Annotated in this window: 47 protein-coding genes and 2 pseudogenes (2 of these 49 cut by a window edge); 30 read left to right on the forward strand and 19 right to left on the reverse strand. The window is 66.0% G+C overall.

From position 1 onward, the window contains the following. The 4 genes from ACN22W_RS38270 to argE form a co-directional block, all read left to right on the forward strand. Positions 1-1,244, forward strand: the 3' portion of a protein-coding gene (locus tag ACN22W_RS38270; protein ID WP_419690243.1) for a flavin-containing monooxygenase. It extends 79 nt beyond the left edge of the window; 1,244 of the gene's 1,323 nt are visible here — the last part of the coding sequence; its start codon lies beyond the left edge, outside the window; it ends in the stop codon at positions 1,242-1,244. Positions 1,245-1,312: 68 nt separating this feature from the next. Further along, positions 1,313-1,750, forward strand: a complete 438-nt coding sequence (locus ACN22W_RS38275; protein ID WP_048250028.1) for a RidA family protein — start codon at positions 1,313-1,315, stop codon at positions 1,748-1,750. Between the two features lie 8 nt (positions 1,751-1,758). Continuing rightward, positions 1,759-2,436: a DUF1028 domain-containing protein gene (locus tag ACN22W_RS38280; RefSeq protein WP_419690244.1), complete on the forward strand. Its 678-nt coding sequence runs from the start codon at positions 1,759-1,761 to the stop codon at positions 2,434-2,436. Then, positions 2,429-3,592, forward strand: a complete 1,164-nt coding sequence (gene argE / locus ACN22W_RS38285) for an acetylornithine deacetylase (protein WP_419690245.1) — start codon at positions 2,429-2,431, stop codon at positions 3,590-3,592. The genes ACN22W_RS38280 and argE overlap by 8 nt, the downstream gene beginning before the upstream one ends. 54 nt (positions 3,593-3,646) lie before the next feature. Here the strand turns inward: argE and ACN22W_RS38290 are convergent, their stop codons facing one another. Next, the gene (locus ACN22W_RS38290) at positions 3,647-4,570 is read right to left on the reverse strand and encodes a LysR substrate-binding domain-containing protein (protein ID WP_129517961.1); all 924 of its coding nucleotides are present in this window, start codon (positions 4,568-4,570) and stop codon (positions 3,647-3,649) included. A gap of 390 nt (positions 4,571-4,960) precedes the next feature. Here ACN22W_RS38290 and ACN22W_RS38295 point away from each other — a divergent pair, with 390 nt between their 5' ends. Next, positions 4,961-6,382 (forward strand): purine-cytosine permease family protein, encoded by a 1,422-nt coding sequence (locus ACN22W_RS38295; protein WP_048250032.1) that lies wholly within the window; start codon positions 4,961-4,963, stop codon positions 6,380-6,382. A 75-nt stretch (positions 6,383-6,457) separates the two neighbouring features. Here ACN22W_RS38295 and ACN22W_RS38300 read toward each other — a convergent pair whose 3' ends face one another. The 5 genes from ACN22W_RS38300 to ACN22W_RS38320 all read right to left on the reverse strand — a co-directional run bounded on the left by ACN22W_RS38300 (position 6,458) and on the right by ACN22W_RS38320 (position 14,575). After that, on the reverse strand, positions 6,458-8,737 hold the full coding sequence (locus tag ACN22W_RS38300) for an FdhF/YdeP family oxidoreductase (RefSeq protein ID WP_419690246.1): 2,280 nt from the start codon (positions 8,735-8,737) through the stop codon (positions 6,458-6,460). Positions 8,738-8,861: 124 nt separating this feature from the next. Then, positions 8,862-11,708 carry an AAA family ATPase gene (locus ACN22W_RS38305; RefSeq protein WP_419690247.1) on the reverse strand — a complete coding sequence of 949 codons (2,847 nt, stop codon included), beginning with the start codon at positions 11,706-11,708 and terminating at the stop codon, positions 8,862-8,864. Positions 11,709-12,325: 617 nt separating this feature from the next. Beyond that, on the reverse strand, positions 12,326-12,595 hold the full coding sequence (locus ACN22W_RS38310; protein ID WP_412025726.1) for a hypothetical protein: 270 nt from the start codon (positions 12,593-12,595) through the stop codon (positions 12,326-12,328). Positions 12,596-12,699: 104 nt separating this feature from the next. Then, positions 12,700-13,515, reverse strand: a complete 816-nt coding sequence (locus ACN22W_RS38315) for a family 1 encapsulin nanocompartment shell protein (RefSeq protein ID WP_419690248.1) — start codon at positions 13,513-13,515, stop codon at positions 12,700-12,702. After that, a complete protein-coding gene (locus ACN22W_RS38320) occupies positions 13,508-14,575 on the reverse strand; it encodes a Dyp-type peroxidase (protein ID WP_419690249.1) in 1,068 nt (355 codons plus the stop codon). Before ACN22W_RS38320 ends, ACN22W_RS38315 begins: the two co-directional genes overlap by 8 nt. 377 nt (positions 14,576-14,952) lie before the next feature. Between ACN22W_RS38320 and ACN22W_RS38325 the strand changes: the two genes are divergently transcribed. From ACN22W_RS38325 to ACN22W_RS38340, 4 genes are all read left to right on the forward strand, one after another. After that, on the forward strand, positions 14,953-15,297 hold the full coding sequence (locus tag ACN22W_RS38325; protein WP_419690250.1) for a helix-turn-helix domain-containing protein: 345 nt from the start codon (positions 14,953-14,955) through the stop codon (positions 15,295-15,297). Next, positions 15,294-15,743 (forward strand): phosphate-starvation-inducible protein PsiE, encoded by a 450-nt coding sequence (locus tag ACN22W_RS38330; RefSeq protein ID WP_129517969.1) that lies wholly within the window; start codon positions 15,294-15,296, stop codon positions 15,741-15,743. Before ACN22W_RS38325 ends, ACN22W_RS38330 begins: the two co-directional genes overlap by 4 nt. Positions 15,744-15,979: 236 nt before the next feature. Next, complete coding sequence (locus ACN22W_RS38335; RefSeq protein WP_419690251.1) at positions 15,980-16,435, forward strand: DUF1269 domain-containing protein; 456 nt, start codon at positions 15,980-15,982, stop codon at positions 16,433-16,435. A gap of 32 nt (positions 16,436-16,467) precedes the next feature. Continuing rightward, positions 16,468-16,716 carry a hypothetical protein gene (locus ACN22W_RS38340; protein WP_193102875.1) on the forward strand — a complete coding sequence of 83 codons (249 nt, stop codon included), beginning with the start codon at positions 16,468-16,470 and terminating at the stop codon, positions 16,714-16,716. A gap of 29 nt (positions 16,717-16,745) precedes the next feature. On the opposite strand, the pseudogene ACN22W_RS38345 reads toward ACN22W_RS38340, so the two are convergent. Then, a pseudogene (locus tag ACN22W_RS38345) lies at positions 16,746-16,958 on the reverse strand (NAD-dependent formate dehydrogenase); the annotation flags it as partial. Positions 16,959-17,139: 181 nt separating this feature from the next. Here ACN22W_RS38345 and ACN22W_RS38350 point away from each other — a divergent pair. After that, positions 17,140-18,669: an FAD-dependent oxidoreductase gene (locus ACN22W_RS38350; RefSeq protein WP_419690252.1), complete on the forward strand. Its 1,530-nt coding sequence runs from the start codon at positions 17,140-17,142 to the stop codon at positions 18,667-18,669. A 62-nt stretch (positions 18,670-18,731) separates the two neighbouring features. On the opposite strand, the gene ACN22W_RS38355 is transcribed toward ACN22W_RS38350, so the two are convergent. Further along, the gene (locus tag ACN22W_RS38355; RefSeq protein ID WP_419690253.1) at positions 18,732-19,442 is read right to left on the reverse strand and encodes a response regulator transcription factor; all 711 of its coding nucleotides are present in this window, start codon (positions 19,440-19,442) and stop codon (positions 18,732-18,734) included. A gap of 1,117 nt (positions 19,443-20,559) precedes the next feature. Between ACN22W_RS38355 and ACN22W_RS38360 the strand changes: the two are divergent. Continuing rightward, positions 20,560-26,790: pseudogene (locus ACN22W_RS38360) on the forward strand (YadA family autotransporter adhesin); the annotation flags it as partial. 54 nt (positions 26,791-26,844) lie between these two features. On the opposite strand, the gene ACN22W_RS38365 reads toward ACN22W_RS38360, so the two are convergent. Next, positions 26,845-27,519, reverse strand: a complete 675-nt coding sequence (locus ACN22W_RS38365) for an HAD family hydrolase (protein WP_419690254.1) — start codon at positions 27,517-27,519, stop codon at positions 26,845-26,847. Between the two features lie 203 nt (positions 27,520-27,722). Between ACN22W_RS38365 and ACN22W_RS38370 the strand changes: the two genes are divergently transcribed. Further along, positions 27,723-28,907: a sugar transporter gene (locus ACN22W_RS38370; protein ID WP_129517975.1), complete on the forward strand. Its 1,185-nt coding sequence runs from the start codon at positions 27,723-27,725 to the stop codon at positions 28,905-28,907. A 60-nt stretch (positions 28,908-28,967) separates the two neighbouring features. On the opposite strand, the gene ACN22W_RS38375 is transcribed toward ACN22W_RS38370, so the two are convergent. After that, positions 28,968-29,744 carry an SDR family NAD(P)-dependent oxidoreductase gene (locus ACN22W_RS38375; protein ID WP_419690255.1) on the reverse strand — a complete coding sequence of 259 codons (777 nt, stop codon included), beginning with the start codon at positions 29,742-29,744 and terminating at the stop codon, positions 28,968-28,970. Positions 29,745-29,901: 157 nt separating this feature from the next. Between ACN22W_RS38375 and ACN22W_RS38380 the strand changes: the two genes are divergently transcribed. Continuing rightward, positions 29,902-30,804, forward strand: a complete 903-nt coding sequence (locus ACN22W_RS38380) for a LysR substrate-binding domain-containing protein (protein WP_419690256.1) — start codon at positions 29,902-29,904, stop codon at positions 30,802-30,804. Positions 30,805-31,092: 288 nt separating this feature from the next. Here the strand turns inward: ACN22W_RS38380 and ACN22W_RS38385 are convergent, their stop codons facing one another. Further along, on the reverse strand, positions 31,093-31,272 hold the full coding sequence (locus ACN22W_RS38385; protein ID WP_419690257.1) for a hypothetical protein: 180 nt from the start codon (positions 31,270-31,272) through the stop codon (positions 31,093-31,095). A 13-nt stretch (positions 31,273-31,285) separates the two neighbouring features. On the opposite strand from ACN22W_RS38385, the gene ACN22W_RS38390 reads away from it, so the two are divergent. From ACN22W_RS38390 to ACN22W_RS38440, 11 genes are all read left to right on the forward strand, one after another. Then, positions 31,286-33,277 carry an alpha-galactosidase gene (locus ACN22W_RS38390; RefSeq protein ID WP_419690258.1) on the forward strand — a complete coding sequence of 664 codons (1,992 nt, stop codon included), beginning with the start codon at positions 31,286-31,288 and terminating at the stop codon, positions 33,275-33,277. A gap of 138 nt (positions 33,278-33,415) precedes the next feature. Further along, positions 33,416-33,853, forward strand: coding sequence for a hypothetical protein (locus ACN22W_RS38395; protein ID WP_419690259.1), 438 nt, complete (start codon positions 33,416-33,418; stop codon positions 33,851-33,853). 182 nt (positions 33,854-34,035) lie between these two features. After that, entirely contained in the window at positions 34,036-34,749 is a 714-nt protein-coding gene (locus ACN22W_RS38400; RefSeq protein ID WP_193102868.1) for a helix-turn-helix transcriptional regulator, read from the forward strand. Between the two features lie 103 nt (positions 34,750-34,852). Then, complete coding sequence (gene iaaH / locus ACN22W_RS38405) at positions 34,853-36,325, forward strand: indoleacetamide hydrolase (protein ID WP_419690260.1); 1,473 nt, start codon at positions 34,853-34,855, stop codon at positions 36,323-36,325. A gap of 428 nt (positions 36,326-36,753) precedes the next feature. After that, complete coding sequence (locus ACN22W_RS38410) at positions 36,754-37,890, forward strand: muconate/chloromuconate family cycloisomerase (RefSeq protein WP_343492083.1); 1,137 nt, start codon at positions 36,754-36,756, stop codon at positions 37,888-37,890. Between the two features lie 52 nt (positions 37,891-37,942). Further along, complete coding sequence (catA, locus tag ACN22W_RS38415) at positions 37,943-38,878, forward strand: catechol 1,2-dioxygenase (protein WP_419690261.1); 936 nt, start codon at positions 37,943-37,945, stop codon at positions 38,876-38,878. A 113-nt stretch (positions 38,879-38,991) separates the two neighbouring features. Further along, complete coding sequence (locus ACN22W_RS38420) at positions 38,992-40,350, forward strand: Rieske 2Fe-2S domain-containing protein (RefSeq protein WP_419690262.1); 1,359 nt, start codon at positions 38,992-38,994, stop codon at positions 40,348-40,350. Continuing rightward, positions 40,347-40,835, forward strand: coding sequence for a benzoate 1,2-dioxygenase small subunit (gene benB / locus ACN22W_RS38425; RefSeq protein ID WP_419690263.1), 489 nt, complete (start codon positions 40,347-40,349; stop codon positions 40,833-40,835). Before ACN22W_RS38420 ends, benB begins: the two co-directional genes overlap by 4 nt. 40 nt (positions 40,836-40,875) lie before the next feature. Continuing rightward, positions 40,876-41,898, forward strand: a complete 1,023-nt coding sequence (gene benC / locus ACN22W_RS38430) for a benzoate 1,2-dioxygenase electron transfer component BenC (RefSeq protein WP_193102862.1) — start codon at positions 40,876-40,878, stop codon at positions 41,896-41,898. Then, positions 41,895-42,671 carry a benzoate diol dehydrogenase BenD gene (gene benD / locus ACN22W_RS38435; protein ID WP_419690264.1) on the forward strand — a complete coding sequence of 259 codons (777 nt, stop codon included), beginning with the start codon at positions 41,895-41,897 and terminating at the stop codon, positions 42,669-42,671. The genes benC and benD overlap by 4 nt, the downstream gene beginning before the upstream one ends. A gap of 77 nt (positions 42,672-42,748) precedes the next feature. Then, a complete protein-coding gene (locus tag ACN22W_RS38440; protein WP_343492079.1) occupies positions 42,749-43,147 on the forward strand; it encodes a RidA family protein in 399 nt (132 codons plus the stop codon). A gap of 31 nt (positions 43,148-43,178) precedes the next feature. Here ACN22W_RS38440 and ACN22W_RS38445 read toward each other — a convergent pair whose 3' ends face one another. Next, positions 43,179-44,117, reverse strand: coding sequence for a LysR family transcriptional regulator (locus ACN22W_RS38445; protein WP_343492078.1), 939 nt, complete (start codon positions 44,115-44,117; stop codon positions 43,179-43,181). A 568-nt stretch (positions 44,118-44,685) separates the two neighbouring features. Between ACN22W_RS38445 and ACN22W_RS38450 the strand changes: the two genes are divergently transcribed. Next, positions 44,686-45,822, forward strand: coding sequence for a porin (locus tag ACN22W_RS38450; RefSeq protein WP_419690265.1), 1,137 nt, complete (start codon positions 44,686-44,688; stop codon positions 45,820-45,822). 91 nt (positions 45,823-45,913) lie between these two features. Next, the gene (locus ACN22W_RS38455; protein WP_419690266.1) at positions 45,914-47,767 is read left to right on the forward strand and encodes a tannase/feruloyl esterase family alpha/beta hydrolase; all 1,854 of its coding nucleotides are present in this window, start codon (positions 45,914-45,916) and stop codon (positions 47,765-47,767) included. A 91-nt stretch (positions 47,768-47,858) separates the two neighbouring features. On the opposite strand, the gene ACN22W_RS38460 is transcribed toward ACN22W_RS38455, so the two are convergent. After that, positions 47,859-48,512, reverse strand: a complete 654-nt coding sequence (locus ACN22W_RS38460; protein ID WP_419690267.1) for a hypothetical protein — start codon at positions 48,510-48,512, stop codon at positions 47,859-47,861. Positions 48,513-48,841: 329 nt separating this feature from the next. On the opposite strand from ACN22W_RS38460, the gene ACN22W_RS38465 reads away from it, so the two are divergent. From ACN22W_RS38465 to ACN22W_RS38475, 3 genes are all read left to right on the forward strand, one after another. Then, on the forward strand, positions 48,842-49,078 hold the full coding sequence (locus ACN22W_RS38465; protein WP_419690268.1) for a hypothetical protein: 237 nt from the start codon (positions 48,842-48,844) through the stop codon (positions 49,076-49,078). Positions 49,079-49,227: 149 nt separating this feature from the next. Further along, positions 49,228-49,611, forward strand: coding sequence for a hypothetical protein (locus tag ACN22W_RS38470; RefSeq protein ID WP_419690269.1), 384 nt, complete (start codon positions 49,228-49,230; stop codon positions 49,609-49,611). 22 nt (positions 49,612-49,633) lie between these two features. Then, the gene (locus ACN22W_RS38475) at positions 49,634-49,855 is read left to right on the forward strand and encodes a hypothetical protein (RefSeq protein WP_412025703.1); all 222 of its coding nucleotides are present in this window, start codon (positions 49,634-49,636) and stop codon (positions 49,853-49,855) included. 30 nt (positions 49,856-49,885) lie between these two features. On the opposite strand, the gene ACN22W_RS38480 is transcribed toward ACN22W_RS38475, so the two are convergent. Genes ACN22W_RS38480 through ACN22W_RS38505 form a run of 6 tightly spaced genes read right to left on the reverse strand, consistent with a single transcriptional unit; the run spans position 49,886 to position 55,665 of the window. Beyond that, on the reverse strand, positions 49,886-50,425 hold the full coding sequence (locus ACN22W_RS38480) for a GNAT family N-acetyltransferase (protein ID WP_419690270.1): 540 nt from the start codon (positions 50,423-50,425) through the stop codon (positions 49,886-49,888). 32 nt (positions 50,426-50,457) lie between these two features. After that, complete coding sequence (locus tag ACN22W_RS38485) at positions 50,458-51,270, reverse strand: DeoR/GlpR family DNA-binding transcription regulator (RefSeq protein ID WP_226800701.1); 813 nt, start codon at positions 51,268-51,270, stop codon at positions 50,458-50,460. A 34-nt stretch (positions 51,271-51,304) separates the two neighbouring features. After that, complete coding sequence (locus ACN22W_RS38490; protein WP_419690271.1) at positions 51,305-52,279, reverse strand: N-acetylglucosamine kinase; 975 nt, start codon at positions 52,277-52,279, stop codon at positions 51,305-51,307. After that, entirely contained in the window at positions 52,276-53,448 is a 1,173-nt protein-coding gene (locus ACN22W_RS38495) for an SIS domain-containing protein (protein ID WP_419690272.1), read from the reverse strand. The genes ACN22W_RS38490 and ACN22W_RS38495 overlap by 4 nt, the downstream gene beginning before the upstream one ends. 22 nt (positions 53,449-53,470) lie before the next feature. Beyond that, positions 53,471-54,766: a D-tagatose-bisphosphate aldolase, class II, non-catalytic subunit gene (locus ACN22W_RS38500; protein ID WP_419690273.1), complete on the reverse strand. Its 1,296-nt coding sequence runs from the start codon at positions 54,764-54,766 to the stop codon at positions 53,471-53,473. Next, positions 54,763-55,665: an EamA family transporter gene (locus ACN22W_RS38505; RefSeq protein ID WP_419690274.1), complete on the reverse strand. Its 903-nt coding sequence runs from the start codon at positions 55,663-55,665 to the stop codon at positions 54,763-54,765. Before ACN22W_RS38505 ends, ACN22W_RS38500 begins: the two co-directional genes overlap by 4 nt. 388 nt (positions 55,666-56,053) lie before the next feature. Between ACN22W_RS38505 and ACN22W_RS38510 the strand changes: the two genes are divergently transcribed. Beyond that, positions 56,054-57,671 carry the 5' portion of a glycoside hydrolase family 36 protein gene (locus tag ACN22W_RS38510; protein WP_419690275.1) on the forward strand. It continues 518 nt past the right edge of the window, so 1,618 of the gene's 2,136 nt are visible here — the first part of the coding sequence; the start codon lies at positions 56,054-56,056; its stop codon lies beyond the right edge, outside the window.

Below are 57,671 nucleotides of genomic sequence, written 5' to 3' on the forward strand. Positions count from 1 at the left end.
GCAAGCTGGGCGTGCCCCATCTCGTGCTGGAGCGCAACCGCATCGCCGAACGCTGGCGCACCGGGCGCTGGGATTCGCTGGTCGCGAACGGCCCCGCGTGGCACGACCGCTTCCCGGGGCTCGAATTCGACGGCCTCGATCCCGATGCGTTCGCGTCGAAAGACCAGGTCGCCGACTACTTCGAAGCGTATGCGCGCAAATTCAATGCGCCGATCCGCACCGGCGTCGACGTGAAGAACGTCGTGCGCAACACGGGCAAGCCGGGTTTCGTCGTCGAAACGTCGGACGGCACGATCGAGGCGAACCGCGTGGTCGTCGCGACTGGGCCGTTCCAGCGCCCGGTCATTCCGCCGATCGCGCCGGACGACGCGCGTCTCGTGCAGATCCACTCCGCCGACTATCGCAACCCGGGCCAGCTTCCGGAGGGCGCGGTGCTGGTGGTCGGTGCGGGTTCGTCGGGCGTGCAGATCGCCGACGAATTGCAGCGTGCGGGTCGGTCGGTCTACCTGTCGGTCGGGCCGCACGATCGCCCGCCGCGCGCCTATCGCGGCCGCGACTTCTGCTGGTGGCTCGGCGTGCTCGGCGAATGGGACAAGGAAGTCGCGACGCCCGGCCGCGAACACGTGACGATCGCGGTGAGCGGTGCGCGCGGCGGCCATACGGTCGATTTCCGCAAGCTGGCGGACCAGGGCGTGACGCTCGTCGGGCTGACGAAGTCGTTCGACGGCGGCGTGGCCGTGTTCGAACGCGATCTCGCGATCAATCTGGCGCGCGGCGACGAGAACTACCTGTCGCTGCTCGACGCGGCCGACGCCTATGCGGCACGCAACGGCCTTGACCTGCCGGAAGAACCCGAAGCCCGCCGCATCCTGCCGAACCCCGACTGCGTCGCGCATCCGATCCTCGCGCTCGACCTGGCCGGCGCCGGCATCACGTCGATCGTCTGGGCGACCGGTTATGCGGTCGACTACGGCTGGCTGAACGTCGACGCGTTCGCAGCGAATGGCAAGCCGCAACACCAGCGCGGCGTGTCGAAGGAGCCGGGCATCTATTTCCTCGGGCTGCCGTGGCTGTCGCGGCGCGGCTCCAGCTTCATCTGGGGCGTGTGGCACGACGCGAAACACATCGCCGATCACATCGTGACGCAGCGCAAGTACCTCGCTTATCACGACGCGTCGCAGCACCGCGCGGCCGCGCCGTCGGCACCGGCCGACGCACGCCCGCTCGCCGAAGCGGCGAACTGACCCGAACCCGCCGCGCCGCGTCTGCTTCCGGCCCGGCGGGTGTTTCCACCGACGATCGAAGGACCTCGATGAGCCAGCCTACCCATACCCGTATCCGCATGTTCAACACGAAGGATACCTACCCGAACCAGACGCTCGACAACGACCTGTGCCAGGCCGTGCGGGCCGGCAATACCGTCTACGTGCGCGGCCAGGTCGGCACCGATTTCGACGGCAAGCTGATCGGCCTCGGCGATCCGCGCGCGCAGGCCGAGCAGGCGATGAAGAACGTCAAGCAGTTGCTGGAGGAAGCCGGCAGCGACATCACGCACATCGTGAAGACGACGACCTACCTGATCGACCCGCGTTATCGCGAACCCGTGTACCAGGAAGTCGGCAAGTGGCTGAAGGGCGTCTATCCGATCTCGACGGGGCTCGTCGTGTCCGCGCTCGGCCAGCCGCAGTGGCTGATGGAGATCGACGTGATCGCGGTGATTCCGGACCACTGGCAGCCGAACCGCGCATAGGAGGCGACATGACTTTCTCCATCGTCGGGCGCTGCCCGGAGACGGGCCAGCTCGGGATCGCGATCAGCTCGTCGAGCATCGCGGTGGGCGCGCGCTGCCCGTGGGTGCGCGCGGGCGTGGGCGCCGTCGCGACGCAGAACATCACGCTGCCGGCGCTCGGCCCGCAGACCCTCGACCTGATCGAGCACGAACAGCTCGCGCCCGCCGCGGCGCTCGACCGCGCGCTCAGCGCGAACGGCTGGAGCCAGTACCGGCAGGTCACGGTGATCGACGGGCAAGGGCAGACGGCATGCTTCACCGGCAAGGAAGCGCTCGGCACGCATCACGCGGTGCAGGGTGAGCAATGCGTGGCGGCCGGCAACCTGCTGGCCGCGACGGCCGTGATCGATGCGATGGTGGCGGCGTTCGAACAGGCGCCCGGCCTGCTCGCCGAGCGCCTGCTGGCCGCGATGCATGCGGCCATGGCGGCCGGCGGCGAGGCGGGGCCGGTTCATTCTGCCGCGTTGAAGGTGGCCGGCGACCTGACCTGGCCGGTGGTCGACCTGCGTGTCGACTGGGCCGATGCCGACCCGATCGGGCAGCTCGACGCGCTGTGGCGCGCGTATCGCCCGCAGATGCAGGACTACCAGACGCGCGCGCTGAACCCGACCGCCGCGCCGAGCTACGGAGTGCCGGGCGATGAGTGACGTATCGAGCCGTGCGTTGCTCGAACGGCTGATCGGTTTCGCGACGGTCAGCCGCGATTCGAATCTCGAGATGATCGGCTTCATCCGCGATTATCTCGACGGCTTCGGCGTAGCGAGCGAACTGTTCTACAACGCGGAACGCACGAAGGCCAGCCTGTACGCGACGATCGGGCCGCGCGATCGCGGCGGCATCGCGTTGTCGGGCCATACGGACGTAGTGCCGGTCGACGGGCAGGCGTGGACGGTCGAGCCTTTCCGGCTGACCGAACGCGACGGCCGCCTGTATGGTCGCGGCACCGCCGACATGAAGGGCTTCATCGCTTCGGTGCTCGCGGCCGTGCCGAAGTTCGTCGCACGGCCGCTGAGCGTGCCCGTGCATCTCGCGTTCTCGTACGACGAGGAAGTCGGTTGTCTCGGCGTGCGGCCGATGCTCGATGCACTGGCCGCGCGCGAGCACCGGCCGCGCCTGTGCCTGATCGGCGAGCCGACCGAACTGAAACCGGTGCTCGGTCACAAGGGCAAGCTCGCGATGCGCTGCCACGTGAAGGGCGCCGCGTGCCACTCGGCGTATGCGCCGTCGGGCGTCAACGCGATCGACTATGCGGCGAAGCTGATCGGCCGGCTCGGCGAGATCGGCACGGCGCTCGCACGGCCCGAACGGCACGACACGCGTTTCGATCCGCCGTTCTCGACCGTGCAGACGGGCCTGATCAAGGGCGGCCGCGCGCTGAACATCGTGCCGGCCGAATGCGAGTTCGATTTCGAGGTGCGCGCGCTGCCGGATTTCGATGCGCACGACGTGCCGAGGAAGCTGCAGGACTATGCGGAATCCGAACTGTTGCCGAGGATGCGCGCGGTGCAGCCCGATACCGACATTCGGCTGCAGCCGCTGGGCGCGTATCCCGGGCTCGCCACCGCGCCGGACAGCGAGGCCGCGCGCCTGCTCGCGATGCTGAGCGGTTCCGACGCGTTCGGCACGGTCGCGTTCGGCACCGAGGGCGGGCTGTTCGGGCAGGCCGGCATTCCGACCGTGGTGTGCGGGCCGGGCAGCATGGACCAGGGGCACAAGCCGGACGAGTTCATCACGCTCGAACAGCTGCACGGATGCGACGCGATGCTGGACCGTCTGGCCGCGCATCTTGCGTCGGCCGCCTGAACCCGCAGCCGACACGCACGCGCCCGTCTTGCGGCGCGTGCGCTTTCTCCTTCGTTATCGCGCGGTTTCCGCGATGATCTGCGCGAGCCGCTCGCGGCAGAAATCGACGAACGACTGCGCCTGCTTGGTCAGTTGGCCGCGCTTCAGGCGTGCGCTCACGAGCCCCGACGGGCTCACCGTTTCGCTGAGGCCGATCGTCACGACACGCTGACCGTCGTACGTGTATTCCGAATGCGGGCGCGTGACGAGCAGCGAGAAGCCGAACCCCTGGCCCACCATCCCGCGCACCATCTCGATCGACGGCGAACCGAACACGATGTTCGGCGTCAGCCCGAGTTCGTGAAACAGGCTGACGAAATACGTGCGGCTCGGCTGGACGTCGAGCAGGATCATCGGCTCGACGCAGAGGTCGCGCAGCGACACGTGCGTCTGGCCCGCGAACCGATGGTTCTCCGGCAGCAGCACGTACGGTTGCTGCGGCGGCATCAGCGGCTCGGTTTCGATCGTGCCGTCGAGATCGTGGTCGTACATCAACGCGAGATCGAAGGTGCCGGACGTCAGGCCCTGCACGAGCTCCTGCTGGTCGCCGTCGCGCAGCCGGATGTTCACGCCTGGATAGCGCTCGCGAAAACCCGCGATCAGTTGCGGCAGATAGAGCGGCGCGACCGTCTCGAAGCAGCCGATGTCGATCTGCCCGGTGATCACGTCGTTGTCGGCGAGCGCGTTCTGCTCGAATTCGTGCGCGATGCGCAGCAGCTCCTGCGCTTTCCGGTAGAACCGCGTGCCGCTCGGCGTCAGCGACACGCCCTGCGCGTGATGGCGAATGAACAGCTTCACGCCGAAGCTTTCCTCCAGCCCCTTGATCGCGCTGGAGATCGACGGCTGCGCGATGAAGAGCTGGCGCGACGCCTCGGCGACGCTGCCGGATTCCACCGTCGTCACGAAGTATTTCAGTTGCCGCAAAGTGTAGTGAGCCACAGGCACCTCTGATACACGGCCCCCCGGCGTGTCGCGGCGGGGCGCATTCTGTCCGTTGTTTCGCGTAGCACCTTACCTGAAGAAGCCCGAAGCCGGAATTTCCGCTACAGAGCTTTTTCGTATGTCTCGGAAATATTTTTAGTATTTTCCGGTCCCGGCGCGCGTGGCGCACCATCGTTTCCAACCTGGATCACGACGAGGCTGCGCACGTGCCGGCGGGACATGTCATCCGTCCCCGCATCCCGTGTATTGCCCGTTCGTTCGACACCGCCGCACGTGCACGCGGTGCGTCGTCGCTCGCGTATCCGGACCCGATTGCAGGCGCGTGCATCGTCGCGCGCAGGTTGAAACGGCAAGCGCGCATCGCCGCGCAGGACAGGAGACATCACCATGACGAACGTGGACCGCAACGCGTCCCCGATGATAGAGAAGCACACGATCGGCTACGTGCCGCCCGCGGATCGCCACGGCAAGGTGCGCGACCTGTTCACGCTCTGGTTCGGCGGCAACATCGCGCCGCTGCCGATCGTGACCGGCGCGCTCGGCGTGCAGATGTTCCACCTGAACCTGATGTGGGGCATCGTCGCGATCGTCGTCGGCCAGGCGGTCGGCGGCGTGCTGATGGCGCTGCATTCCGCGCAGGGGCCGCAGATGGGCATTCCGCAGATGATCCAGAGTCGCGCGCAGTTCGGCTCGTGGGGCGCGCTGCTCGTGACGGTGATCGCGGCCGTGATGTATGTTGGCTTCTTCGCGTCGAACATCGTGCTGGCCGGCAAGTCGGTGCACGGCATCGCGCCGTCGGTGCCGGTGTCGGTGGGCATCGTGATCGGCGCGGTGGGATCGGGCTTGATCGGCATCGTCGGCTACCGGTTCATCCACATCCTGAACCGCATCGGCACATGGGTGCTCGGCATCGGCATCGTCGTCGGCTTCTGGATGATCCTGACGCACGTGACGACCGACGATTTCCTGACGCGCGGCGGCTTCGACTTCGCGGGCTGGCTCGCGACGGTGTCGCTGTCGGCGTTGTGGCAGATCGCGTTCGCGCCGTACGTGTCGGACTATTCACGTTATCTGCCGGAGGATGTCGGCGTCGCGTCGACGTTCTGGGCAACCTATCTCGGCTGCACGATCGGCTCGACGCTCGCGTTCATCTTCGGCGCGGTGGCGGTGCTCGCGGTGCCGGCCGGCATGGACACGATGGATGCGGTCAAGCAGGCGACGGGCCCGCTCGGCCCGCTGATGCTCGTGCTGTTCCTGCTGAGCGTGATCAGCCACAACGCGCTGAACCTGTACGGCGCGGTGCTCGCGGTGATCACGTCGGTGCAGACGTTCGCGTACAAGTGGATTCCGACCGCGAAGGCGCGCGCGGTGGTGTCGGTCGTGATCTTCGTTGCGTGCTGCTACGCGGCGATCGGCGCGTCGACGAACTTCGTCGGCAACCTCGTCGATCTCGTGCTCGCGCTGCTGGTCGTGCTGGTGCCGTGGACGGCGATCAACCTGATCGACTTCTACGTGATCCACAAGGGCAAGTACGACATCAAGTCGATCTTCATGGTGGACGGCGGGATCTACGGCCGCTTCAATCCGCAGGCACTGCTCGCGTATGCGATCGGCATCCTCGTGCAGATTCCGTTCATGAACACGCCGATGTATGCGGGCCCGATTCCCGCGCATCTCGGCGGCGCGGACCTGTCGTGGGTGGTGGGGCTGGTGCTGACGTCACCGCTGTACTACTGGCTCGCGACGCGCGACAGCGCGTACCGGCGCCGGCAGACCGGCGCGCAGCTGCCGCCGACGGCGGCCCGCTGAAGCGGGTTTTTCGAGGCGACTGAAGGGGGTGGCCGCCGCATCGGTTGCGATGCGGCGGCCCGTGCATCACACGAATCACGCGAGCGCGGAGCGCGCCACCCGCACCGGCACCGACTTGTACGACGGCGTGCCGCTTTCCTTGTCGATGTAGTCGAGCGGCACCAGCACGTTCGCTTCCGGATAGTACGCACCGACCGACCCCGGCGCGATGTCGTACTCGATCGCGGTGATCTTCTCGAGACGCAGCGTCCGGCCCGACGCGGTGATTGTCTCGATGTCGACGAGGTCGCCGTGTTCGAGGCCGTACTTCGCGAGATCCGCCGGGTTCATGAACAGCACGTCGCGCCGCCCGAACACGCCGCGATAACGATCGTCGAGCCCGTAGATCGTCGTGTTGTACTGGTCGTGGCTGCGCAGCGTGATCAGCCGCAGCACCTGCTCGCCGCCGAGCACGTCCGCATCTTCCGCGACGCCCTTGTAGATCGAGAACATCGCCTTGCCGGTCGGCGTGGGCCATACGCGCTCGGTGGGCGGCAGCGGCAGGCGGAAGCCGCCCGGCGTGCGGATGCGCGCGTTGAACGCCTCGAAGCCGGACACCGTGCGGTCGATCAGGTCGCGGATGCGGTCGTAGTCGGCGATCAGGTCGAGCCACGCGACCTTGCTCGCCGGCAGCGTCGCATGCGCGATCCCCGCGACGATCGCGGGCTCCGAGCGCAACTGGTCGGACGCCGGCTTGAGCTTGCCGGCCGACGCGTGGACCATCGACATCGAATCCTCGACGGTGATCGACTGCCGGCCGCTCTCTTGCATGTCGAGCTCGGTGCGGCCGAGCACCGGCAGGATGAAGGTTTCCTTCCCGACCAGCAGGTGCGAGCGGTTCAGCTTCGTGCCGAGGTGCACGCTCAGGTCGAGCTTCGCCATCGCCGGGAACGACAGCTCGGGATCGGGCAGCGCGACCGCGAAGTTGCCGCCGAGGCACAGCAGCGCCTTCGCGCTGCCGTCGATCATCGCCTGCATTGCCTGCACGGCGTCGTGCCCGTGATGGGCGGGCGGCGTGAACCCGCACACGTCCTCGATCTTTTTCAGGAACTCGGCCGACGGTTTCTCGGTGATGCCGACCGTGCGGTTGCCCTGCACGTTCGAATGGCCGCGCAGCGGGCAGACGCCGGCGCCGGGCTTGCCGATGTTGCCGCGCATCAGCAGCAGGTCGGCGATCAGGCGCACGGTTGCGGTGCCCTTGTTGTGCTGCGTGACGCCCATCCCGTACGTGATGATCGTCGCGTTCGACTTCGCATACGCGAGCGCGACCTGTTCGAGCTGCGCCTGGCTGAGGCCGCTCGCGCGTTCGATGTCGTTCCACGACGTGGCCTGCAGGTCGGCCGAGAACGCGTCGAAGCCGTCGGTGTGCTGCGCGATGAAGTCGCGGTCGAGCACGTCGCCGCGCTCGGCTTCGAGCTGCAGCAGTGCCTTCATGATGCCCTTCAGCGCGGCCGCGTCGCCGCCGGCGTCGACCTGGTAGTACGTCGATGCGATCCGCGTCGAGCCGAACGACGCCATCTCGATCATGTCCTGCGGATCCGCGAAGCGTTCGAGCGCACGCTCGCGCAGCGGATTGAACACGATGATCGGCACGTTGCGCCGCGAGCACTCGTGCAGCGTGCCCATCATCCGCGGATGGTTCGTGCCGGGGTTGTGGCCGATCGAGATGATCAGCTCGCACCGGTCGAAATCCTCCAGCGACACGGTGCCCTTGCCGATGCCGATCGATTGCGGCAGGCCGACGCTGGTCGGCTCGTGGCACATGTTCGAGCAGTCGGGGAAGTTGTTGGTGCCGAGCTCGCGTGCAAACAGCTGGTACAGGTACGCGGCTTCGTTCGACGCGCGGCCCGACGTATAGAACTCGACCTGTTCGGGCGGCAACGCGCGCAGCACTTCACCGATGCGCGCGAACGCGTCGCCCCATTCGATCGTGCGGAACGTGTCGGTCGCGCGATCGTAGACGAGCGGATGCGTGAGCCGGCCCATGTTCTCCAGTTCGTAGTCCGACATGCGCAGCAGCGACGACACGGTGTTCGCCGCGAAGAATTCGGGCGTCACGCGCTTGGTCGTCGCTTCCCACGTGACGGCCTTCGCACCGTTTTCGCAGAACTGGAACGTCGACTTGTGTTCCTTGTCGGGCCATGCGCAGCCGGGGCAGTCGAAGCCGTCGGGCTGGTTGGTCCGCATCAGCACGATCGGCGCCTCGATGGTTTCCATCTGCGTGCGCACGGCATCGGCTGTCGCGCGAAGCGCGCCCCAACCGCCGGCGGGCCCATCGTACTTCCTGATGCCTGGCACTTCGCGTCGATTTGTCATATGAGTCTCCGTGAGCCGGGCCCGGTGCGGGCGGCTCGGGTTGCGCCGTGTCGCGGCGTGGGGCGGCTCCGTCGGGTGGACGGAGCCGGTCATGCGTGCCCCGGGCTGCAGGGCAGGCGGGGTTTCAGTGCGCGTCCTTCTTCGCGCTGGACGACTTCCTGGCCGACGATTTCGCCGCGGGCGGCGGCGCGTCGGCCGGCGCTTCGCCGGCCTTCGCTTCGCCTGATGCCTTGGCGGCCGCCTTGCCGTTCGGCTTCGCCTTGCCGTCGGCGTCTTTCTTCGCGTCCTTCGTATCCTTCGCTTCAGGCGCGGCGAGCTTGTCGAACGTCACTTCGTCGCTGTCCTTGTCGTAGTCGACCGCGACGCGATCGCCGGACTTCAGCCGGTCGGCGAGGATCTCCTTCGCGAGCTGGGTCTCGATGGTCTGGCGGATCTGGCGCTTCAGTTCGCGCGCGCCGAACTCCGGCTGGTAGCCCGCTTCGGTCAGGTGATCGACGAGCGCATCGCCCATCACGAGGGTGATGTCCTGCGCCGCGGCCGTGCGCACCACGCGGTCGAGCTGGATCTGCACGATCGCGCGGATGTTCTCCTTCGACAGCGCGTGGAAGACGATCACCTCGTCGATCCGGTTCAGGAACTCGGGCCGGAAATGGCCCTTCAGCACCTGCATCAGTTCCTCGCGGATCGCCTTGTCGGTCTTGCGCGCGGCTTCCGGCTGCGTCAGGTTGTCCATGATGATCGCGGCGCCGAGGTTGCTCGTCGCGATGATGATCGTGTTGCTGAAGTCGACCACGCGCCCCTTGCCGTCGGTCAGGCGGCCGTCGTCGAACACTTGCAGCAGCACGTTGTAGACGTCGGGGTGCGCCTTCTCGATCTCGTCGAGCAGGATCACGCTGTACGGTCGGCGCCGCACGCGTTCGGTGAGCTGGCCGCCTTCGTCGTAGCCGACGTAGCCGGGCGGCGCGCCGATCAGCCGCGCGACCGCGTGCCGTTCCATGTATTCGGACATGTCGATGCGGATGATCGCCTGCTCGTCGCCGAACACGGTCTCGGCCAGTGCCTTCGCGAGCTCGGTCTTGCCGACGCCCGTCGGCCCGAGGAACAGGAACGTCGCGATCGGCCGGTGCGTCTGGCCGAGCCCCGCGCGCGACAGCCGCACGGCGTCGCTGACGGCGACCACCGCGTCGCTCTGGCCGACCACGCGCTCACGCAGTTGCTCTTCCATCTTCAGCAGCTTCTGACGCTCTTCCTGCGTGAGTTCGGACACGGGGATGCCGGTCAGCCGCGACACGACCTCGGCGACCGATTCGACGGTGACCTCGAGCGTTTCGGAGCCGGTCTTGCGCTGCCACGCTTCCATCATCTCGTCGACCGTCTTCTGCTTCGCGTTGATCTGCTCCTCGAACTGCTTCGCTTCGTCGAAGCGCTTGCGCGACGTCGCGTAGTCCTGCTCGCGCTTCAGCTGTGCGATCTGCGCTTCGCCTTCCTGGATGGCGACCGGGCGCGACGTCGCGCCAATCCGCACGCGCGCGGCGGCCTGGTCGATCAGGTCGATCGCCTTGTCGGGCAGGAAGCGCGACGTGATGTAGCGGTCGGCGAACTCGGCGGCCGCGACGAACGCGTCATCGGCGAACGTCACCTGGTGGTGCGCCTCGAGGCTGTCGCGCAGCCCGCGCAGGATCACGATCGTCTGCTCGACGCTCGGCTCCGGCACGAACACCGGCTGGAAGCGCCGTTCGAGCGCCGCGTCCTTCTCGATGTACTTCTGGTATTCGTTGAGCGTCGTCGCGCCGATCAGGCTCAGCTCGCCGCGCGCGAGCGCGGGCTTCAGCACGTTCGCGATGTCGAGGCCGCCTTCGCCGCCGCCCTGGCCCGCGCCGACGATCGTGTGCAGCTCGTCGATGAACAGGATCAGCTCGTCCTGCTTCGCGGTCACTTCGTCGATCAGCTGCTTCGCGCGCTCCTCGAATTCGCCGCGATACTTGGCGCCGGCCACCATCGAGTTGATGTTGACTTCGACGAGCCGCTTGCCGCGCAGCACCTCGGGCACGTCGCCGTTGACGATCCGCTGCGCGAGTCCTTCGACGATCGCCGTCTTGCCGACGCCCGGCTCGCCGATCAGTACCGGGTTGTTCTTCTTGCGGCGCGCGAGCACCTCGATCGTGCTTTCGATTTCCTGCGCGCGGCCGAGCACCGGGTCGAGCTTGCCCTGGCGCGCGATCGCGGTGAGGTCGCGGCCGAACTTGTCGAGGTTCGGCGTGCCGGTCGGCGCATCGACGCGGCCATCCTCGGCGCCCTTGCCGACCACCTTCACGACCTTCTGGCGCAGCGCCTCGGGCGTCACGCCGTATTTCTTCAGCAGCGTGCCGGCGATGCTGTCCGGCACCGACGCGAGCCCGATCAGCAGGTGCTCGGGGCCGATGTACGAGTGGCCGAGATCGCGCGACGCCTGGAACGCGTATTGCACGGCCTTCTTCACGCGCGGCGAGATCGACAGCTTGTCGAGCGGCGCGTCGGCGGCGGCCGTGCCGGTGTGCGCATGTTCGTCGATATACGACTGGATGTCCTGCGGCGACAGCTTCAGTTCCTTCAGCAGCGCGGCGCACACGTCGGTGTCCGCGAGCGCGTAGAGCAGGTGTTCGGAGTCGAGCTCACTGCGGCGCAGCTCGTGTGCCTTCTCGGCCGCACGCTGCAGCAGTTCGAGCGTCTGTTCGCTGAACGCGTCGGTCGGGTCGACCGATTCGCGCGGCACCTCGGCGGCGAGCGGCGATTCGTCGCCGAGCTCGCCGAACAGCGACGACGGGCCGCCACCGCCGAGCAGCGAATCGAACGGGTTCAGCATGCTCTGATGCCGCATCAGCTGACGGAAGTGGTAATCGCAAATCGAGATCGTCTTGCGCTCGCCGTCCTGCATCACGGTTGCGCGCGCGACGGCCGGCCGGGCGTGGCAGATATCGCAAAGTGCGGGCATGGTGGTCTGGCTCCTGTCTGTGAAGGTGGGTCGAAGGGTGAAGTCCCGATGCGGTGCGGCGCTCGCGCGTCCCGACCGCGAATACGCGATGCGCGGCGCGGCGGCGCGCGTGCCGCACCCACGCTGTCGCGCAGCGCGCGCCGGCGTGGCGCACGGTCGCGGTTGGGGCAAAAGGCGCGAGTGCTGCGAGGAGCCCGCGGCATCGCTTCGACTGCGTTCAAAATAGCGAATCGGCGAGCACCATCCAAGACACAGTTCCGCGCCGGGCCGGCGGTGAATTGCACCCTCACATGCGTGCGGGAACGGGTGGCAAGGAGTACAGACAGGCGCGCACGCGGTGGCGCAGGCGCGTGCGGCATGCGCCGCATGCGAGGACTGGAGGCGGGGAAGGATGAAGCGCGAACGAATCGTGGTGCGACATCGGCGCGCAGCGCGCCGGTTGCCGGTAAACGCGCGGTGATGCGAGTGGGCCCGCGCGGCAGCGCTGCCGCAGCGTGAGTGCGCGCGAACCGGTCATGTTCGACCACGCGCGCTCCGCAGATGCGTGCGTTACGGCCGAAGGAAAGGGCAGGTTGCACGGTGCGGGCCGGACATGGCGCCGCCGTGGCGGACTGCGATCAGTCGGAGAGTTTCATCGCGAGCCGCTGCCGGCCGATCTGCTTCACGTCCGTTGCGAGTGCCGGATTCGGCAGACCATTGGCCCAGACGGAGAACGAATCCTCGATCAGGTTGCGCGTGTCGGGCGGCAACTCGGCCAGCATCAGCGACACGACGGTAAACAGCACGGCGGTGTCGCCGGCCTGGCCGCCCGCGTTCGCGTCGACCGTCTTCTTCAGGCTGTCGACCGACGCTTGCAGCGCCTGCAGTGCCTCATTCGACTCGCTCATCACATCCTCCATGCAAGATGGGCTCGATCGGCGACGAAGATGCGGCCCGCAGCGCGGCCGGTCGCGCGCGATGCCCGGCTGGCATCGCGCGCGGGCAACCGTTGTCAGGCCGCCGGATTGCCCTGCGGCGCCACGGCCACCGATGCTTCGCTCGTCAGCATCAGGAACGTGAACGTTTCGCGCAGGTACAGGCGGACGGCCTTGTCGTTATGGCTCGTGTAGCCGATCGATACGTCTTCCCCGAGGTGCAGCTCGTAGTCGCCGCCGCGCGTGGACAGCACGCAGCCGCCGCTGATCGCCGGCGCCCAGATGATCTCGCCGCTGACGATCCGCTTGATATGGCCGAGGACCGGGTAGCCCTGGTCGCGCGCTTCGCTGAGCGCCGTGTATGCGTCGGAGCCGAGCACCACCGAATACGGGCCGTCGACGCCGGCGAGCCGCAGCGCTTCCAGTGCATCGCTGATCGCGTCCGGATACGCGCCGACATCGGCCGGCAGCGTGAGCCTGCGGTTCGACGTGCCTTCGCGGATGCCGACGATGCCGGCAGCCTGATAGCCGTCGAAAATCGCGTTGTCTTCGGCGAACGCGAGCCGCTGCGCGGCGTCCTTCGCCGGTTGCCAGTCGGCGTCGCGCGCGCCGCGCTCGACGCTGTCGATCGCATCGCGGCTCAACTCGAACGGCACCGTCAGCTCGACGATCCTGCGGACTTCGCGCAGCCGTGCGCTCACCTGCTCGCGCGGCGCGGCAACTTCCACCAGGTGCCCGGTGCCGACGGCCGACAGCTCGGGGCCTTCGGGGCCGTCGACGTCGACGACGCGGCGGCCGGCCACCGATCGTTTGAAGGTGCGCGCCACTTCCTCCTCGATTTGTTCCCAGGCGGAGGCGGAGATCGGGGCGAGTTCGCGGTGCAGGTTATTCATAGGCTTGGGTTCCTTTCAGCGAGCCGATTTTCAGCGAGCCGTCGCGCTGCGGCGCGGACGACGAGGATGGCGGTTGCGCGGTGTCGGCGGCCGGTGCCGCACGGTCGGCGAGTGCTTCGAGCAGGTCGGCCGACGGTACGAAGAACAGCGAGCCGGTGACCGCGCGGCTGTAGTCGAGCAGGCGGTCGTAGTTGCCGGGCGGGCGGCCGACGAACATGTTCTCCAGCATCTGCTCGATCGGTGCCGGCGTGCGCGCATAGCCGATGAAATAGGTGCCGAATTCGCCGGCGCCCGGGCGCCCGAACGGCATGTTGTCGCGCAGGATCTTCACTTCCTGGCCGTTCTCGTCGAGCGTGGTCAGCGAGCTGTGCGAACACGACGGCTTCACGTCCGGCGCGAGCTCGATGTCCGACAGCTTGGTGCGGCCGATGATGCGCTCCTGCGTCTCGACCGCGAGCGCGTTCCAGCCGGCCATGTCGTGCAGGTACTTCTGCACGATCACGTAGCTGCCGCCCTCGAATGCCGCATCTTCGTCACCGATCACCGTGAAGTCGACCGCTTCGCGGCCTTCCGGGTTCTCGGTGCCGTCGACGAAGCCGATCATCGCGCGCTGGTCGAAATTGCGGAAGCCGTGCACCTCGTCGACGACCGTGACGGCTGCGCCGAGCGCACCGAGCAGTTGCGTCGCGAGTTCGAAGCACAGGTCCATCGCGTCGGCGCGAATGTGCAGCAGGATGTCGCCCGGCGTCGCGACCGCGACGCGCTGCCCGGCGCCAAATTCGCGGAACGGATGCAGCGACGCGGGGCGCGGGTTGCCGAACAGCGCATCCCACGCGTCGGCGCCGAAGCCGCACACGCAGGTCAGGTTGCCGCCCGGCACGCGCTTGCCGACCGAGCGCACCAGCGCGGCGATGTCGCCGCACCATGAACGGATCGTGTCGGCATGATCGGCGCCGGAATTGATCGTCGCCACGAGGAAGATCGCGCTGCGCGTGATCGGGCTGTGGACGGCCTGGGAGAGGGGGGGAGGGGTCTGCATCGCGGCCCGCCGGTCAGTCATGTCGAGGCGGGCGAGCCGCGGCTGCCGCGGCGCGCGAAGGCGAACGGTTGGACTGTGTCATGCGACTGTTCTCTTTGTGACATGCGGATGAAGGACATTGCGCGGGCCTCGCGCAACGGGCCGCAGCGGCGGCGGCCGGCCGCCCGGTGCATGACCTGCGTGCACCGCGTAACGTCGTCGAGCATGCAATCTAGCAGCTTCGGCGGGTCTTTGGAACACGTATCGGCAATCTGTCATTCGAATGGATCAAACAGGGCCGGATTTTGTGCGGCACCCGTGCAGCTGTACTCCTGGCGTGCGCCGCGCTGTGCTCTTGAGCACGCGTACCGTGTGCAGTAGATTAGGTCCCGCTGCGTCCGCCGACGAGGAGCGTCACCATGAATCTGCTGGAAGCGATGCGTGTTTATGTCGCGGTGGTCGAGCATGGCGGCCTGTCCGGCGCGGCGTCCGAACTGAAGCTCGGCGACGCGCAGGTGAGCGACCGGATCGACTGCCTCGAACGGTATCTCGGCTGTCGCCTGCTGTTGCGCCGCGCGCACGACGTCGCCTGCACGGACGCGGGCGTCGCGTTCCACGTGTGCTGCCGCCACACGTTGTCTGCGGTCGCGCAGGCGACCGGAGTGTCCGGCACGCCGGCGCCGGATGCGCACGACACCGCGCTCGACACGGCGGTTCCTCCGCCCGGCACCGCACATGCATCATCACATCGACTGTCGCCTTGAATACGTCTACCGTTTCCTGTTCGCCCGCCGAGCGCATCCGCCGCCGCTTCGGCCACTTCCTTCACGCGGCCGAACTGGCCGGGCTGATCGTGATCGGGCTCGCGACGGCGTTCGCGATGGTGCAGGAGGCATGGAAGGTCGTGCTCGCGGGCGAGGTGTCGCTGACCGATCTGCTCTTGATGTTTCTCTATCTCGAAGTGCTCGCGATGGACGTGCGCTATCTGCGGCTCGGCCGGCTGCCCGTGCGGTTTCCTCTGTTCATTGCGATGACGTCGCTCGCGCGAGACCTGATCCTGCGCGGCGCGACCGACAGCCCCGAGCGGATGCTGATGACGACCTTCGGCATCGTGCTGCTCGCGGTGGGCGTGCTGATCCTGAGCTTCGGCCAGCATCGCTTTCCGGCGGACGTCGACGATGTCGAGGACGATGCGCATGCGCGCAGATGACAAGCGGGCGGTATGCCGTGTATCCACGCAATGACGCAACAGGAGGGCGCTAGGTGAGCACGCATGCCGTCGACACGAAGCAGGCGATCGAATTGCAGCAAGTGGCCGCGCAGGCGTATGTCGCTTCAGCCCGTGCACGTGTTGCTGCGACGGGTATCTGAATCGAACACCGGGTTGTGGGCGTGCCGTGCGTCGTGCGGCGGTCGTGCAGCCCATCCACGTGAGAGAGGGTTCGAATGACCAAGCAACTGATCGTCGCCGTGTTCGGCAGCGTCGACACGGCCCGCCAGGCCGCGAACGATTTCGAGGCGTTGTCGGAGAAGAATGAAGGATTCCACATCGAAAACGGCGTCGTCGTGGAGAAGGACACGGCCGGCAAGCTCGCGGTGCTCGACGCCGAATCGCGGCCGTTCAAGGGCGGCGTGATCGGCGCGATCGCGGGCGGCCTGCTCGGCCTGCTTGTCGGGCCGCTTGGCGTGATCACCGGGATGGCGGCCGGCGCGGGCGCCGGCATCCTCGCGGAAGCCGCCGGCAACGCGCTGCTCGACGGCACGTTCGTCGAGACGGTGGCCGCACGGCTTTTGCCCGGCAGCGTCGCGATCATTCTCGAGGCGAAGGAAGCCACGCCGTTCTCCGTCGACAACATCGTGACGGGATTCGGCGGCAAGGTGTTCCGCCAGGCGCTCGACTGAGCGCCGCCGTCGAACCGATTCGGGAGAACAGCATGCGCATCGATCAATCGTACCGGCGCTTCGACATCGCGGCGACGCTGTCGCCGCTACCCGGCAACCGCGCGATTGTGACCGTCGACGTGACGACGGACGATCCGGCCCGCATCGCCGATCTCGGCACCGGCTATTTCCTGCAGGTCAGGAAGTGGGTCGAGTCGAACGACATCGAGCGGCTGACGGTGGTGTTCGACGAGTGCAAGGTCGCGGTCGACCATTACGCGGACAACGTCGACGACGCGTGAGGTCGCGCATCGCCGCACCGCGCATCGCGTCAGTTCAGCCGGTACGATTGCGCGCCCGTTCCCGCGAGCGTGCCGCCGTCGACGATCAGGTATTCGTTGCGGATCGGCTTGCCGTCGAACCAGCATGGCAGGATTTCCAGCGTGCCGGCCGCATAACGCGCCTGCGCGGACAGCGACGTGCCGGAGATGTGCGTCGTCATCCCGTTGAACGGTGTCGTGCGCCACGGATGATCGGGCGGCGCGGAATGCGTCATGGGCGGCAGCGGCGTGTTGCGCCGCAACGTTGATGACGTTCTACGCCGGTCATGGATCGCGTACAAGCGACAGTCGGTGTTTGCGTGCGCTGCGGGGTCGTCTGTACCTGTTCTTTTCGTGAAGGGCGCCGATAATGGGATCGTTACCTGACTCTGCGGGAGCGAAGCCATGTCCGGAAGCGACTCCGCGTCTTCACGCCCTGATCTCGCGCAGGGCATCGCGCTCGACGACATCGCCGACGGCGCCATGATCGAGGGCCATGTCGGCGACGCGGCGGTGCTGCTGGTGCGCCGCGCCGATGAACTGTTTGCCGTGGGCGCGAACTGCACGCACTACGGCGCGCCGCTGGCCGACGGCCTGCTGGTCGGCGACACGATCCGCTGCCCGTGGCACCACGCGGCGTTCTGCCTGCGCACGGGCGAGATGCTGCGCGCGCCGGCGCTCGACGGGCTGCCGTGCTGGCGCGTCGAACGCCGCGACGGCCGTGCCGTCGTGCTCGATGCGCGGCCGGCCGTACCGCCTGCGCTGAATGCGACGGGCTTGCCCGAATCGGTGGTGATCGTCGGTGGCGGCGCGGCTGCGATCGCGGCGGCCGTCACGCTGCGGCGGGAAGGTTATCCGCATCCCGTCACGCTGCTGAGTGCCGACAGCGATCCGCCGTACGACCGGCCGAACCTGTCGAAGGACTATCTCGCGGGCACGGCCGAGGCCGACTGGCTGCCGCTGCGCGCGCCGGAGTTCTATACCGACCAACGCATCGACGTGCGGTGCGGCACGCGTGTCGTGCGGATCGACCCCGCGCAGCATGCAGTTGAGCTGGCCGACGGTAGTCGCGTCGGATACGGCGCGCTGCTGCTCGCGACGGGTGCCGAGCCGAATCGGCTGACGGTGCCCGGCGCGGATCTGCCGCATGTGTGCGTCCTGCGCTCGCGCGCCGATTGCGATGCGCTGATCGGCAAGCTGAAGACGGCACGCCGCTGCGTCGTGGTCGGCGCGAGCTTCATCGGCCTCGAAGCGGCCGCCGCATTGCGCACACGCGGGCTCGACGTGCATGTCGTCGCGCCCGATGCGCAGCCGATGGCGCACGTGCTCGGCGCCGCGCTCGGCGACACGATCAAGGCGCTGCACGAGTCGCATGGCGTCGTGTTCCATCTCGGCGCGACCCCCGCGCAGATTGCACCGGACAGCGTGACGCTGTCGACCGGCGACGTGCTGCCGGCCGATGTCGTGGTGGTCGGCATCGGCGTGCACCCGAACGTTGCGCTCGCACAGGATGCGGGGCTTGCGGTCGAGCGCGGCGTGACGGTGGACCGTTTCCTGCAGACGAGCGTGCCCGGCATCTATGCGGCCGGCGATATCGCGCGCTGGCCCGATTCGCTGACGGGCCAGCGGATTCGCGTCGAGCACTGGGTCGTCGCCGAACGGCAGGGGATCGTCGCGGCGCGCAACATGCTCGGGCAGCAGCGGCCGTTCGATGCGGTGCCGTTCTTCTGGAGCCAGCATTACGACATGACAATCAACTACGTCGGGCATGCGGAGCAATGGGATCGCGTCGAGATCGATGGCGACCTCGGCGCGCACGACTGCTCGATCGCGTACTGGCGCGGCGACACGCGGCTCGCGGTCGTAACGGTGGGCCGCGATCTCGACAGCCTGGAGGCGGAAGCGGCATTCGAGCGGCAGATTGCAGCCGCGTGACGGCGGCCCGGTGACACGTACGAACCTCGAGGCACGATAAGCCCCGGAACTCGCGTACGTTTCTACTCGGCGTTGTCCAGGTGACTCGAATCGATCAACTCCAGGCGATAGCCGTGATTGTAGACAGCTCGAAGCCGAACACCGTTTTCGGGCCCGATTCGCAGCTTGGATCGCACGCGATAGACATGTGTATCGAGCGTACGGGAGATATTGTCGCTATGGCGCCCCCATATCGACTTGATCAGTGCTTCTCGTGGCACCGCGCGACCACAGTTCTGAAATAGCGCAACGGCAACGTTGAACTCTCGGGATGTCAGTTTGATTGCCTCGTCGTTCAGGAATACGGTTTCGGTCGCAAGATCCAGGCGATAACGACCAACGTTGATCGACGACGGCGTCGAGTTGGCTGGATAAGCCCGTCGCAGAAGGGCGCGAATTCTCGCGATCAATTCACGGTGGCGAATGGGTTTGACCATATAGTCGTCGGCACCTGCTTCAAGTGCAACGACAAGTTGGTCCTCGCGCACTCGACTCGTCAGGAACAACACGGGAAGCTCTCTGCCGATGCGCGCACGGATCCAGGCGAGGACTTCCAGTCCGGAAATATCCGGCAAGTTCCAGTCGAGCACGACCAGATCGACGGTATCCGTTTCGAGGAAACGGATGGCTTCTGCGCCGTTGGTGGCGCTACGTACATTGAACCCCTCGGCGATCAGTGTGTCGTGGAGAAGCGCTGCCTGTGCCGGCTCGTCATCAACGGCAAGAATTTTCATTGGCACTATTTTTTCGTGTTGCTCAACTCTGCGCATGCCAACGTGCTTGCATTGGCGTTGACCTATTCGTTAGATCAAAGCGAAAGGAAACCGGAATCTTCTGCTTGGGTACCGTGCTGCCGATGGCAGGATTGATCCCTGAAATAGATTGACATTTCCCCGTAGGGTTTTTGTCAACTTTTATGAACATGAGGGTTTTTGGGGAGGGAGTGACGATGTGTGACAAATGTTGTCAATCACACTTCATCATCGATATAGCATGCGTGGTATGGATGGTTTAGGCAGATGCGGATGCGCTTTGAATGTGTTTGTGACTTGATCGTTTTGTGAGGCGAAACGAGGCAGGGTTATTAACAGTTTTTGATATAGCGTATTTCACTGCGGTGGCCGGCTGAGGGTGAGCCGAATCGTGCGATTTTCACGCGTTGTTGAATCGAGCGAAATCCCCAGCGTTTGTGTCGATTGGGCTGCTTCAGGTTGGATATAAATAAAACGGGTTGTCGCGCCAATCGACATGGCAATCCCGGTGTTGTAGTGATCATGGTTTGTGTCGTGAACTAGGCATCGGTTTAGTTTTTTGCGGCGGCTCAAAATATTTCGACTCGGTGCGGTGCGTTGGTCGATCCCGACCGAGGTGAGATTTCCAGGTCTTGAGCCGAGAGTCGAGTGTTTTCAACAGGATCGACTCGCTTTCGTTTCATTTCCTTCCCTATGCGCAGATTCCGAATATCCGGAAGCTCGTCGACGGATGGTTTTCCGTCGCGGCTGCACGGGTGCGCTCCTTCTTTCCTGTTTTCGTCAGGCGGATTGGGTCTCGATGGCTTGGAGGATAGGCCAGAGGTCGAGTCGTGTCACAAAGGTTCGCAATGTGGGCCCGGGTGGCCAATAGACTCTTGGTGAGAGTCGCGGTTTTCGAAATTGAATCCGTCTGAAAATAATTTCGTTGTGGATTGCGACGCGAATGATTTTGTTCGAATCCGTTTTTAATTAAACAAAATTTAACAAACTGAACCGGGTCATGGCGTTCATGTGTGACCGGGCGAGTAAAGCGGGCGGGGAGTGAGCGATGAATAGGGCGTATCGTTCGATCTGGAATGAATCACTGGGAACCTGGGTTGCCGTATCGGAGCTGGCTTCCGCCCGAGGTAAGCCGAAGAAATCGAAAGTGGTTCAGGCCGCCGCTGTGGCGGTATTGGCGTTGGGCGCGCAAGTGCATGATGCTCACGCGCAGTACGTTGCAAATGCAAACTCCGCTACGACACAACTCGCGGCGATCGCTATCGGTAGCGCCGGGGGGGGAACTGCCTCGGCGGGTGCGCAATGGGCAATCGCGATTGGTGGTTACTCTACTGCCAGCAACGCATATGCAGTAGCGCTTGGCGGATATAGCCTTGCGTCCGCGAGTTCCGCTACTGCGCTCGGATGGGCGGCTAATGCTATTGCTACAGGTGCTACCGCAGTAGGAACGAGCGCCACTGCTAGCGGTACTTCCAGCGTCGCTCTCGGAAGCTCTTCCAGTGCTTCTGTTAGCAACGCCGTAGCCATAGGAGCGTCGTCGACAGCAAATGTCACGAATTCGGTCGCACTCGGCAGCAGTTCGGTGACGACCAGTGCACTGACAACTACGAGTGCCGGCACCACCACGGTCAATCCCACGCCGATCGGTGGTCTGACGTTCGGCAACTTCGCCGGTGCCGGCGCGGCAGGCGGCGTCGTCAGCGTCGGCCAGGTGAACTCGGAACGTCGTATCCAGAACGTCGCGGCAGGCCTCGTCAGCGCGACCAGCACCGACGCCATCAACGGCAGTCAGCTCTACTCGGTCGCAAGCACCACGACTTCGAGCATTACGAGCCTGTCGACCTCCGCGTCGACCGGGCTGTCGTCGGCTAACAGTTCGATTTCTTCGCTGTCCACGTCGACTTCGACGAGCATTAGCTCGTTGTCGACCGGCCTGAGCTCGACCAATAGCTCGGTGTCGTCGCTGTCGACCTCGACGTCAACCGGCTTGTCGTCGGCTAGCAGCGCAATCTCTTCGTTGTCCACGTCGACTTCGACGGGCATCAGTTCGCTGTCTACCGGCCTGAGTTCGACTAATAGCACGGTGTCGTCGCTGTCGACCTCGACGTCGACCGGCTTGTCGTCGGCCAACAGCTCAATCTCTTCGCTGTCGACCTCTACATCGACGGGCTTGTCGTCGGCGAATAGCTCGATCACGTCGTTGTCGACCTCGACGTCGACCGGGCTGTCGTCGGCCAATAGCTCGATTTCTTCGCTGTCCACGTCGACCTCGACCGGTCTGTCGTCGGCGAACAGCTCGATCACGTCGTTGTCGACTTCGACCTCGACCGGTCTGTCATCGGCTAACAGCTCGATTTCTTCGTTGTCTACGTCGACCTCGACGGGCATTAGCTCGTTGTCGACCGGCCTGAGCTCGACCAATAGCTTGGTGTCGTCGCTGTCGACTTCCACGTCGACAGGTTTGTCGTCGGCCAACAGCTCGATCTCTTCGCTGTCGACCTCCACATCGACGGGCTTGTCGTCGGCGAATAGCTCGATCACGTCGTTGTCGACCTCGACCTCGACGGGCCTGTCGTCCGCGAACAGCTCAATCACGTCGCTGTCGACGTCGACATCGACTGGCTTGTCGTCGGCTAACAGCTCGATTTCTTCGTTGTCTACGTCGACGTCGACGGGCATCAGCTCGTTGTCGACCGGCCTGAGCTCGACCGGTAGTTCGGTGGCGTCGCTGTCGACCTCGACGTCGACCGGTCTTTCGTCGGCCAACAGCTCGATCTCTTCGCTCTCGACTGGCTTGAGCTCGACCGATAGCACGGTGTCGTCACTGTCGACTTCCACGTCGACGGGTTTGTCATCAGCTAACAGCTCAATCACGTCACTGTCCACGTCGACCTCGACCGGTTTGTCGTCGGCCAATAGCTCGATTTCTTCGTTGTCCACCTCGACGTCGACGGGAATCAGCTCGCTGTCCACTGGCCTGAGCTCGACCGATAGCTCGGTGTCGTCGCTGTCGACGTCAACGTCGACCGGCCTGTCGTCGGCGAATAGCTCGATTTCCTCGTTGTCTACGTCGACCTCGACGGGCCTGTCGTCGACCAGTAGCTCGATCTCTTCTCTGTCGACGTCGACGTCGACGGGTATCAGCTCGCTGTCGACTGGCCTGAGCTCGACCGATAGCACGGTGTCGTCGCTGTCGACTTCGACATCGACCGGCCTGTCGTCGGCCAATAGCTCGATTTCCTCGCTGTCCACGTCGACTTCGACGGGCATTAGCTCGCTGTCGACTGGTCTGAGCTCGACCGATAGCTCGGTGTCGTCGCTGTCGACCTCGACGTCGACCGGCCTGTCGTCGGCTAACAGCTCGATTTCTTCGCTGTCCACGTCGACTTCGACGGGCATCAGCTCGCTGTCGACCGGCCTGAGCTCGACTAATAGCTCGGTGTCATCGCTGTCGACCTCGACGTCGACCGGCTTGTCGTCGGCCAATAGCTCAATTTCTTCGTTGTCCACGTCGACCTCGACGGGCATTAGTTCGCTGTCGACCGGCTTGAGCTCGACCGATAGCACGGTGTCGTCGCTGTCGACTTCGACATCGACGGGCCTGTCGTCGGCGAATAGCTCGATCACGTCGTTGTCGACTTCCACGTCGACAGGTCTTTCGTCGGCGAACAGCTCGATCTCTTCGCTGTCCACGTCGACCTCGACGGGTATCAACTCGCTGTCGACCGGCCTGAGCTCGACTAATAGCTCGGTGTCGTCGCTGTCGACCTCGACGTCGACCGGCCTGTCGTCGGCCAACAGCTCGATCTCCTCGTTGTCCACGTCGACTTCGACGGGCATCAGCTCGCTGTCGACCGGTCTGAGTTCGACGGACAGCACGGTGTCATCGCTGTCGACTTCGACGTCGACCGGCTTGTCATCGGCTAACAGCTCGATCACGTCGTTGTCGACCTCGACGTCGACCGGTCTGTCGTCGGCCAGCAGCTCGATCTCTTCGCTGTCCACGTCGACCTCCACGGGTATCAGCTCGCTGTCGACCGGCCTGAGCTCGACCGACAGCACGGTGTCGTCGCTGTCGACGTCGACGTCGACCGGTTTGTCGTCGGCTAACAGTTCGATTTCTTCGTTGTCTACGTCGACTTCGACGGGCTTGTCGTCCGTGAACAGCTCGATCACGTCGTTGTCGACCTCGACCTCGACAGGCTTGTCGTCGGCCAACAGCTCGATCTCTTCGCTGTCCACGTCGACCTCGACGGGTATCAGCTCGCTGTCGACCGGCCTGAGTTCGACCGATAGCTCGGTGTCGTCGCTGTCGACCTCGACCTCGACGGGCCTGTCGTCGGCCAATAGCTCGATCTCTTCGTTGTCCACGTCGACTTCGACGGGCATTAGCTCGCTGTCGACTGGCCTAAGCTTGACTAATAGCTCGGTGTCATCGCTGTCGACTTCGACGTCGACTGGCTTGTCGTCGGCCAATAGCTCGATTTCTTCGTTGTCTACGTCGACCTCGACGGGCCTGTCGTCCGCGAACAGTTCGATCACGTCGCTGTCGACCTCGACGTCGACCGGCTTGTCGTCGGCCAACAGCTCGATTTCCTCGTTGTCCACGTCGACTTCGACGGGCATTAGCTCGCTGTCGACTGGTCTGAGCTCGACCGATAGCTCGGTGTCGTCGCTGTCGACCTCGACGTCGACCGGCCTGTCGTCGGCTAACAGCTCGATTTCTTCGCTGTCCACGTCGACTTCGACGGGCATCAGCTCGCTGTCGACCGGCCTGAGCTCGACTAATAGCTCGGTGTCGTCGCTGTCGACGTCGACGTCGACTGGCTTGTCGTCGGCCAATAGCTCGATTTCTTCGCTGTCCACGTCGACCTCGACGGGGATTAGTTCGCTTTCTACCGGCCTGAGCTCGACCGATAGCACGGTGTCGTCGCTGTCGACTTCGACGTCGACCGGTCTGTCGTCGGCCAATAGGTCGATTTCTTCATTGTCTACGTCGACCTCGACGGGCCTGTCGTCCGCGAACAGTTCGATCACGTCGCTGTCGACCTCGACGTCGACCGGCTTGTCGTCGGCGAACAGCTCGATCTCTTCGTTGTCCACGTCGACTTCGACGGGCATTAGCTCGCTGTCGACTGGCCTGAGCTCGACTAATAGCTCGGTGTCATCGCTGTCGACGTCGACGTCGACTGGCTTGTCGTCGGCCAATAGCTCGATTTCTTCGCTGTCCACGTCGACCTCGACGGGGATTAGTTCGCTGTCTACCGGCCTGAGCTCGACCGATAGCACGGTGTCGTCGCTGTCGACTTCGACATCGACGGGCCTGTCGTCGGCGAATAGCTCGATCACGTCGTTGTCCACCTCGACCTCGACCGGCTTGTCGTCCGCGAACAGTTCGATTTCTTCGTTGTCTACGTCGACTTCGACGGGCTTGTCGTCTGCGAACAGCTCGATCACGTCGTTGTCGACTTCCACGTCGACAGGTCTCTCGTCGGCCAACAGTTCGATCTCTTCGCTGTCCACGTCGACCTCGACGGGTATCAGCTCGCTGTCGACTGGCCTGAGCTCGACTAATAGCTCGGTGTCGTCCCTGTCGACATCGACCTCGACGGGCCTTTCGTCGGCCAACAGCTCGATCTCTTCGCTGTCCACGTCAACCTCGACCGGCATCGGCTCCTTGTCCACGGGCCTCAGTTCGACCAACAGTTCGATCACGTCGCTGTCGACGTCGACCTCGACCGCGATCAACGCCGCGAAGACGCACTACTTCAGCGTCAACGATGGCGGTACGCAAACGGGGAACTACGCCAACAACGGCGCGACGGGCCTCAACTCGCTCGCGGTGGGCGTGAACGCGAGCGCGGCGGGCGCAAGCAGTGTCTCGGTCGGTAACGGCTCGAACGCACAGTCGGCCAGCGCGGTCGCGATCGGGCAGAATGCTTCGGCCACAGGCGGCAAGGCTGTGTCGATCGGCTCCGGCAACACCGCGAGCGGCGACGGCGCGGTCGCGATCGGCGACCCGAGCGTCGCGACGGGCACCGGCGCAGTCGCGATGGGTGCGAACGACACGGCGACCGGCACCGGCGCAGTGGCGCTCGGCAACACGAGCACGGCAACCGGCAACAGCGCGCTCGCATTCGGCAACTCGAGCCAGGCCACCGCGGACAACACGATCGCACTCGGCAACCAGGCCACGGCCAGCGCCATCGGCGCGCAGGCCTACGGCTCGGGCGCCACGGCCAGCGCCACCAACGCACTCGCGTTCGGTTCGAACGCCACCGCGAACGTCGCCAATTCGATCGCGCTCGGCGCGAACTCGGTCACAGGCAACGCGGTTGCGGTGTCGAGTGTCACGGTCGGCGGCGTCACGTATCCGGTCTTCGGCACCAGTCCGGTGGGCGTTTTGAGCGTCGGTGCGCCGGGCGCGGAACGCCAGATCACGAACGTCGCTGCCGGCCAGGTCTCGGCCACCAGCACGGACGCGATCAACGGCAGCCAGTTGAACGCGACGAACCAGGCGGTCAACAACCTGTCGACGTCGACCGCGTTGAACGTCGCATCGCTGTCGACCGGCATCAACTCGCTGTCGACGGGCCTGAGTTCGACCAACAGCAACGTGTCCTCGCTGTCCACCTCGACCTCGACCGCGATCAACGCGCTGTCGACGTCGACGGCGGCCGGCATCGGCTCGCTGTCCACCGGCCTGAGCACGACGAACAACAACGTGGCGTCGCTGTCGACTGGTGTGACGAACATCAACAACCAGTTGAGTCAGCTGTCCACGTTGATGACGACGAATACGACGAACGCTGCCGGCGTCGCGGCCGACATGAACGGCACCGGCTCCGACAAGCCGACCGTCACGGCGGGCTCGAACTCGGTGGCGATCGGTGCGAATTCGACGGACGGCGGGCGCCAGAACGTGGTGTCGGTCGGCAGCGATACGCAGCAGCGTCAGATCATCAACGTGGCGCCCGGTACGCAGGGCACCGACGCGGTCAACGTGAACCAGCTCAATGCGGTGCAGTCGACGTTGTCGACGGCGCTGTCAGGCCAGCAGGCGCAGATCAACACGCTCGGTTCGCAACTGCAGCAGACCGACCAGATGGCAAGGCAGGGCATTGCCGCGGCGACGGCGCTGACCATGATGCCGCAGGTCGAACCCGGCAAGACGATCAACTTCGCCGTTGGTGTCGCGCGCTTTGCCGGCGAATCGGGCATGGCGTTTGGCGCGAGCGCGCATGTGTCGACCAACGGCATTCTGAAGCTGGGTATCGGCATGTCGGGCAACAACAAGACTTACGGTGCCGGGTATGGGTATAGCTGGTGATGCGTGGCGGGCTCGGCGTCGAGCCCGCGAACGCGATTCCGGCGACCGCTCGGTTCAGGGCCGCGCCGCAATCTCGTCGAGATGCCACAGCAGATCCGCAGGATCGTCGTACACGCGCAGCGCGCCCGCACGCTCCAGTTCGTCGCTGCCGTATCCGCCCGACAGCAGCCCGACGCCGAGCGCGCGGCAGCGGCTGGCGGCGAGCATGTCCCAGATACTGTCGCCGACCACGACCGTGTGTTCGATCGGCACGTTCAGTTGCGCGGCCGCGGTCAGGAACAGGTCGGGGTCCGGCTTCGCGTACTTGACCTGATCGCGCGTGACCACGACGTTCTTCGCCGGATCGACGCCGAGCGCCTCGAGATTGACGGAGGCCGTTTCCATCCGCCCGCTGGTGGCGATCGCCCAACGAATGCCCGCGCTCGACAGCGCGGCCAGCAGTTCGCGCGCGCCCGGCAGCGGCCGAACCTGCGCGCGCAGCCGCTGGTACGCGGCCGCATGCAGCCGGGCGAGCCGTTCGACGCGCTCGGCGTCGATGTCGCCCGCCGTTTCGCGCAGCAGCTGGTTCAGGAAGAGGCCGCCGCTCATCCCGATCTTGCGGTGGATGCGCCATACCGACAGTTCGATGCCCTCGGCATCGAGCGCTTCCTTCCACCCGAGCACGTGCTGATAGACGCTGTCGACGAGCGTGCCGTCGAGATCGAACAGAAAAGACGTTTCAATGCGCATGTGAATCTCCTGGCCTGATTGGGTTCGAACGAACCGTCCGTGAAAATCCCGTCGACACATTATCGGCGCATGGCCATGTCATTGCGATGTCCCGTGGCCGCAACGCGCCGTGACGCGTCATGCGCCGCTGGTACAATCGCGGGCGATGCGCCGGGCCGGGTTTTCCGCGCCGTACGCGCCCCCAACCCTCGTCGATCCCAGGTATGGCAACACCGGACGCCATCAGTTCCGAGCATTCGTGGTGGGGCGTAGTGGCCCTGGCACTGACTGCCTTCATCTTCAATACCACCGAGTTCGTACCCGTCGCGCTGCTCAGCGCGATCGGCGACAGTCTGCACATGCAGCCGACCGACGTCGGCCTGATGCTGACGATCTACGCGTGGGCCGTCGCCGTCGTGTCCCTGCCGCTGACGCTGGTGACGCGTCACGTCGAGCGCCGCAAGCTGCTGATCGGGGCGCTGCTGGTGTTCATCGGCAGCCACCTCGTCACCGGCGTCGCGTGGAATTTTGCGGTGCTGATGGTCGGCCGGCTGGGCATCGCATGCGCGCATGCGGTGTTCTGGTCGATTTCCGTGCCGCTGGCCGTGCGGCTCGCGCCGAGCGACCGGAAAAGCCGCGCGCTCAGCATGCTGGCGATGGGCACGTCGATCGCGATGGTCGCCGGCATTCCGCTCGGGCGCGTGATCGGCGAGGCGTTCGGCTGGCGTGTCACGTTCCTGATCATCGCGGGCGCGGCAGGCGTTGCGCTTCTGCTGTTGCGCGCGACGCTGCCGGAACTCCCGAGCCAGGGCGCCGGATCGCTCAGCAGTGTCGGCGTCTTCCTGCGCAAGCCGGCGCTGGTGTCGCTCTACGCGATTACGGTGCTCGTCGTGTCCGCGCATTTCACGTCGTACACGTACATCGAGCCGTTCGTCCAGAGCGTCAACCACGCGAGCAGCAGCCGGATCACGTATGTGCTGATCCTGTTCGGCATTGCCGGCATGCCGGCCGCGATCTGCTTCAATCGCGTCTATCCGCACGAGCCGGACAAGTTCCTGCTGGCGTCGATCGTCGCGTTGTCGGGATGCCTGCTGATCCTGTTCCCGTGCGCGCTGAACATCGTCACGCTGTCCGTGCATACGCTGGTCTGGGGTGGCGCGATCGTCTGCTTTGGTCTCGCGATGCAGGCGTGGGTGCTGAAGCTGGCGCCCGAGGCGACCGACCTGGCCGTGTCGATCTTCTCGGGCCTCTACAACGTCGGCATCGGCGCCGGCGCGCTGCTCGGCAACCATATCGCGAGCGGCTTCGGGCTGCCGTGGGTCGGCACCTTCGGTGGCGTGGTCGGCGCGGTCGCGGTCGGGATCGCGTGGCTCGCGTTGCGCCTTCACGCGAAACGGGCGGTCGCGTAACCGACGCCCGGCTCCCGGGCGCGACGTCGGCGGCAGGGGCCCGACGTCGCGCCGGACACGTCATGCAATCGAATAACCGCCGTCGGCCACGAGCGCATGCCCCGACACATAGCTGGAATCGTCCGATGCGAGGAACGCGACGATCGTCGCCATTTCCTCGGCGGACCCCCACCGTCCGGCCGGCGTCGCCGCGGCAAAGGCCTGTTGCGCATCGTCCGACGGCCAGATGCCGCGGTGATGGAACGGCGTTTCGATCAGCCCGGGGCACAGTGCGTTGACGCGGATGCCTCGCTTGAACCACTCGATCGAGGCTGTCTTCGTCATCCCGATCACCGCGTGTTTGCTCGCGATATAGACCGACGCATTCTCGAAGCCGATGAGCCCGCCCATCGACGCGTTGTTGATGATGCTGCCCGAACCCTGGCGCAGCATGATTTCCGCCGCGTACTTCATCGAATTGAACACGCCGCGCACGTTCGGTTCGAACACCATGTCGAACCGTTCGGCATCCTGCTCGAGCAGCGGCCCGAACACCCCCTCCGTGCCGGCATTGTTGAATGCGATGTCGAGGCGTCCGTAAGTCGATGCCGTGAACGCGAAGAGCTTGCGGAGATCGTCTTCGTTCGCGACGTCCGCGGCGAAAGCCTTGGCTTCGCCGCCGGCGGCCGAGATGGCTTCGACCAGTTGATCCAGTTCCGTCTTGCGTCGTGCCGAGACGACGACCTTCGCGCCGCGCCGTGCGAGTTCGATCGCGGATGCGCGGCCAATGCCGGAACTGGCGCCCGTTACCAGTGCGATGCGGCCGTCGAGTTGAGTCGGTTGGGTGCTTGCGTTCATGATGAGATGCTCCAGAGGGGTTGACCATTCACGTCGAAACGACGTCTGAAGCACAGTGTGGTTGTTCGCCGGCCATAAAAAAATGGAACAATGACGCATTCAGAATTCCTGCTTTAGGAATAAAATCGCTTCTTCACGAGCGTCAACGGGGAGACTCATGCTCAACCGACTCGACATCCTGAAGATCTTTGCCGCGGCCGCCGCGGCGCCCACATTCCGCGAGGCGGCGACGCGTCTCGGCGTGTCGCCGCAGGTCGTCACGCGTGCGGTGCGCGAGCTGGAAGAGATGCTGGGCGAAACCCTGTTCCATCGGACGACCCGCAGTATCCGGATTACCGCCTTCGGGCAGTCGTTCGCACTTGAAGCGCAGGCGGCGCTTTCCGCCGTCGACGGGTTGTTCGGGGCCGCGAACGGTCAGGTCGATGAACCGGTCGGCGTCGTCAGGGTGACGGCCCCGTCAGGCATGGGGCGTCATTACGTCCAGCCGATCCTGACCGATCTGATGCAGCGGTACCCGGGTCTCGTGCCGGATCTGAGGCTGTCGGATGTGCCTTCGCCGGTGGTCGACGAACAGATCGACATCGGCGTGCGGGTCGGGGCGATCGGCGATAACCGCTTTGTCGCGCGGATGGTCGGGCCGTTGCCGATGTGGGTCGTGGGCGCGCCGTCGCTGATCAAACGGCTCGGTGAGCCGAAAAACCTCAATGCACTTGAAGCGATGCCGGTAACGTGCCTGATCGACCGCGCGAGTGGCCGGGCATGGCCGTGGATTTTTCGCGGGGAGCAACAATTCAAACCCGCGTCGCCGGCCTATCTGACGGACGACACCGAGGCGGAGGTCGACGCCGTGTGCGCGGGGTTGGGATTCGCCCAGTGCTCGGAATATCTCGTCCGGCCGTACATCAACAAGGGGCGTCTGGTGCGCTTGCTGTCCAACCTCGAACCCGAACCGTGGAAGCTGCACGTCTATCGACCGCGGCGTGGCCCGATGCCCCGTCGCATCCGGGTGGTGTACGACGAACTGGTAGCGAAGCTGGCGCAGGCAACGTGGCGGGGATAGTCGGTGCGAAGCAGGGTGAATCTCCGGTTTCGCCATAAACCCGCAATAGCCGCCCGGATTATTTCCATTTGGTCGGCCATATATCCAAAGATTGGGTTTTCCCTATCAATTATTTAAATTATTAACGATAAAACATTCCCGATCCGAAAAACCTTCATCTCCCAGTATTTGACCGCATGCTGCAAAGATTGAAACGGGGAAAGGAACGTCATTAATCTGCGTACGCGTGCGAAGCGGGCCGACGTGCGTCATTCACAACGATCGGGAGACGAAGATGAAGGGCAGAAATCATTTAGGAATATTGATGATGTGCTTCGTTGCAGCGGCGACAGGTTTGTCCGCATGCGGCGGAGACGATGTCGGTTCATCGCCGGGAACGAGCACCTCGGCAACCAGCACGACCTCCACCACCGGCACGACCTCGACGGCCGGCGGCAGCGGAACCACGGCCACGGCGCCGACGGCCATGCAGCAGATCGCGGTGAATCCGCCTCCGATGGGCTGGTCGTCGTGGAACAGCCTCGAGGAGAACGTCAGCTTCACGACGATCAAGGCCCAGGCCGACGGGCTGGCCGCGCTGAACGCGAACCTGGCGACGGGCAACAAGTACCAGTATGTGAATATCGACGAAGGCTGGTGGACGTCCAGGAAACGCGATGCCAACGGCAACTTCATCATCAACGTCGACATGAACGGCAACCCCACCAACCAATGGCCGGGCGGGATGAAGGCGATGGCCGACTACATTCACGGCAAGGGGTTGAAGGCCGGCATCTATATCGATTCGGGTCCGCAGGGCTGCGGAAACACGAACGGCACGCATTTCGTCGGCAGCGATTACGCGCACTACGACCACGATTTCCTGCAGTTCGCGCAATGGGGCTATGACTTCGTCAAGGTCGACTGGTGCGGCGGCAGGGTGGCCGGATACGATCCCCAGCAAGCCTATACGGCGATATCGCAGGCGATCCAGAAAGCCTATGCCGCCACCGGAAAGCTTCTCGTGCTGAACATGTGCGACTGGGGCACGCTCGGCGGCAGCGGATACCCGGACTACAACCTGGGGCCGTGGGATTGGGGCGCGGGCATCGCGACGTCGTGGCGGACGACGGGCGATATCTACGGGCCAGGGAGCGGGGTTCCGAAGTTTGGCTCCGTGCTCGGCAATTTCAACGGCAACTATCATCCCGAAGGCCAGCACACCGGTTACTACAACGATCCGGACATGATGGTGGCCGGCATGGGCATGACGGCGGCGAACGACCTCGCGCACGTGAATCTGTGGGCCATTGCCGGCGCGCCGATGATACTCGGGAACGACCTGTCGCAGACACTCGCGAGCGATACGGTGAGCCTCTTCACCAATCCCGAGCTGATCGCGATCGACCAGGACATGCTGGGCCTGCAGGGGTTGAAGGTCGCGGATGCCAACGGGCAGCAGGTCTGGGCGAAGCTGCTGGCCGGTGCAGGAAAACGCGCCGTCCTGCTGTTCAACAACGGGTCGGCGGCAAGCGACATGACCGTCACGTGGCAGCAACTGGGTTTCGCCGCGGGCGCCTCGGCCACCGTCCGCGATATCTGGGCACACAAGGATCTCGGCACGGCCACCGGTTCCTATACGGTCGCGGGCGTGCCCGCCGGCGGCACCGTGATGCTGGTGCTGGGCGGCACGGACCTTCCGTCGACGACGTTCCTGCCGAGTACGTTGTCGGGTGGTGCGACATATACGGACTGTGCTGCCTGCGTGAGCGGCAAGAAGGTCACCGGGCTCGGCACGGTGACGTTCAACAACGTGACCTCGCAAACGGCGGGCGGCTACATCCAGGTCGCGTACCAGAACACCGGAACGGAAACCGTCAAGGCTCGCCTCGGCGCGAACGGCGGAAACGGCACGACGCTCGCGTTTCCGCCCACGGGCAATACCGTCGGCACGGTGACGGTGTTCGCGAACCTCGTGTCCGGGCAGAACACGCTGACCTTGTCGAGCCTCGACAGCACGACGCCGGCACCGGAGGTCACGTCGGTCGCGGTGGTGGCCGGGCCGGTGAAAGTGCCGCCGCCGCCGCCGATGGCGTATGAGGCCGAAGCGGCCGGCAATACGCTCGGCGGTGCGGCACGCGTGTCGTCTTGCGGCGCGTGCTCGGGCGGACAGGACGTCGGTTATATCGGGAACGGTGACGGAACCAGCAACGGGACGTTGACGATCAACGGCATTTCGGTTGCGTCGGACGGCACATACAGCGTCGTGATCGCTTACGTGAACGGCGATTCGACGCCGCGCAGCGCGCAGCTCAGTTTCGACGGTGCGGCGCCCGTCTCCGTGTCGTTCCCGTCGACGGGCGGGTGGGGGAGCGTGTCGACGCTGACGGTGACGGGCACGTTCAAGCAGGGAGGCGCCAACACGCTGAAGTTTTCCAACCCGACGGGCTGGGCGCCCGATATCGACGGCATCGGCGCGCCGGCGAAGCAGTAGCGTGTGCGTGACGCGGCCACCCGGCCACGGGTGGTCGCGCCATGCGTCGGGCGACACGCGAAAAGCCGCTATATTGCGGCATCATCATGGCACCGCCGCACCCGCGAGCGGTGCCCGATGTCCGACTGGAGACCCTGCATGCCGATACCCCGGATTGAAACCCGCGACGCGATGGGAGACCCCGATGCGGTCTTTCTCAACCCGGACCACGTGCTGTGGATGTCGCGGCCGACCGCCGTGCAGCGGCGACCGGACGGCATGGCCATTCGCGTGGACGACCGCGTGAAGGGCGGCGCATTGCTGATGGCCGACAACCCGCCGGCCGCGCAGCTGCTGCAGGATCTCGGCCCGTTCGTGACGGTGACGCTGGCGAACCCGTCGTCCGACTATCCGGACGGTCTCGTGCATATCCGTGCGCACGCGATCGTCAAGATCGCGACGGACGACCACGACAAGCCGCTGGCCGAGCGGACGCTGGGCTGGGTCCACGTCCAGGACGGCTCCGCGTTCAAGGTGAAGGATTTCGCGGGCGTGGCCGCGCAATGGCAGGCGTCGATCGCGCCGGCCGGCCGCTGACAGTGCCTTCACACCTGCGCGACGATGCAGCGGCCCGGTGGCGTATCCGATACGCGATGCCTCGATCGGCCGCGTAACATCGCGCATTCAGACGAACCCGTGCGCGTTCCGGCGTTCGTCACGGAAGCACCCGTCGACGCTTTCGGTGCAGGCGTTCGCCACCGGCTTGCGGAGAATCCATCATGAACCTGTCCGTGTCCGATATCACGCCGGAGGAGCTCCGGCTGTTCGGCGACATCGTTGCCCGCCTGGAAGCGCTGGGGCCGCTCGTCGATGTGAGGACCGTCGTGCTGCCCGCGATCACGCAGTTGATCCGCGCGGATTTCGCCGCATCGTTCGATTGCGACGGACAAACCGGGCTCTGGCGCAACGGCTTCTCGTACAACCTCGATCCGTCGCAGATCGCACGGTATGAAGCGTGGTTCCAGCATATCGACCCGGTCACGCCGCAACTGCGTGCGCGCCGCGTGGCGACCTGCGTCGACGAGGTGATGAGCCGCCGCGATCTGGAGCGCACCGCGTTCTACAACGATTTCCTGAGCCGCGACGGCATGCACCACGGGATCAACGTCTATGCGTTCGACGGCGACACGCACGTCGGCGACCTGCGCATCTGGCGCGCGCAAGGGCGGCCCGAGTTCACGGAACGCGACAAGCTGCTGCTGAACGGCATCGAGCCGTTTTTCCGGCGCGCGCTGCTGAGGCGGCGTCATGCGTGCACCGGGCTGACCGAACGCGAGAGCGACGTCGCGCGGCTCGTCGCCGCCGGCTACACCGACAAGGACGTCGCGCGCACGCTCGGGATCGGGCTGTCGACGGTCCGCACGCATCTGCGGCGCGTGATGGCGAAGAAGGGCGTCGCCAACCGGGCGAGCCTGGCGGTCGCGATGGCGTGACCGGTCGCGCCGCGGGCGACCCGGGGTCATCCATTGTGATGATGGGCGTCAAAATCCGCGCGCCCTACCTTGTGACGATCCCCTGTTACGAGGCATGCCGACCATGACCCCCCTGGGTTCCCTGACGCTCACCGAAGCCCGGCACGCGATCCTGCGCCGGGAGTTTTCCTGTGTCGAATACGCGTATGCGTTCATCGAGCGGCACGCGCGCTGGCGTTACCTGAACGGTTTCACGTGCGTCGACGACGCGCGGCTGCTGGCCGAAGCCGCCCGCTGCGACCACGACCTCGCGACATCGGCCACCCCGCGCGTGCTGCTGGGCCTGCCGATCGCGATCAAGGACAACATCGACACCGCATGCCTGCCGACCGGCAACGGCACGCTGGCGCTGCACAACCGCCTGCCGCCGCAGCATGCGCCGGTCGTCGCGCGGCTGCTGGCCCACGGCGCGCTGATCGCGGGCAAGGCGAACCTGCACGAACTCGCGTTCGGCGTGTCCGGCAACAACCGCGTGACGGGCGCGGTGCGCAACCCGTACGATTTCGACCGGATCCCGGGCGGCAGCAGCAGCGGCTCGGGCGCGCTGGTCGGCGCGGGCGTGGTACCCGCCGCGCTCGGCACGGACACCGGTGGTTCGGTCCGCATTCCGGCGGCGCTGTGCGGCGTGGTCGGCTTTCGGCCTACGGTGGGGCGTTACCCGCCGGGCGGTGTCGCGCCGATTTCCCGCACGCGCGACACGGTCGGCCCGATTGCCCGGTCGGTGGAGGACATCGCGCTGCTCGACGCGATCCTGGCCGGCGACGCCGCGTCGATGTCGACCCCGATGCGCAGCATGGCGCGCCCGGTGCGTCTTGCGATTCCGCGCACGACGTTGTGGCGCGGCATCGCGCCGGATGTCGACGCGGTGGCGCATGCCGCGGTGGCGAAGCTGGAGCAGGCGGGATTCGAGTGCGTCGACATCGACCTGAATGCGTACCCGGGGTTCTTCGACGACGAGCCGGCCGTGATCGCGATGTACGAATTCCGTACGTCGATGCAGGCGTATCTGGTCGAGAACGGCTACGACCTGTCGGTCGACGACATCGTCGCGAACGTGGGGAGCCCGGACGTCGCGAGGATTGCCCGGCATATCACCGGCCCCGCCGGCATCAGCGAAAAGGCTTACCGCACTGCGCTCGACCGGCGTACGCGGTCGCGCGCCGCGTATCGGCAGTGCCTCGCCGACAGCGGTGCCGATGCGCTGGCCTTTCCGACCACGATCGCGACCGCCTGCCCGATCCCGTCGGGCGACACGATGATCCTCAACGGCGAGACCGTTTCCGTGTTTCGCACCTACACCAGGAATACCGAGCCGGGCAGCAACGCAGGGGTACCGGGCATGACCGTGCCGGCCGGCCTGACGGCGGCCGGTCTGCCGGTCGGCCTTGCGCTGGATGGCGCGGCCGGCACCGATCGCGAACTCATCGCGGTCGCGCTGCACGTCGAACGGGTGCTCGGGCGGCTGCCGGCGCCGCACGACGGCTATGGGGTGGAAGGCCGGCTGGCCGGTTACCCGGCCGCCGGCGGCGCACCGTGACGCGTGATCTGCCGGAACGCGTGGCCAGTCGATCGCGACGGGATGCGATCGTGGGGCGAGCCCGTGTCGCTTTCCGCCGTCGCTGACGATCGCGCGCGCCGCCAATCTTGTCGAGAACCGTGGCGATCCATCAGGAAAACCCTGATGCGGCTCGGCGAAGCGGCGTTTTCATGCCCCGGCCGGCACGGCGGCCGCCTCCGTTCCGGCCCTCCGGCGGGCCGCATCCCGGGTTGCCGCTCCCCCTGATCCAGCATGGCTTGCAGACCGTATTGCCTGTCACGGCGGGTATGGTGGTCAGCGATATTTGGCGAATCCCCCGTCATTTCAATACCTCTCAGGTATTGAAATGGCCGCCTAAAAGTATTGGACGCTCCGTTTGACCGGGACGTATAAATCGCCTCAAGAACTTCATCTCCACGGCGTGCCCCATGTCCTCCGTCACCATCGAACGCATCGAAACCCGTCTCGTCGACCTGCCGACGATCCGTCCGCACAAGCTGTCGGTCGCCACGATGCACGGCCAGACGCTGATGCTGGTGAAGGTGTTCTGCAGCGACGGCGTGACGGGTATCGGCGAAGGCACCACGATCGCCGGCATGGCGTACGGCCCGGAAAGCCCCGAGGCGATGAAGCTCGCGATCGACGCGTACCTCGCACCAGCGATCGTCGGCCACGACGCGACGCGCATCCAGACGCTGATGGCCTTCCTCGGCAAGCTCGCGAAGGTCAACCACTTCGCGAAGAGCGCGCTCGAAACCGCGCTGCTCGACGCGCACGGCAAGCGGCTCGGCGTGCCGGTCAGCGAACTGCTCGGCGGCCGCCGGCGCGACCGCCTGCCGGTCGCATGGACACTCGCTTCGGGCGACACGGCAACCGACATCGCCGAAGCGGAGCGGATGCTCGATCAGCGCCGCCACAACGTGTTCAAGCTGAAGATCGGCGCGAAGGCGCTCGCCGCGGATATCCGGCACGTGGCCGAGATCAAGAAAGCCGTCGGCGATCGCGCATCGGTGCGCGTCGACGTGAACATGGCGTGGAGCGAAACGCAGGCCGTGCGGGCGATTCCCGCGCTGGCCGATGCCGGCTGCGAACTGGTCGAACAACCGGTCGCGTCCGCCGCGGCCCTGGCGCGCCTGATGCGCCGCTTCCCGGTCGCGCTGATGGCCGATGAAATCCTGCAGGGCCCCGACAGCGCGTTCGACATCGCGAAGCAGCACGGCGCGGACGTGTTCGCGATCAAGATCGAACAGAGCGGCGGGCTCTTCGCCGCGCAGCGCGTGGCGGCGATCGCGGATGCGGCCGGCATCGAGCTGTACGGCGGCACGATGCTCGAAGGCGCGTTCAGCACGGTCGCGTCCGCGCACCTGTTCGCGAGTTTCGCGAATCTGCAGTGGGGCACCGAGCTGTTCGGGCCGCTGCTGATCACCGAAGAGATCCTGACGCAGCCGCTGGACTACAGCGAATTCGAACTGACCGTGCCGGACGGCCCCGGTCTCGGTATCGAACTCGACGAGGACAAGGTCAGGCGCTTTACCCGCGACGGGCTGACGAAAGTCGTCCGGTAGCGCGAGCCAGGCAAGCCCCGCCATTCCCCCATAACTACGTGGAGACACCATCATGAGCGTCAAAGTTTTCGAGACCAACGAAGTGCAGGACCTGCTGAAGGCCGCGTCGAATGCAGGCGGGAACGGCGGCAACGCGCGCACCCGGCAGATCGTGCAGCGGCTGCTCGGCGACCTGTTCAAGGCGATCGACGATCTCGACATCACGCCCGACGAAGTGTGGGCCGGCGTCAACTACCTGAACAAGCTCGGCCAGGACGGCGAAGCGGCGCTGCTCGCGGCCGGCCTCGGCCTCGAGAAGTATCTCGACATCCGGATGGACGCCGAGGACAAGGCCGTCGGCCTCGACGGCGGCACGCCGCGCACGATCGAAGGGCCGCTGTATGTGGCGGGCGCACCGGTGCGCGACGGCGTGTCGAAGATCGACCTCGACGCGGACGAAGGCGCGGGCCCGCTCGTGATCCACGGCACGGTGACCGGCGTCGACGGCAAGCCGGTGGCCGGCGCGCTGGTCGAATGCTGGCACGCGAACTCGAAAGGCTTCTATTCGCACTTCGACCCGACCGGCGCGCAGACCGAATTCAACCTGCGCGGCGCGGTGAAGACGGGCGCGGACGGCAAGTACGAATTCCGCACGCTGATGCCGGTCGGTTATGGCTGCCCGCCGCACGGCGCGACGCAGCAGCTGCTGAACGGCCTCGGCCGCCACGGCAACCGCCCGGCGCACGTGCACTTCTTCGTCGACAGCAACGATCACCGCAAGCTGACGACGCAGTTCAACATCGACGGCGATCCGCTGATCTGGGATGACTTCGCGTATGCGACGCGCGAGGAACTGATCCCGCCGGTGGTCGACAAGACCGGCGGCACGGCGCTCGGCATGAAGGCCGATGCGTACCAGGACATCGAGTTCAACTTCGTGCTGACGCCGCTGGTGCAGGGCAAGGACAACCAGATCGTCCACCGCCTGCGCGCTGCCGCGACGGCGTAACCGCCCACCGGCGCGGCGCGGATGCGCCGCCGCCGGCCGGGTTCCCGCGAGATTCAACCGATACCGATGCGAGCGTGCTTGCAGGACGCGGCACGCGCATGGGAGGAGCCAACATGTCCGCCACGATCGACCAAGCCAACGAACTGGATCGCCTGCTCGCCACTGCCGTGCAGGACGACAAGGAAGCCGGCGTATTCCGCTGCCGCCGCGACATCTTCACGAACCCGGAGCTGTACGAGCTCGAGATGAAGCACATCTTCGAGAGCAACTGGGTGTATCTGGCGCACGAAAGCCAGATTCCGGACAACAACGACTACTACACGACGTGGATCGGCCGTCAGCCGGTGGTCGTCACGCGCGACAAGACCGGCGAGCTGCATGCGGTCATCAATGCGTGCGCCCACAAGGGTGCGATGCTGTGCCGCCGCAAGCACGGCAACAAGGGCAGCTTCACGTGCCCGTTCCACGGCTGGACGTTCTCGAACACCGGCAAGCTGCTGAAGGTGAAGGACGAGAAGACGACCGAATACCCGGTGCAGTTCAACACCAACGGGTCGCACGACCTGAAGAAGGTCGCGCGCTTCCAGAACTATCGCGGCTTCCTGTTCGGCAGCCTCAACGCCGACGTGCTGCCGCTCGAGGACCACCTCGGCGAAGCGCGCGTAATCATCGACCAGATCGTCGACCAGGCGCCGAACGGGCTCGAAGTGCTGCGCGGCAACTCGTCCTACATCTACGAAGGCAACTGGAAGATGCAGATGGAGAACGGTTGCGACGGCTACCACGTCAGCACCGTGCACTGGAACTACGCGGCGACGATGGGCCGGCGCAAGGAAGACGGCACCAAGGCCGTCGACGCGAACAGCTGGAGCAAGTCGGTCGCGGGCGTGTACGGCTTCGACAACGGCCACATCCTGCTGTGGACGCAGACGATGAATCCGGAAGTGCGGCCGGTGTACCAGCATCGCGACGAGATCAAGGCGCGCGTCGGCGACGTGCAGGCCGACTTCATCGTCAACCAGACGCGCAACCTGTGCGTGTACCCGAACGTGTTCCTGATGGACCAGTTCAGCACGCAGATTCGCGTCGTGCGGCCGCTCGGTGTCGACAAGACCGAAGTCACGATCTTCTGCTTCGCGCCGAAGGGCGAGAGCGAAGCCGACCGCACGGTCCGCATTCGCCAGTACGAGGATTTCTTCAACGTGACGGGCATGGGCACTGCCGACGACCTGGAAGAGTTCCGCGCCTGCCAGGCCGGTTATGCGGGCATCACGGCGATGTGGAACGACATGTCGCGCGGTGCGCCGCTGTGGGTCGACGGCCCGGACGAGAACGCCCGGAAGATGGGGCTGAACCCGCGCATTTCGGGCGAGCGCAGCGAGGACGAAGGGCTGTTCGTGTGCCAGCACGAACACTGGATGCATGTGATGCGCGATGCGCTGAAGAAGGAACGCGGGGAGGTGGCGGCATGAACTTCGATTACCGGACTGTGTGCGCGGCGCTGTATCGCGAAGCGCGTCTGCTCGACGATCGCCAGTGGGACGACTGGCTGACCTGCTACACGGAAGACGTCACGTACTGGATGCCCGCGTGGGACGACGACGATCGGCCGACCGACGACCATCAGAGCCAGATTTCGCTGATGTATTACCCGGATCGCGGCGGCCTCGAGGATCGCGTGTTCCGCATCAAGACCGAGCGCAGCGGCGCGTCGACACCCGAGCCGCGCACCAGCCACAACGTGACGAACGTCGAGGTGCTGGCCGAACGCGAGAACGAAGTGGACGTGCGCTACAACTTTCACACGCTGAACCATCGTTACCGCGTGACCGACCACTTCTTCGGCACGATGTTCGTCACGTTGCGCAAGGCGGGCGACGCGCTGCTGATTTCGCACAAGAAGATCGTGCTGAAGAACGACTACATCCGGCAGGTGCTCGACGTCTACCACGTCTGACGCCCGTTGTTTTGTCATGAAAGGAAGTGGAGGTGATGCCATGTCCAGCTACAAGATTGCACTGAATTTCGAGGACGGGGTGACCCGCTTCATCGACTGCAAGGCCGGCGAGAAGGTCCTCGACGCCGCCTTCCGCGCGAAGATCAACCTGCCGATGGACTGTTCCGACGGCGTGTGCGGCACCTGCAAGTGCCGCGCCGAAAGCGGCGCTTACGATCTCGGCGACGACTACATCGACGACGCGCTCACCGAGGACGAGAAGGACGGCGGCCTCGTGCTGACGTGCCAGATGGTGCCGCAAAGCGATTGCGTGATCGCGGTGCCGACGTCGTCGGTCGCATGCAAGACCGGGCAAAGCGGCTTTGCCGCGACCGTGACGAAGATCGAGCAGCACAACGATGCGGCCGTCGTGCTCGAACTCGATGTCGGCGCGGCCGCGCCCGTGTTCCTGCCGGGCCAGTACGTGAACATCGACGTGCCCGCGAGCGGCCAGCACCGTTCCTATTCGTTCTCGTCGGCGCCGGCCGACGCGAAGGTCAGCTTCCTGATCAAGAAGATTCCCGGCGGCGTGATGAGCACGTGGCTCGAATCGGCGCAGCCCGGCGACACGCTGGAACTGCACGGGCCGCTCGGCAGCTTCTACCTGCGCGACGTGCAGCGCCCGCTGCTGTTGCTCGCCGGCGGCACGGGCCTCGCGCCGTTCCTGTCGATGCTCGAGGTGCTGGCGCGCACCGGCTCGCAGCAGAAGGTGCACCTGATCTACGGCGTGACGCGCGATCTCGATCTCGTGCTGGTCGACGCGATCGAAGCCTACGCGGCGAAACTGCCGAACTTCAGCTTTGCGACGGTCATCGCGGACGCGGCATCGAGCCACCCGCGCAAGGGCTGGGTCACGCAGCATATTCCGGCCGATGCGCTGAACGACGGCGACGTCGACGTGTATCTGTGCGGGCCGCCGCCGATGGTCGATGCGGTGCGCAAGTACTTCGACGACGAAGGCGTGAAGCCCAACAGCTTCCACTACGAGAAGTTCACCCCCAACGTCACGGCAAAGGCGGCATGACCATGCAACGATTCTCCGGCAAGGTCGTCGTCGTCACCGGCGCGGCACAGGGTATCGGCCGTGGCGTCGCGCTGCGCGCGGCGGCCGAAGGCGGCAAGGTGCTGTTCGTCGATCGCGCGGATTTCGTCGCCGAGGTGGCCGCCGAAGCGCCGCATGGCGAGACGGCCGGATTCGTCGCGGATCTCGAAACCTACGACGGTGCGCACGCGGCAATCGCGTGTGCCGTGCAGAGGTTCGGCGGCGTCGACATCCTGATCAACGGCGTCGGCGGCGCGATTCGCATGCGCCCGTTCGCCGAGTTCGAGCCGGCGCAGATCGACGCGGAAATCCGCCGTTCGCTGATGCCGACGCTCTATACCTGTCACGCGGTGCTGCCGCACCTGCTCGCACGCGGCGGCGGCACGATCGTCAACATCTCGTCGAACGCGACCCGCGGCATCCGCCGCGTGCCGTATTCGGCGGCGAAAGGCGGCGTCAATGCGCTGACGCAGGCGCTCGCGATGGAATACGCGGAGCACAACATTCGTGTCGTCGCGACCGCGCCGGGCGGCACCAGCGCGCCGCCGCGGCGCGTGCCGCGCAATGCGGCCGGCGACAGCGAGCAGGAACAGGCGTGGATGGGCGAAGCGGTGCGGCAGGTAACCGATTCGACATTCTTCAAGCGCTACGGCAGCCTCGACGAACAGATCGCGCCGATCCTGTTCCTCGCGTCCGACGAGGCGAGCTACATCACCGGCACGGTGCTGCCGGTCGCCGGCGGCGATACGGGTTGAGCGACTTGTCGTGAAGCTGCCTGCTGTTCATCGACAACCCATCGGCCGGTGCGAAGACGCCGGCTACGGAGACATCCATGCGTGATCGCAAAGCCATCGTTCCGGCGGGAATGGAGGCGGTGTACGAGAAAATCGGCTACGCGCCCGGCCTGAAGGTCGGCGATACGCTGTACGTATCCGGTCAGATCGGCCGCGACGCGGCGATGCAGCTCGTCGAAGGCCGCGAAGCGCAGATCGTGCAGGCGTTCGAGAATCTCGGGCGCGTGCTGGAGGCCGCCGGCGCGTCGTTCAACGACGTGGTCGACCTGACGACGTTCCATACCGACATGCGCGACCTGCCGTTGTTCATGCAGGTGCGCGACCGTTACCTCGCTGCGCACCCGAAACCGGCGTGGACGGCGGTCGGCGCGCACATGCTGGGCGGGTCGCCCGGTTATATCGTCGAGATCAAGGCGGTGGCGGTGTTGCCGGCATGATCGCCGGATTGCATGGCTGTCCGGCTTCCGCTCAGTTTCGCGAGGCCGGATCGGCGCGTTCCGCCGCTGGCAGGTACGCCATCCCGTGCTCGTCGTACAGGTCGTAGATGAGCTGCAGCATGCGTTCGATGTCGTCGGATTCGTCGAGCATGCGCATGCTCATGATGATCGGCGACACGAGCCTGGCGTCGTCCAGATCTAGGTATGACACGTCGTCGCGCTTGAGCCCGTACACGCTCTTCGGCACGATCGACACGCCTTCGCCCGCCGCGACGAGCCCGAGCGCGACCTGCAGTTCCCGCGTCTCCAGCACGCGCGCCGGCTTGAGCGCGCGATCGTGGAACGCCGCGAGTACCTGATCCGCATAGCTCGGGCGCGGCGCCTTCGGAAACACGATCAACGTTTCGTTGAGCAGGTCGTGCAGCGACAGCGCCGCATTCGCCGCGCATAGCCGGTGGCCGAGCGGCAGCGCCGCAATCATCGGTTCCTCGCGCAGCACGACGCGGCGCACGCTCGGATCGTTGAGGCGAATGCGCCCGAAGCCCACGTCGATACGGCCTTCCTTGAGTGCCTTGATCTGGTCCATCGTCGACATTTCGTGCAGGCTCAGTTCGACCTCGGCATGCCGCTCGCGATAGCGGCGAATGACTTTCGGCAGCATCCCGTACAGCGTCGAACCGACGAAGCCGACCGACAGGCTGCGTTCGATCTTGCCGACGCGGCGCGTCATCGATTCGAGCTCGGCCGTTTGCGCCAGCAACTGAACCGCATGCTGGAGGAAGAAGCGGCCGGTCTCGGTGAGCTTCAGCGGACGCGATTCGCGCTCGAACAGCATTGCGCCGAGCAGCTGTTCGAGTTGCTGGATCTGTCGGCTCAACGGCGGCTGCGCGATGTGCAGCCTTTGTGCCGCGCGCGTGAAGCTGCGTTCTTCGGCGACAGCAACGAAATAGCGCAGATGGCGTAGCTCCATGTTCCTTGCCGTCGAATGGAGAGAGGGGGATGTAGCCGAAGCCGCACACGTTGGATGGCCGCTGTGTGGCCGTGAGGTGGCCTTCTTGATTCTACGGTAGGTTCGACACGAGCGCGGCCGGTTTTTTGCAGGAAAATTAGTTCGGTTTGCAGATGGATTCATGTGGCATGGCACGCCATCCGTGCACCAAATATGGGCGACCAACCCGTTCATACCTCGCAGATATAAGCTGATACCCATTCGGTGTTGGACTGGTGAAATTGTGGTCGCTACTATCGTCGCAAACAGGTTGCAAACCCGAACGGAATCATGCAACAAGGAGACACCCCCCGATCACATTCCCCATCGGCCGGAAGCCCGCGGCGAGTCGAACGGCAGCGTCGACGCTCGACGCGCATGCCGTGTTGCTCCGGCCCGGTCGCGATTCTCAGAAAGAAACCCGCATTTCGCGCCCGCCGTACACCGGCGGGCGTAGCGTCGAATCAGTGGAAATAAATCCATCGATTCAGGATAGCTGATCAGTTATCCGAAGAAACGAGAATTATCCCTATCAACGTTTGGAGACGGAATGAGGTTTCAGCATCTCGTAGGCGGAGCTTTGCTCGGATTCACGACGGCAGGCTTTGCGCAAAGCAGCGTGACGTTGTATGGCGTGATCGATACGGGCGTCGAATACGTGTCGCACGCCAATGCCGAGGGGAAGGGTATTGTGCGCATGCCTTCGATCACCGGCGAGCTGCCGTCGCGCTGGGGGCTGCGCGGATCGGAGGATCTCGGCGGCGGCTACAAGGCCGTCTTCGCGCTCGAGAGCGGTTTCAATGTCGGCAGCGGCACGATGGGACAGGGCGGCAGGTTGTTCGGCAGGCAAAGCTGGGTCGGAATCGACAGCCCGTACGGCACGCTGTCGTTCGGCCGTCAGTACACGATGACGTATTACGCGGTGCTCGATTCCGACCTGCTCGGCCCGAACATCTACGGGCTGCCGTCCCTCGACGCGTACATCCCGAACGGCCGCGCCGATAACGCCGTTGCGTGGCGCGGCAAGTTCGGCGGGTGGACGGCCGGTGCGATGTACTCGTTCGGCCGCGATTCGGCCGGGACGGGAAACTCGCCGGGGCAGGGTACGTGTGCGGGCCCGACGCCCGGCGACATGACCGTGTGCCGGTTGTGGTCGGCGATGCTCAAATACGATTCGACGTCGTTTGGCGCGGCCGCGTCGTATGAGGAACAGCGCGGCGGCGGCGCGACCGCTGCCGCGAACTTCTTCGACGGCGTCAAGCCGATGCCGCTGACGTCGAGCGGCGACAAGGACGACCGCGCGCAGGTCAACGGCTACGTCAACGCGTTCGGCGTGAAGTTCGGCGGCGGCTGGATCGGTCGCTGGGTGGACACCGATTCGTCGGGCGGCCCGAATGTGCACTCGAACCTGTTCTATCTCACCGCGAACTACTACGTGACGCCCGCTTTCCTGGTCGATGGCGGCGTCTATCACGTCAACGTCTCGGGCCAGAATGCACGCGCGACGCTCGGCGCGTTGCGCGGCACCTACTTCCTGTCGAAGCAGACGGCCGCTTATCTGCAGGGCGCGTACCTCGCCAACAGCGCGCACGCCGCCTTCACGATCAGCGCCGGCGGTGGCGGCACGACGCCCGCACCGGGGCAAAACCAGGTCGGTGTGATGGCGGGTATCCGGCACATGTTCTGAGCGAGTCGCTTCGAACGACCACGGAGCGAATCGGTGCGCGCCGGTTCGCTTTCAAGCATGCAAATAACACGAAAGAAGACGGAGAGACGATATGAAATCGACGATCGGCGGCAACGACGGCCGCAGTGGATGGCGTTTGGGGGTGGTGGCTGTCGCATTCGTGCTCGGAAGCCTGGCGCTGTCAGGCTGTAACGATCACGACGTGGCGGCGTCCGGCGGCGCGACATCCGTTGCGCTGGCATGCAACGACACGATGAAAGCGCGCTTCGCGCCGGACGCGAACACCACCGTGATTGCCGTGAAGGCGTTCAAGGCTGGCGATCCGCTCGTGCTCGCTGCATCGGCGGCCACGTCCGCGACGCCGGTTGCCGGCAGCGATCTGTGTCTCGTCAAGCTGAACGTCGGCCCGGGCAATGCGGGGCCGGCGGGCGCGCCGTCGACGTCGGCGGGCATCGGCATGGAAATCTGGCTGCCCACGCCGTCGAACTGGAATCACCGGATCCACAATCTCGGCGGCGGCGGCTGGCAAGGCGGCGCCTATGACGACCCGACGCAGATCGCCAGCGCCGGCGGCGTGCCGGGCGCGGCGACGATCGCGGCCGCCGAGGGCGCGGTGGTCGGCACGACGGACACCGGCCATGCCGTCACGAACGGCTCGTTTGCGATGAATCCGGACGGGACCATCAACACGACGCTGTGGGGCGACTTCGCGCAGCGTAGCCTGCACGAGCTGGCGCTGAAGACGAAGGCACTGGTCGCCGCGTACTATGCGACGCCGCAGAAGTATGCGTACTGGGACGGCTGCTCGACGGGCGGCCGGCAGGGCTACAACGAGGTGCAGAACAATCCGTCCGACTACGACGGCTATCTGAACGGCGCGCCTGCGTTCAATTGGTCGAAGTTCATTACGAACGAGCTCTATCCGCAGGTCGTCGCGCAAAACGATCTGGGCGGCGTGACGCTGACCGACGCGCAACAGACGCTGCTGTCGGGGGCGGCCGTGAGCGCGTGCGATTCGGTCGGCGGCCAGCATCTGGGTTATCTGATGGATCCGGCCCAGTGTCGCTACGATCCGACTCAGGACGCGAACGTACTGTGCGCAGGCGTGAAGATCGGCGCCGTCACGGGGACGAATGCAACGGCCGCGTGCGTGACGGCCGCGCAAGCGACGTCGATGAACAAGACCTGGTACGGGATGACGCGCGACGGTTCGGTGCCGAGCCCGGCTGCCGACATCGGTACGGCAACGTCGCTGGCGAGCAATCAGCTGTGGTTCGGCCTGATGCGCGGGACCCTTACCGGCGCGCTGGCCGGATCGTCGCCGTTCAGCATCTCGACCGACCTCGTTGCGCTGGAACTGCAGGATCCGACGATCGCAGGGGCCAACTTCACGAACGCGACCGGAAACGGCGCGAACAGGTGGAAGGGCCTGAGCTATGCGGGTCTCGCGAACGCATACGATCAGGGGATCGCGCTGCAGCCGTCGTTCGGCAACATCAATACCGACAATCCGGATCTGTCGGGGCTCGTGAAGACCGGCGCGAAGGTGCTGCATTACCACGGTCTCGCCGATCCGCTGATCACGCCGTCCGGCAGCATCAACTACTACGAACGCGTGGCGAGCCGGATGGGCGGAATCCCGGCCGTGCAGCAGTTCGACCGGCTGTTCCTGGTTCCCGGCATGGGGCATTGCAGCGGTTACGGCGGCGTCAACGGCACGGCCGGCCCCGCGCAAACGGCGAATACGGTGCCGCTGCCGAACGCCGACAGGCAGGACCTGTATGTGAAGCTGGTCGACTGGGTCGAGCACGGCAGCGCGCCGACCAGCATCACGCTGACGTCGGCGGACGGCAGCGCGAGCCAGCCGGTGTGCATGTATCCGACGAAGGCCACGTACAACGGTTCGGGGTCGATCAAGGATGCGGCGAACTATTCGTGCCGGTAGAGGCAGGGACGGGATACGCGCGGCGGAGGAGGCCGCGCGTATCTGGTGTCGTGAAGGGGCGGCTACGACGCGTTGCCGGTGTCGCCGAGATCTATTTCGTATCCTGCGCGGCCGGCGGTGCGGTGAGGTCGACATAGGACCCGGCGGGCCACTGCTTCCCGTGCCACGTGACCGGCGCGGCCAGAAAGCACGACCTCAACGCGGGGCCGGCGGGGGTGAGGTCGAACATCGTATCGCCGCAAGGCAAGTCGTCGACGATCGTACCGGCGCTGACTTCAGCCCTGGCGCGGTCGCAACAGTTTTCCGGGATGAAGATCAGCCCGTCGATCGGCACGTTGCCCAGCATGACGGGGCGGGGGCCATGAATCGACTGCAGCGTGCGTTTTGCGCCCCAGCCGAAAAAGCCGCCGGCGCCGTCGTAGTGGGCCTGACTCCCGGGCGGGAAGGTGACGCCGAGCACCACCAGCGGTTTGGTCGTGACCTCGGGCCTGTCGGTATAGCCGTCGAGTGCGTATTCCCAGAGAGCCATGCCGCCGATCAACAATGCGGGCAGGCAGAAAAACAGCACGGTACACGCGAACCGTTTCAGCAGCGGCAGCCGGCGCAGGAACCACACGAATACCACCACCGTCAGCACGACCCAGACCGTCGACGAGAACGTAACCGCGGCCATCGCGATGCCGCCCAGTTCGCCCGCTTCGGCATGGCTGACCGACGGAAACAGCGCGGACAGCAGCGCCGGCAAGGCAAACTGGCCGAAGCGGGATCGGAGGCGTCGGAGTCGCATCGGTTGTCTCGTCAATGGGCGCGGAGGGACGTGATCGGCTTCTCGACAGGCACCACGCTGCCCGCGAGCGGCCGGAAGCGATTCGACCGGGCGGGCAGGCCGCGGGTGTCGATCGCCCGGTCGTCGAGGTATTTACGACGGGCTCGTCGATGAAGTCAAGCGGGATGAGGGGCCGCTGATCGGGTTGTGCTTCGCGACGAAGCCGGGTTGTAAATCCGGCTCCGTGTACGGCGTGCATGCCGCTGGCACGATCGTTGGCGTACGGCAAGCATGGCATGCAGTGCGGGATGCAGAATCTCGCGGTGCTGCTGACGGCGCTGTCGCGCATCCCGTCCGAACAGTTCGGCAAGGCCGTGTTCGGGCATTCTTCAGGCGAAAACGTTTGCGAAAACCAGCTGCCACGAACGTCGCCCGCGCGGGCCGATGCGAGGCCAGGCAAGGTTACTCAACATATCAATACAAAATATTACCGACGTCGCCACGTATCGTTCCCTACAATTCCCGGACCTGACACGTGCGCGTGACGTCCCGTGACGCCTCTGTTTCCCGGTCGTATCGAAGCATCGAGTCATCTCGCGCGTGCCCGGAATCGAACGCGTACGGGTCGGGTTCGCGTCGTACCGGCTCTCGACGGGCAGGCAATCGGACAACGAGCTATTGACAGGAGTGCGAAATGGTAACGCTGCAAGTCGTCCAGAGTCTCGATGCGCTCACGAACGCAATTGAAGTCGCGGTTGAGCGGGCCGACTGGAGCGAGGCCGTCCGGGCCGCCGAGACACGTTTGAGGTTCGTGGCTGCGCTTGCGCCCGATCAACCGGACGAGGTTCTTGCGGCGCTCAGGAGAATGCAGGAGATCGATGTCCGGATCTCCACCGCCGCACGCGAAACGTTGCTGGCGCTCGTCGCCGAGGGCCGGATGGCGTTGCACGAGACCGGGGTGGCGACGAGCGAGCTGAAGGCGCACCAGCGGTCGCTCGACGCAGGCGCTGCGGCATCGCGCTGTGTTTCTTCCCGCGCGGGTACGCGATTCGCTGCCCGGCCGGCCACGCGAGGCTGATATTCGTTTCCCAAGAGGTGACATGAGATTCAGAAAACGCACCAGTCATGTCGAGGCAACCCGGTGGTTCGTCGACGGCGACCATGACCGGGTGGAGCGCCATCAGGGCATGTGGGCGGTCGCGACGCCGGAAGGCTGGCGTGCGGTGATGCCGGGCGACTGGATCCTGCTCGACGAGTGCGGAAACTGCTGGCCGATGGACCACGGCCACTTCGAGCATTTCTACGAACCGGTGGCGGGGTGACTCGATTCCGGGCGGCCGGGACGCCCGCGCCTACCGGCTCTTGCGTGAAAACAGCAGCGAATCGGCGTCATTGAAGCGGATCCGCGTCGGCTCGCCATACCCGGCTTTCTCCGCGACCCGGATCGACGCGGCATTCGTCGGCGCGATCAGGCACACGCTGCGCTCGAACCGCTGCTGCCCGTCGAGCCATGCAAGCGCGGCCGCGAGCGCCTCGGTCGCGTAGCCCTTGCCGTGCGCCCACGTCGCGATCGCCCAGCCGGCTTCCGGCACGCCGCGAATCGACGGTTCGACGATCCGGTGGAAATCCGCGAAGCCGAGATCGCCGACATAGCGGCCTGACGCTTTCTCGCGAATCGCCCAGTAGCCGTAACCGAGCAGCGGCCACAGCCCGCGATACGCGAGCATGCGCATCCACGAGTCGCGCGGCGCGGACGGCTTGCCGTTGAAGATGTGCTCGACGACCTCCGGCTCGGCCCACATCGCGGCGAGCGCGTCGAAATCGCCGAGCGGATGGCCTTCGAGGACGAGGCGTGGCGTGTCGAGAACGGGCGGGGAAGAGACGGGCGGCATCGTGGTTTCCGGGGAGGCGTTGAATGGAACGGCTAGACCGTCAGCACGTCGATGCCGCGTTGCCGAAGGTCGTCGACCACGGCCGGATCGGCGCCCGTATCGGTGATCAGCATGTCGAGCTGCTCGACGCTCGCGATCACCGACAGGTTGCGCTTCATCAGCTTTGATGAATCGGCTACCGCGATCACCTGGCGCGAGATCTTCAGCATCTGCGCGTTGAGCTGCGCTTCGAGCAGGTGCGGCGTCATCAGGCCAATCTCGGGGTCGAGGCTGTCGACACCGAGGAACAGCCGGTCCGCGTACAGCCCTTGCAGCGCGACGACGGCCTGCGGACCCGACAGCGAATAGGAATTCGGCCGCAGCTGACCGCCCGGCATGATCAGGTTGATGTGCGGCGCGGCCGCGAGCAGCACGGCCACGTTCAGCGCATTCGTGATCACGTTCAGCGACTGCAGCTTCATCGCGAGGATCTGCTTCGCGATTTCCTCGGTCGTGCTGCCCGAGTCGAGCAGGATCGTTTCGCCGTCGCCGATCAACGCGGCAGCGGCCGTCGCGATCCGCACCTTCTCCGCGTGACGGAGCTTCTGCTTGACCGCGATCGGCACCTCATCGCTCTCGCGCAGCACGAGCGCGCCGCCGTGCGTGCGCAGCACCGCGCCGGCCGCCGCGAGCGCATTCAGGTCGCTGCGCACCGTGACGAGCGAAATGCCGAAACGCTCGGACAGCTCCTCGACGGTGACTTTCTCCCGTTCGCGCACCAGTTCGCAGATCAGGCGTCGACGTTCCTCGACAAGCAGCGGCGCGTGATCGACGGCGGGCGATGGAGGCACTCGGTGAGCGGGCATGTCCATTTCGGCAAGACAGGGAGCCGAAATGATATCAAAACCCCTGCCCGGGCTGGAGCGCACGCAATGCCGACGGGCCGAGCGGCCGGCCCGCCAGCCGGGCCGCATGCACGGCCGCGCCGACATGCGGGCCGAGCCGCGGCGCGGTGAGCACGGCGTGCGGCACGACGCGGGTGAGCGCGTCGCGCAGCGGATCGAGCACGAGTGCCCCCGCGTTGAACACGCCGCCCGAATACGACACGGGCAGCGGCTGGCCGGGCGGCCAGTCGAGCGCGCGCGCGACGCCGGCTGCGAGCCGCGCGAGTTCGTCGGCCGCACGTTCGATCAGCGCATGCGCGTGCGCGTCGCCCGCGCGCGCCGCATCGATCACGAGCCGCGACAACTGCGCGAAGCGGCTGCGCACGGCGCCCGAATTCACCGCCGCGCACAGGTCGAGGTCGTGTTCGAGCGAGAAGTGCGCACGCACGATGTCGAACAGCGGCCCGCGCGCGGCGCGGCCGTCGGCCATCCGCGAGAACGCGGCGAGTCCTTCGCGCGCGAGCCAATACGCCGAGCCCTCGTCGCCGAAGATCTCGCCCCAGCCGCCGCAGCGCGCGGTGCGGCCTTCGAGCTGCCCGTATGCGATCGACCCGGTGCCGGCGACGATGCTGATACCGTCGCCGCCGGCCAGCGTGCCGGCCCAGCTGCACACCATGTCGTTGCCGATCCGGTAGCGGCCGTGGTCGAACAACGGGGCGAGCAGGCCGTCGAGTTCGGGCAGCAGGCGGCTGTCCTCGCCATAGGCGGGCAAGCCGGCGAACGCATACGCGATCTCGTCGCGCGCGACGTCCGCCGCGGCCAGCACCGCGTGCACGCCGTCGGCGAGCAGCGCGCGCAGCGGGTCCATGCCGATTTCGAGGTAGTAGCTGGTGGTCGTCTCATGGCGCGCGAGGATACGACCTTGCTGGTCGATCACCATGAAGGCGGTTTTCGTGCCGCCGCCATCGATGCCGAGAAAGAGTGGAGTCATGTGGGCTGCTCCGCATACGGATGAATGGTGACGCCCGCCACGACGCGGTTGACGGTGCCGGATGCGCTCGGATTGTCGGGTGTGAGCCCGAGCCGCAGCGATGCGAGCAGCGCGAAGCACTGCGCGAGAATCAGCGCGACGGGCGCGAGCGCGAGATCGGGCAGGCCAGGCGGTAGCGGCACGGTCAGGTCGTCGTCGGACGGCGGCAATGTTGCGGTGCCGTCGGCCGGCGCGACGCCGACCGACAGTATGCCGGCCGCACGGTTTTCGCGCCGCAGTTCGCGCAGCAGGTCGAGATCGTAGCGGCGCGTATGCGGATTGCCGGACAGCAGCACGACGACGAGCGTGCGCTCGTCCAGGAACGTCTTCGGGCCGTGCCGGAAGCCGAGCGGCGATTCGGCCATCGCGACGATCAGCCCGTCGGTCAGCTCCAGCAGCTTCAGCGCGGCTTCGCGCGCGAGCCCGAGCAGGGCGCCGCTGCCGAGATAGACGACGCGCTCGGGCAACTGCCGCACGTGCGCGGCGATCCGCGATGCCTGCTCGCGCAGCAGCGTGCGCGCGGCGTCGGCCAGCGGTTCGACCGGCATGCCGGCCACGTCGAAGGCCCAGGCCGCGCCGAGCAGCATGCCGCTGAAACTGGACGTCATCGCGAACGCCTGGTCGTGCGTGGCCTCCGGCAGCAGCACGACGTGCGCGCGCGGATGCGTGCCGAGGTGCCGGTTCAGCATGCCGTCGGCCGCGCATGTGAACACGAGGTGGTGGCAATCGTCGACGAAGCGGTCCGCCAGCTCGACGGCCGCGACGCTTTCGGGGCTGTTGCCCGAGCGCGCGAACGAGACGAGCAGCGTCGGCACACCGGGCTGCAGCGTTTCGCCGGGGCACGCGACGATGTCGGTGGTGGCCACCGCTTCGACGCGGCCGCCGAAGCGGTGGCGCAGCGCGGGGACGAGGCACTGTCCGATGAAGGCCGAGCTGCCGGCGCCCGTCAGGACGATGCGCAGGCCGGGATCGGCGAGAAGCGGCACGAGAAATGCGTCGAGCTTCGCGCGTTGTGCGTCGACGACCGCGTGAACGTCGGGCCATACGTCGGGCTGCTGGGCGATTTCGCGCGCGGTGTGGGCGGCGTGGCGGCGGGCAAGGTCGGCGGGATCGAGATCGAGAAATTCCATGAGCAGTTCAGAGGAGAGTCGGTCACGCGGCACACGCGTGAAGATACGGACGGACGGCGGCGGCCGTGCCGTCTTGCAACAGGGCGCCGGCACGCAGGTCGAGCCGTCCTTCGCGGACGGCCTCGTACTGGCGCGGCAGATGCTGGCTGACCAGCGTGAGCGGTGGCGGCGACGCGTCGAGACGCGCGAGCAGGTCGGCACACGCGCGCTGCACGGCCGGATGGGTCCAGTAGTAGCGGATCCGGTCACTCAGGCTGTAAGCGAGGTCGAGATCGAGCTGTGTGCCGGCCGCGTAGTAGTCGCGCCAGTGCGCGGGTTCGTCGCGCATCACGCCGAGCACGGTCGCGATGAAGCCGTCGTCGCCGCCGAGCCATTCGCGCTCGATTGCGGCGAGCGCCCACAGCGTTTCGCGCATCGCGAAGGTCACGCCCGGTCCAACCTTCAGGATCGCGAAGTGATCGCGCGCGAGTTGCGCGAGATTGTCGGGCGTCTGGTAGTCGGTCGAATGCGCTTCGAACACGAGCGCGGGTTCGTCCTCGATGAACGCGCTCAGTGCGCGGGCCTTGCCGGCGTCGTAGTCGATGACCTGGTGATGATCGAACTCGACGCCGGGCTGCACGACCATCGCGATCACGCGCGACCACGCATCGTCGAGGCCCGCGCGCGCGAATGCATCGCGGTGCAGCGCCAGCGTCGCGCCGGCCGCGTCCGGCGCGGTGACGGCCAGCGCGTCGAGCGTCTCGTGCGCGCCGCCGGGCACCGGCACCTCCGTGCCGATCACGTAGACCGGCGCCTCGCCGCGCGGCGAGCCGGCCGCCCACGCGTGTTCGGCGGCGCGGCACAGGCGCACGGCGCGCGCCGCGATCTCGGCTTCGGGCAACGGCGACGGATCGTCCGCGCACGACATCGAGCAGTCGAGATGCAGCTTGCGGAAACCGGCTGCGACGTACTGCGCGACCATCGTCGCGGCCTTGTCCATCGCGTGCGCGGCCGGCAACCGGCGCCACGCGTTCGGGCCCAGGTGATCGCCGCCGAGCAGGATCGCGTCGGGGCTCACGCGTTCGCGCCTGGCGATGTCGAACACGTAGCGGCGGAAGTCGTGCGGCGTCATCCCCGTATAGCCGCCGTCCTGGTTGACCTGGTTGCAGGTCGCCTCGATCAGCGCGGGGCGATCGAGCGCCGCGCATTCGCGCAGCGCCGCGGCGATCGCGACCGGATGCGCGGAGCACACGGACGGGATGCCGATCGCGGGCGTGCCGCGCGATGCGTGCCGGGGCGACTGTTTGTGACGGCGAACGAGATCGAGCAGGTAGTTCATGCCGATTCCCCCGCTGCGTTGGCGGCCGTCGCGCTTTCCGGTTGCAGCGCGAGCAGCAGCGCGGCCAGCAGCGCCAGCGCAATGCCCGTCAGCTTGCTGCCGGTCGGCGCCGTGCCCGTGACGGCCATCGAGATCACCGACGTCAGCAACGGCGCGCCCGCATTGACGAGCGGCGACACGACGATCGCCTTGCCGAAGCGGAACGCGTAGACGAGCGTCAGCGCGCCGATCGCGTTCAGCACCTGGATGACGGCGGCGAGGCCCGGGCCGCTGATCCCGTAGTTGATCGTCCGGCCGAAGTCGGTCATCCACAGCGCGAACGGCACGCACAGCAGGCCGGTCAGCGCCATGTAGAAGAAGATCGATTCCGCATCCATCGACGCGTTCGCGATCTTGATGAAGTACGCCTGCAGTCCCCACGCGACGAGCACCAGCAGTGCGAGCGCGAACCACAGCCCGAATCTGGCGGGCCCCTGGCCCGACTGGAAATCGAACAGCGGCAGCGAGCAGAGCGCGAGCACGATCCCGGCCAGGCCGAGCTTGCCCGTGCGTTCGCGCAGCAGCAGGAACGACAGCGCGATCGTCAGCGCCGGCGACAGCGACACGATCGGGAACACGAGATACGGCGGCCCCGATTCGACCGCGCGAAACAGCAGCATCTGTCCGCCCGCGCCGAGCAGCCCGATGGCCAGCCCGAGCGTCAGCGAGCGGCTGTCGTGGCGCACGCGCCAGCCGGCGCGCCCCAGCGCGACCAGCGCCGGCGGAATCATCGTGAACGCCCACACCACGTAGATCAGCGTATCGGGGAAGCCCTGCTCGGCGGGCAAACCGGTGAATGCGCCCCACACGCCCCACAGCAGGGTCGTGACGAGCGCGTGGACAAGCCAGGTGTTTTGCATCGGTCGCGTCTTTCGAAGATGGTTCAGAACCGTCGAATGCTTTCGTTTTGTCGCGGCGCGAGCATAGCCGGAAGCAATCGACGGGCCGCTCCCGACGGTGTTTCACAAAGAAATGTCAGAGTAACTTGCCGGGAGCCGCCAATCTATGTTCTTTCGATATCTTTCGTTATTAGTGTAAACCACAAACGAAAGAAAACGAAAGATGAACTAGATTGCCGATCTGCACGATGCGGATGTGTCGGCGCACGGCCCTTCTTCACGAGGAACCTCGTATGAACGCTTGCTTTTCCTTTCGATTTCTTCGGTCCGCCCGGTTTGCCGCCCGGCCAGCCCGGTGCGTGCCGGCCGTCGGCGACGCCGGTGTGCCGCTTTGCCGCGAGGTGCGCCAATGACCACGCGGCGCGCGTTCGTGCAGTGGCTGGCCGCCGGCGCGGCGAGCCCGATCCTGGTCGGTATCGGCGTACGCGATGCCCACGGCGGCGAACCGCGGCGCGTCGCGCTGCGCGATGACCGGCTCGTGATCGAGTTCGACCCGGCGATGCGCTGCCGGCTGGCCGTCCGCCGCGGCGGCGGCACGCGCGCGCTGACCCGTTTCGATGCGAGCGAGACGCTCGAACAGTTGATCGGCCCGGCCCCGGCGCCCACGCCGGACGGCCCCGCGCCCGACACGCGGCCGGTGCGCACGATCGACCGCTTCGCGATCGTCGACGCCGCGCATGCGGAAGTCGCGACCGCGTTCGGCGCGGGGCGGCAGCTGCGGCTGGTCGGCCGCTCGGCGCACGGCTTCGAGAAGACGCTGCGCGTCACGTTGCTCGACGCGCGGCCGGGTGTCGCGCTGATCGACACGCAGTTTCGCAATGTCGGCGCGCAGGCGGCCGACATCCGCGCATGGAACGTCGGCGCGCACCGGTTGCTGCCGGCCGCCGCCGGTGCGGGCGGTTACTGGACCTATTCGGGCGCGAGCCATGCGGACCGGCGCGACTGGGTGCAGCCGGTGAAGGCCGGCTTCGACCAGCGCAATTTCATGGGCATGAACGCGTCGGACTACGGCGGCGGCACGCCCGTCGTCGACGTGTGGCGGCGCGACCAGGGCATCGCGCTCGGCCATCTCGACACCGTGCCGCGCCTCGTGTCGCTGCCGGTGAAGGCAGTGCGCAACGAAGTCGCGCTCGGCCTGCGCGGCGAGAAGACGGTGACGCTCGCGCCGGGCGCGACGCTCGACACGCCGACCGCGTTCGTGATGCTGCACGACGGCGACTATTTCGTCGCGCTCAATACCTACCGCCAGATGATGGGTGCGCAGGGGTTCCATTCGCCGCAGCCGCCGGCCAGCGCGTACGAGCCGATCTGGTGCGCGTGGGGCTACGAGCGCCAGTTCAGCCTCGACTACGTGCGCGCCACGTTGCCGAAGGTGCAGGCGCTCGGCTTCAAATGGGCCGTGCTCGACGACGGCTGGCAACGGCGGACCGGCGACTGGGTGCCCGACCGCGCGAAATTCCCGGCCGGCGAAACGGACATGAAGGCGCTCGTCGACGACATCCATGCGCGCGGGCAGAAGGCGCGGCTGTGGATCGCGCCGCTCGCGGTCGCACCGGGCAGCGACGAACTGCACGACAACACCGACATGCTGCTGCTCGACGCGGACGGCGCGCCGCAGGCGATCACGTGGTGGAACAGCTTTTATCTGTGCCCGGCCTACGAGAAGACCCAGGCGCACATCGCCGCGCTCGTGAAGAAGGTGATCGGCGAGTGGGGTTTCGACGGGATGAAGATCGACGGCCAGCACCTGAACGGCGTCGCGCCTTGCTACAACCCCGCGCACCAGCACGTGCGGCCGGAGGATTCGGTCGAGCATCTCGCGGATTTCTACCGCGTGTTCCATGACGCCGCGCATGCGCTCAAGCCGGACGCCGTCGTCGAAGTGTGTCCGTGCGGCACCGCGTACGCGTTCCACAACATGCGCTATATCGACCAGGCGCCCGCGTCCGATCCGCTGTCGAGCTGGC

The sequence above is a fragment of the Burkholderia theae genome (genome assembly GCF_048565265.1).
Lineage (GTDB): Bacteria > Pseudomonadota > Gammaproteobacteria > Burkholderiales > Burkholderiaceae > Burkholderia > Burkholderia theae.

Coding starts and splice junctions, on each gene's coding strand:
- ACN22W_RS38275 (WP_048250028.1), top strand. CDS start 1,313: ATGAGCCAGCCTACCCATACCCGTATCCGCATGTTCAACACGAAGGAT.
- ACN22W_RS38280 (WP_419690244.1), top strand. CDS start 1,759: ATGACTTTCTCCATCGTCGGGCGCTGCCCGGAGACGGGCCAGCTCGGG.
- argE (WP_419690245.1), top strand. CDS start 2,429: ATGAGTGACGTATCGAGCCGTGCGTTGCTCGAACGGCTGATCGGTTTC.
- ACN22W_RS38295 (WP_048250032.1), top strand. CDS start 4,961: ATGACGAACGTGGACCGCAACGCGTCCCCGATGATAGAGAAGCACACG.
- ACN22W_RS38300 (WP_419690246.1), bottom strand. CDS start 8,737: ATGACAAATCGACGCGAAGTGCCAGGCATCAGGAAGTACGATGGGCCC.
- ACN22W_RS38305 (WP_419690247.1), bottom strand. CDS start 11,708: ATGCCCGCACTTTGCGATATCTGCCACGCCCGGCCGGCCGTCGCGCGC.
- ACN22W_RS38310 (WP_412025726.1), bottom strand. CDS start 12,595: ATGAGCGAGTCGAATGAGGCACTGCAGGCGCTGCAAGCGTCGGTCGAC.
- ACN22W_RS38315 (WP_419690248.1), bottom strand. CDS start 13,515: ATGAATAACCTGCACCGCGAACTCGCCCCGATCTCCGCCTCCGCCTGG.
- ACN22W_RS38320 (WP_419690249.1), bottom strand. CDS start 14,575: ATGACTGACCGGCGGGCCGCGATGCAGACCCCTCCCCCCCTCTCCCAG.
- ACN22W_RS38325 (WP_419690250.1), top strand. CDS start 14,953: ATGAATCTGCTGGAAGCGATGCGTGTTTATGTCGCGGTGGTCGAGCAT.
- ACN22W_RS38335 (WP_419690251.1), top strand. CDS start 15,980: ATGACCAAGCAACTGATCGTCGCCGTGTTCGGCAGCGTCGACACGGCC.
- ACN22W_RS38340 (WP_193102875.1), top strand. CDS start 16,468: ATGCGCATCGATCAATCGTACCGGCGCTTCGACATCGCGGCGACGCTG.
- ACN22W_RS38350 (WP_419690252.1), top strand. CDS start 17,140: ATGTCCGGAAGCGACTCCGCGTCTTCACGCCCTGATCTCGCGCAGGGC.
- ACN22W_RS38355 (WP_419690253.1), bottom strand. CDS start 19,442: ATGAAAATTCTTGCCGTTGATGACGAGCCGGCACAGGCAGCGCTTCTC.
- ACN22W_RS38365 (WP_419690254.1), bottom strand. CDS start 27,519: ATGCGCATTGAAACGTCTTTTCTGTTCGATCTCGACGGCACGCTCGTC.
- ACN22W_RS38370 (WP_129517975.1), top strand. CDS start 27,723: ATGGCAACACCGGACGCCATCAGTTCCGAGCATTCGTGGTGGGGCGTA.
- ACN22W_RS38375 (WP_419690255.1), bottom strand. CDS start 29,744: ATGAACGCAAGCACCCAACCGACTCAACTCGACGGCCGCATCGCACTG.
- ACN22W_RS38380 (WP_419690256.1), top strand. CDS start 29,902: ATGCTCAACCGACTCGACATCCTGAAGATCTTTGCCGCGGCCGCCGCG.
- ACN22W_RS38385 (WP_419690257.1), bottom strand. CDS start 31,272: ATGGCCGTCGGCGCCGTGGCCGTGGTTCCGCTGCCGCCGGCCGTCGAG.
- ACN22W_RS38395 (WP_419690259.1), top strand. CDS start 33,416: ATGCCGATACCCCGGATTGAAACCCGCGACGCGATGGGAGACCCCGAT.
- ACN22W_RS38400 (WP_193102868.1), top strand. CDS start 34,036: ATGAACCTGTCCGTGTCCGATATCACGCCGGAGGAGCTCCGGCTGTTC.
- iaaH (WP_419690260.1), top strand. CDS start 34,853: ATGACCCCCCTGGGTTCCCTGACGCTCACCGAAGCCCGGCACGCGATC.
- ACN22W_RS38410 (WP_343492083.1), top strand. CDS start 36,754: ATGTCCTCCGTCACCATCGAACGCATCGAAACCCGTCTCGTCGACCTG.
- catA (WP_419690261.1), top strand. CDS start 37,943: ATGAGCGTCAAAGTTTTCGAGACCAACGAAGTGCAGGACCTGCTGAAG.
- ACN22W_RS38420 (WP_419690262.1), top strand. CDS start 38,992: ATGTCCGCCACGATCGACCAAGCCAACGAACTGGATCGCCTGCTCGCC.
- benB (WP_419690263.1), top strand. CDS start 40,347: ATGAACTTCGATTACCGGACTGTGTGCGCGGCGCTGTATCGCGAAGCG.
- benC (WP_193102862.1), top strand. CDS start 40,876: ATGTCCAGCTACAAGATTGCACTGAATTTCGAGGACGGGGTGACCCGC.
- benD (WP_419690264.1), top strand. CDS start 41,895: ATGACCATGCAACGATTCTCCGGCAAGGTCGTCGTCGTCACCGGCGCG.
- ACN22W_RS38440 (WP_343492079.1), top strand. CDS start 42,749: ATGCGTGATCGCAAAGCCATCGTTCCGGCGGGAATGGAGGCGGTGTAC.
- ACN22W_RS38445 (WP_343492078.1), bottom strand. CDS start 44,117: ATGGAGCTACGCCATCTGCGCTATTTCGTTGCTGTCGCCGAAGAACGC.
- ACN22W_RS38450 (WP_419690265.1), top strand. CDS start 44,686: ATGAGGTTTCAGCATCTCGTAGGCGGAGCTTTGCTCGGATTCACGACG.
- ACN22W_RS38455 (WP_419690266.1), top strand. CDS start 45,914: ATGAAATCGACGATCGGCGGCAACGACGGCCGCAGTGGATGGCGTTTG.
- ACN22W_RS38465 (WP_419690268.1), top strand. CDS start 48,842: ATGCAGAATCTCGCGGTGCTGCTGACGGCGCTGTCGCGCATCCCGTCC.
- ACN22W_RS38470 (WP_419690269.1), top strand. CDS start 49,228: ATGGTAACGCTGCAAGTCGTCCAGAGTCTCGATGCGCTCACGAACGCA.
- ACN22W_RS38475 (WP_412025703.1), top strand. CDS start 49,634: ATGAGATTCAGAAAACGCACCAGTCATGTCGAGGCAACCCGGTGGTTC.
- ACN22W_RS38480 (WP_419690270.1), bottom strand. CDS start 50,425: ATGCCGCCCGTCTCTTCCCCGCCCGTTCTCGACACGCCACGCCTCGTC.
- ACN22W_RS38485 (WP_226800701.1), bottom strand. CDS start 51,270: ATGCCCGCTCACCGAGTGCCTCCATCGCCCGCCGTCGATCACGCGCCG.
- ACN22W_RS38490 (WP_419690271.1), bottom strand. CDS start 52,279: ATGACTCCACTCTTTCTCGGCATCGATGGCGGCGGCACGAAAACCGCC.
- ACN22W_RS38495 (WP_419690272.1), bottom strand. CDS start 53,448: ATGGAATTTCTCGATCTCGATCCCGCCGACCTTGCCCGCCGCCACGCC.
- ACN22W_RS38500 (WP_419690273.1), bottom strand. CDS start 54,766: ATGAACTACCTGCTCGATCTCGTTCGCCGTCACAAACAGTCGCCCCGG.
- ACN22W_RS38505 (WP_419690274.1), bottom strand. CDS start 55,665: ATGCAAAACACCTGGCTTGTCCACGCGCTCGTCACGACCCTGCTGTGG.